Consider the following 55,304-nt stretch of genomic DNA (forward strand, 5'->3'; position numbering starts at 1 on the left):
GCTTTCACTCCAAGGGATCGAGCTTCCTCTGCCACTTTTGCCAGGGTGCTTTCTGTGCGTGCGATCAACCCGACATGCACGCCTTCACGGGCAAGCTCTAATGCGGTCGCCTTTCCGATTCCGCGGGCAGCCCCCGTAATATAAGCCGTTTTGCCTTTAATCGATTGTGCCATCTTCCATCATCCTTTCAATCAGGTTCTATCGTAAGTGTAAAGTGTAGGAGTGCGGATAGGCAACTAATCTACCTGACGGATAGGAATGAAAAAAGCTCCGGGAGTCCCGGAGCAGATTCATTCACTTTTTTGCCGTAAATACCGTTTATCATTCATGAATAAACTCCAGAAGTAGACAAAACCAGGGAACAGGATGATGAACCCGACGATGTAGGTGATGAATACAGCCTTAAAGGAGTTGGGATCGGTAAAACCCGATTGGATCGTGACCTCAGGATAGATGATATAAGGTAAATGTGCCTTACCGTACACATAACTCGCCAGGACATATTGAAAGGTAACCGCAATGACGGCCACCCTGGGCATCCCTTTCATCCCTTCTTTGTTCGTCGGCAGGAACAAAGCACCTCCCGCGACGAGGAACCCGAGAAGGGAAACCCATAGTAGCGGCAAATCTTCCATCATCCGGTCATAAATCCATGCTGCCTCATGTTTCATGGTAAACATGATGAGAAAGGCCATGATAACCGAAATGGGACCGATGATCAGAGCATCCCGGCGATAAACTTTGAAGGCTTCAAATTCCTTTGAAGCCTTGGAGTAGTCAGCGAGAAGCAGAGAGGACAGAAATAGCGTACTCGCGACGGCGAATCCGAAGAAAGCATATTCATGTGGACTAGTGAACAATTTTCCCAGGTGAAGGGTCTGGCCGTCGCTGAAGTCAATATAAGGTCCGTGGGAAATGGGCAATACGCTGATGAGCAGGCCCGGAATCAATAAGCCGGTGATCCCCGTTACGTAGGTCAGCGGCTTTCTGTAGTCATCTGCGACATGAGAGAATACAAGGAAGGCACTCCGCAGGGCCAGAAGCAAAAGAATCAAACTTCCGGGAACAAGTAGAACGGTTCCCAATGAATAGGCGGCTCCAGGGAACATACTGTACACGGCGACGACCAGGGCTACGATGAATGTATTGGTGACCTCCCAGGTCGGGGACAAATAGCGATTGGCAATGTTTGTCGCTTTCGTTTTATCATGATTGATGTAGATCATCGACCAGAACCCTGCGCCGAAATCCATCGTCGCCATGACGGCATAGATAAAGACGAATCCCCATAGGATCGTAATGGCAATCAATGATTGAGTCATATCTTCACCTCCAGCTGTTTAAGTTGATAAAGGAATATCCTTGTGACTCGCTTCTGCTTTATTAATATCCTTTTCAGGTGGATTCCGTTTGAAATAATAGAGAAGAACCAGAACGACGGACACGGCCAAAATCGCATAAACGGATACGAATAGTATGAAAAGGGTTCCTAAGTTCCCTGAAGTGGTCACCGAGTCTTCCGTACTGAGGATACGATAAATCGTCCAAGGCTGTCGGCCGGTACAGGCGAAGATCCAACCGAATTCGATGGCCATGATCGACAGCGGTCCACCTGCAACGAACGCCCACATCAGCCATTTCGGGAATCGGTCCTTTTTCAGTAACTTGTTCCATACATAGGCGACCAGTGACAGTAAGATAAGCAGTGAGCCGATCCCGACCATCGCGTTGAATAGGGTATGGACGAATAGAGGCGGCCAATATTCTTCAGGGAAGTCGTTCAATCCGATCACTTCCGTATCGAAACTGTTCCCGGCAAGGAAACTGAGTGCCCATGGAATTTCGATCCCCCACTTTACTTCTTGTGTGACAGGGTCGGTGAATCCTCCAACGGAAAGTGGAGCATGAGTCTGGGTTTCGAACAGACCTTCGGCGGCAGCTAATTTCTCAGGCTGATACTCATGGAGCTTCTGGGCAGATTCGTGACCATTGATTGCGGTCAAGAATGCGAAAACACCACCGACTAATAAGCAAATCATGAGCGACTTGCGGTGAAAGGCATAAATTCTCGATCCGAATGAAGATCGGAGCATTTTAAAAGCGGATACGGTTGCAATCGTAAACGACCCCACTACATAGGCCGATAACGCCACGTGTCCGGCTGTCACGAAGAAACTTGGATTAAAGAATGCCTTCCACGGATCTACATTGGTAATTTGTCCGTTTATGATTTCAAATCCGGCAGGCGTTCCTTCAAACGCATGTACATTGGTAATGAGTACAGCTGAAGCAAGACCGCCGATGGCGACAAGGACCAGGCTCACAATCCTCATCCATGGGGCGATGCGACTGGCTGCATACACATAAATGGACATAAACAATGCTTCAACAAAGAAAGCATAGATTTCAATTTGAAACGGCAGGGCCATGACGCGCCCGATGACCTCCATGAAGCCCGGCCAAAGGAGTGACAGTTGAACGCCAGCGATCGTCCCGGTTGGGATACCCACCCCTAACAGAACGGCAAACGCTTTGGTCCAGCGCTTCGCCATCACCGAATAATCAAGGTCATTGGTCCGTTGAAACATAATTTCGGCAACAAGGATCATTAACGGAATACCCACTCCAAGTGTGGCAAAAATGATATGAAACCCCATTGTGATCCCAAACATGGAACGAGCGATTACTAATTCATCCATTTTCAAATCTCCCTTACTAGTCTTTAACATTTCCTTATTGTCCACTTAATGGAAAATAATATTCACATTTTTTAGGAGGGAGGGCTTCGTATACCACATAAAAAAAGAGCAGCCACGGTGGCTGCTCTTATTGCAAGGCTTTTTTCAACGTTTCAATGTTTCTTTTCATCAATGAAAAATAATCCTCATCCTTTTTTCGATCATCTGCTGTAAGGACGGATAAATTATGAAGTGTCAGTGACTTGGCACCCAATTCATTTTGAACGACTTCTGTCAGGCGTGAAGAGACGTTCTGTTCAAAGAGAATGTATTGAACGTTGTCTTTTTTTCCTTTTTCAATGATGTTCTTCAGTTCCTGCTGGGACGGTTCATTGGCAGTATTTAAGCCGGCGATGGCTTCCTGGTGAAGTCCGTAGCGTTCTTCCCAATAGCTGTAGGCTGCGTGGGACACGTAAAATGTCTTCTTTGGTGCGTTGTCAGCCATCTTTTTGAACTCAGAGTCCAACTCGTCCAGGTCACTCGACAACGTTTTAAGATTCGCCTGGAACTCATCCTTATGCTCGGGCATTTCCTTCGAAAGGGTGTCGGCGATATTCTTGGCCATTTCCTTCGAATACACGGGATCCAGCCAGACGTGAGGGTTCACATCGTGGTTATGGCCGTCATGGTCGTGTTCATCAGCACCTTCTTCATGAGGCACTTCGATTCCTTTAGTTGCCGGTACCACAGTAACGTCTTCATTTTCTAATAATGATTTGGAGTTTTCAACGAATCCTTCAAGGCCCATCCCAACATAGAAGAAAACGTCCCCATCGGCCATCTTCATCATATCTTTCTGAGACGGTTCGAAGGTATGTTCATCGGCACCAGGAGGGTAGATGCTTTCAACGTCCACATAATCCCCGCCGATTTTTTTCGTGAAATCCTCCAGTGGATAGACCGTCGTGTAAATCTCTAACACATCTTTCTTTTTGCCGTCCTCACCGGAGTCGTCTCCGCAGGCAGACAATACGAAAATCAATAATAATAGCAAACCCATGCGAATATAGTTCAAGAGGAATCCTCCTTTTTAAGTCTTAACTGTAATGATTACGATTTAGCACAAAGGTTATTTTACTACCGATATGGGGAATTAGCAAGATAAATGGATTGTTTTTATAAAAAAAGACTGCCTCCCCATTTGGAGCCAGTCTGAATCATTTATCTTTTTGCCCTGGCCATTCTTCCGGCACGTGGTCGATCCCTCCAGGATGAAATGGATGGCATTTTACAATCCGCTTGATCGTCAGCCAGCCGCCCTTGAGTGCGCCAAACCGGCTCACGGCCTCGACACCGTAATGAGAGCAGGTAGGATAAAAACGGCAAGTAGGGGGTTTAAGAGGAGAGATGACGCGCTGGTATATCTTGAATATGACTAACAATATTCGTTTCATGATTCGTCTCCCCGTTGATTTTCTTTTACTATATCAGACTCTGGAGGGGGATTGAAAGGTTTTGGCCTGTCAGACCGGGTGGGAATGGTTTTTTTGCCTAATTCAGATTAAGTTGATGAAATAACTATGAATTTACGTTATACTATGAAGTAGAAACTAAATGGGAGTGATTTTAATGCCTTCAGTAGAAAGTTTTGAATTAGATCATAATGCAGTGAAAGCTCCATTCGTCAGACATTGTGGTGTCCATAAAGTAGGAAGCGACGGACTTGTGAATAAGTTTGATATCCGTTTCTGTCAGCCGAACAAACAAGCGATGAAACCTGATTCCATTCATACTCTTGAGCATTTATTAGCCTTCACGATCCGTAAATATGCTGAGCCATATGCTCATTTTGATATCATTGATATTTCTCCGATGGGTTGCCAAACGGGATATTATTTAGTCGTCAGCGGGGAGCCGAAAGTGGAAGAGATCATCGACCTGTTGAACGCGACGATGAAAGAAGCGGTAGAAATCGAGGAAATCCCTGCAGCCAATGAAAAGCAATGCGGGCAGGCGAAGCTTCATGATTTAGAAGGAGCCAAAAAACTGATGCGTTTCTGGTTGAGTCAGAGCACTGAAGAATTGAAGCAAGTATTCGCATAAAGAAAAACCACCGTTCATGATTGAACGGTGGTTTTTTACTATTTACTCTTTATGTTCCTTTTCCTCGTCCTGTTTCATCTGTTGGAGGTGAGGATTGTTTTCGAGTGGATCAACTGTATGTTTAACGGTTGTATAGGCTTTGGACGTTGTAAGGGCACTGACGAAAATCACCAGGATACAAATGACAACCGCAATGATCAGAACAAGAGTCATTGACATCATGCAACCCCCTTTTTTTCACTATTTTACCATAGAAAGATCAGCCATTCAGGAGAAAAAACAACATTTCTATGACGTTTCCTATGTTTTCCATTGGAACTTTGTTATTCTGAATATAGTATGCACCATTCTTGACAGACGAAGCGAGGGGGAAGATACCATGGAAATGTCTTCTATGATGGGGAAACAGGTGGCAGAGCTTCAGAGGACGCTCAGTATGAATCTGCTTAAGAGCCAAATGGCGACTCAAACGGCACAAGTCACGGTGATGATGAGGGATATGCAGGCCAGTCAACCTGCACAGCATCCAAGTAAAGGACATGCAGTTGACACAAAAGCATGAAAAAAGCGTTGCTCCGGGTAATCGGAGCAACGCTTTTTAATTGCACTTGTTTAATGTAAGCTCTTCTTCTCCAACCTCACCCGTTCTTCGCTGTTGGACCATTTTTCTTTCAATGTTTCAAATATGTATAAGCGGAAGAAGTATTGTAATTCTTCTGTTTCCATTTCCTGGATCATTTCCAATAGTTCATTCCTGGATGTATCTTCTAAGATTGTAAGGGCAATGAGGTCTAAGTCTTCGTCGGTACCTTTGATTCTTCCACGGTACATTTCGTAAATCTCTTCGATCAACTTCATGCACATCACCTCCCTTTTGTTCCATTTTATCATGAACGTTTATGAATTACTCTACATATTATGCTAGGACAACTCTTATTTGTCTTTACCCTTTTATCGGACTTTTTAACCATGGAAAGGCGTTCTGCCACAGCCGGAGCAACGTTGCTCCAAGAGATGAACAGGTTGTCTGCGATAAACCAGCCACTAGAAAAGGAGATGCTTTAATTGGAGAAAAGCATGCTGTTCGTTGGGTCGGGTCTTAGTGCCATTATACTTACTCTATTCGGAGAGTGGGACATGTTGATTACGTTTTTATTGATCGCCGTGACCCTCGATTACTTCACGGGGATGATTGCGAGCGGGATCGAAGGTATGCTGTCAAGCAAATTCGGGGTGAAAGGGATCGGCCGGAAAGTGCTGATCTTCGCGCTCGTTACCGTAGCTCACCTTATTGATACTATACTAACAAATCAACACTTTATTCGTAATGCCACGATTATTTTTTATTTATGTAATGAGATGATTTCGATCATTGAGAATGTCGGGAGAGCAGGAGTACCCGTTCCTGAATTTTTACGAAAAGCGGTAGAAGTGTTAAAGAAGAAATCGAAGTGAATAGAATTTCGTCAATTGAGGAAAATGAAGGGTAAGTACAGTGAAGGAGTGGGAAGATGAACGAAGAACGACATGATTATTATATTGAAGTGGCCACCGGTGAAATTTCAAGAAGCTCGACGGATTCCGAATGGAACTTTAAAATATCTGCGACCGATGAAGAAATCACCCAGCTCCGGGAAGTGTTCGATTCCAATCACTCGGTCGACTGGCAAGGTTTCTACCGCTCACACGTTCCTTATGTTCAATATCATTTTGACCGGGAAAATGATGCCTATGATGAAAACCTGCATCAAGTATATGAAATGCTCCACCGGCTGGGAGATGAAGATGTGAAGACCTTCATCGAAAGCATAGGCATCCTCGATTCCAAGCCTCATGAAAACCACGAGTAATGATAAAAGTGTTGGTTCAGAAGTAATATCTGTGGACCAATGCTTTTTATTTGTGGTTAGATGAAAGAAAGTGTGTACGGATGAGGTGACGTAAATGGAACAGTTTATAGATGAAAATGGAAAAAGAGTAGAATTATCTTTTCATAAGGGTGAGTTTCAACAGGAATCCTATCATGTCCTCGTGATCTGCTGCTATAAAGGCCAATGGTTATTGACCCGCCATAAAAAAAGGGGTCTCGAGTTTCCAGGGGGAAAGAGGGAACAGGGAGAGACCCTCGAGGAAGCTGCGACCCGTGAAACGTTTGAAGAGACGGGGGGAGTGATCAAAGAGCCTCTATTCATCGGGGAATATAAGGTGTTTGACCGCACTCCGTTTGTCAAAACGATCTTCTTTGCGGAAGCAGAAGAGATGATCCAAAAATATGATTACCTGGAAACAGAAGGTTCCGTCCTTTGGAACGGTGATTTTTCACAGATTCACGGAGACCCTTCCTTTAGTTTCATCATGAAGGATCAGGTGGTGGAATCGGCACTGAAAAAGGTGAGAGAAATGGATCTTATGACTTGATCCATTTCTTCTCGAGCTGCTCCACGAGCTTATACATAATGGTTGCGAATACGGCAATGACGAGAAGGGAAAGAAGGACAAGGGTAAAGTTAAAGACTTGGAATCCGTAAATGATCATGTAGCCAAGCCCTTTGGCGGACACAAGGAATTCCCCCACGATGACCCCTACCCAGGACAGCCCTACATTGACTTTTAAGGTCGAAATAATGGTAGGGAAGGAGGCGGGAAGGATGACTTCTTTAAACATCTGTCCCCGTCTTGCCCCGAATGTCTGCATCACCTTCAAGTAATTCGGATCTACTTCCCGAAAGGATGTATAGACGACGATGGTGGTGATGATGACAGAGATGACGGTCCCCATGGCGATGATGGAGGTGAAGCCCGGTCCAAGTCCCACAATCAAAATCGGCCCGAGGGCGACCTTAGGCATGGCGTTCAGGATGACAAGGTAGGGATCCAGTACTTTCGAGAGAAACGGTGACCACCAAAGTAAAGCGGCAAGCAGGGTGCCGAGCAGGGTGCCGAGGATGAAACCGATGACGGTTTCTCCAAGTGTCACAGACAGGTTGGCTAAAAGGCTCCCATCCACAAATTTCACGATGAACAGTTTCCATATTTTCGAAGGAGAACTGAAGATGAGGGGGTCCACCCAGCTGTTACGACTGGCAATCTCCCACAGTGAGAAGAAGACGGTGAAGATAAGGGCTTGATAAAACCACACCCATCGCTGCTGACGTTTCAATGATAGAATGTATTCCTGGTGTTTTTGTTTAATCGATTCTTGATTCAAGTTTTTCAAGCTCCTTCCAAATGGTCTGAAAAAATTCCGGATATGCTTCATGATTTCTGACCTCGAAGGGCATCAATCCTTTTAACGGTTGTGGTACCTCGAATATGATATGGACACGCCCCGGTTTCGAACTGAATAGAATGATGCGGTCACTCATGGAGATCGCTTCCCCGATATCATGTGTGACGAGGATGGCCGTTTTTCCGAAAGACTTCAAAGTGGAAAACACCAGATCTTCTAACTTCAATTTCGTTTGATAATCAAGTGCAGAGAAAGGTTCATCCAGGAGAAGCATTTGAGGCTCGGTGATGAGAGTCCGGATCAGCGCGACCCGTTGACGCATTCCCCCTGATAATTCCCGTGGGTAAGCCGTCTCTACACCCTCAAGCCCCATTTCCCTCAATAAAGCATATGCTTCCCTTCTTTTGTCCTCTGTCAGGTTCCCCATTATGGCCAAACCGAGAAAAATGTTCTCCTCAATTGTCTTCCACGGAAACAGATAGTCCTGCTGAAGCATATAACCCAATTTCTTCTTCATATTTCTGATGGGCTTATTGTGTAAAGATACGGTTCCTTCTGTGGGCTGAATGAGACCGGCAACGATGGAAAGGAGCGTCGTCTTTCCGCATCCCGATGGACCGATGAAGGAGACGAATTCCCCTTCTTCCACCTGTAATGAAATGTCTGTGAGGGCATGGGTGGCCGTTTTCGGTGAGAAGTAGGTGTGATGGACGGAATCGATCGATAGAAAGTTCACTGTTTTAAGCCTCCATTTTCAAATTTTTACAACGGAAGGGCTGACGTGTGTCAGCCCCCGGGTATTGCTACTTTGATGCTTTTTCAGCGATGGAAGTATTTACGAGCGTTTTGTGATCGATGGACTGAGGGAGTTCTCCTGCTTCATCCATGATGGCCTGAAGATTGTTCCACTCTTCTTCATCCAGGATCGGGTCTGTGGCGAAGGAACCTTGTGATTTATACCGGTCCACAACTGTTTCGATCAGGTCCACTTCCGTATCTTCAAAGTATGGCTCAATCACTTTGGCGATGTCGGCGGCTGAATGTTCTTCCACCCATTGCTGAGCTTTATAAAGGGCTTTCGTGAATTTCTCCACCGTTTCTTTGTGTTCTTTCATATAACTGTCTTTCGCCATGAAGGTTGTGTACGGCACATGCCCTGATTCGGTGCCAAAGGAAGCGACGATATGGCCTTTACCTTCTTGTTCAAAGATGGAGGCGGTCGGTTCGAATAATTGGACGTAGTCGCCGGTACCAGATGCAAAGGCATTGGCAACATTGGCGAAATCAATGTTCTGGATCAAGTTTAAATCGTTCTTCGGATCAATGCCGTGGTTCTTCAATACGAATTCCCCGACCATTTGAGGCATGCCGCCTTTACGCTGGCCAAGGAAGGTTGAACCCTTCAGCTGATCCCATTCGAAGTTCTCCACCTTTTCCCTGGAGACGAGAAACGTACCGTCGGTTTGGGTTAATTGAGCGAAGTTGATGACAGGGTCATCCGACCCTTGTGCATGGACATAGATGGACGTTTCAGAGCCGACCAGTGCGACATCCGCGCCGTTTGATAATAGGGTGGTCATCGTTTTATCCCCGCCCCATGTGGTGGTCAGCTCAATGTCGAGACCTTCCTCTTTGAAGAATCCTTTTTCGATCGCTACATATTCAGGTGCGTAAAAAATCGAGCGGGTCACTTCCGCAACACGCACCTTTTGGACAGCCTCCTCTTTTTCTCCACATGCAGTCAATCCGATGGTCAACATGAGAATGAGGAGTATACCTAATCCGCTTCGAATCCATTTTTTCAATTCAATCTTCCTCCTTTATTTTTTCCGGATAATTCAGTAGTTGGGATGAGTGCAATTGCGCCTTGTTTATTTAGTTGGCAGTAGGGTAGGATGGTCATAAAGCAACGTGAATTCAATTTGTTAAAATAGTCTATGTAGAGTATAAAAATTGTGTGAATACCCATAGCACGTTTTGAAAGGAAGAGAATATGAAGAACGGAATGATCGTGAAGAAAACGTTGTTTCCCTCTCCGAACCCACAGGTTGAATTATATGAAATCACCTATATATCCTCGGGACTGAAGGTGAAGGGCTTACTGGCTGAGCCTGTTTTAAAGGGTACATACGACGGTTTCCTCTACTTAAGAGGAGGGATCAAAGGTGTCGGCATGGTCAGGCCCGCCAGGATCGCTCAGTTCGCATCACACGGATTCATCGTGTTTGCGCCATATTACAGGGGGAACCTGGGGGGAGAAGGGAATGAGGATTTCGCCGGGGATGACCGTGAAGATGCTGTTGCAGGAGTGGAACTGTTGAAAGATCACTCCCGGGTGGCAAAGAATCGGATCCATGTATTCGGATTCTCGAGGGGCGGCGTCATGGCCCTGATGGCAGGGATCGAGTCGAGGGACGTGACGTCCATCGTCACATGGGGAGGAGTGTCTGATATGTTCTTGACGTATGATGAACGAAAGGACATGCGGAGAATGATGAAGAGGGTGATCGGGGGAAGTCCGAATAAAGTTCCCGAAAGATACGAGTGGAGGACTCCCCTATATTCACTTGAAAATCTTGAGGCACCGGTCTTGATCATTCATGGTGAAAAAGATCAGAACGTTTCAGTCGAGCATGCATATAGATTAGAAAAAAGATTGAAGGAGCTCGGGAAGCGGGTTTCGTCCCATTACTTCAAAGAGTTTACCCACTACTTTCCGCCCCGAAAGAATCAAGAAATCGTTTCCCTGCTAGTATCATGGATGAAAAATCAATAATCTAATAAGGAGTGAGGTCATATAAGATGGGCATGGGTCTGGAATTAAATACGATGATTGTGACAAAAGGAAAAGAAGTGAGAAAAGAGGAGAATCTGTTTCAGCTTCAAAAGGACGGATACCGCCTATATCCGATGCATCTTCCCATTGATGTGAAAAAAACGAAGCACAGTGATCCGAGTGGTTTCGGGAGGATTGAAAAGATGGAGTGGAAAGATGAGAAGACGACGATCGTCTACCGGCTCATTTCCCTCAATTCCACCAATTAAAAACGGAAGGCTGTAAACAAATGCTTACAGCCTTCCGTTTTATTTGATTTCCTCATATAATAGATAGCGATTATCCTTCATTTGGGCGATAAGATAGTTCTTGTGATCTTTTACGCTATATATTGGGGTACCTTCCGCCAGCGTGTTGGCGGTGAAATTATTGACGGGATGATACTTGGTTTCAATCTTTTCTTTAATGGATCCAACCTTTTCCTGAAGGGTGAGTTTTTTCTCGGCGGAAACCTTTACGTACTCTTTGTCGTTCACGACCATCATATCCCCATACCCGCATAATTCATACGATGCAGGTTTCTTCTCCCCGCAGGCACTTAATACAAATACACATAACACTAATACGGCCAGACGCTTCATATGTCTCCTCCTTTTTATTCCGCACATACTCAAAAGATATTCAAGCTTGTACGCCAACATGTTTATTTTTTTCTAATCAATTTAATCACGTTAGGAGACGTTTCCATGAGTGAACTGGAAGTTATTGTACTGAATGAAGAAGATGCTAGGATTGCAGAGGGCTGTGGAGCAGACCGCCTTGAATTAGTATCGGCCATTCATGTGGGAGGTTTGACACCTGATTATCACGTCATTGAAAAAGTAATACATGCGGTTTCCATCCCTGTTCAAGTAATGCTGCGTCCGCATAGCAAGTCGTTTACCTATAGTGACTCTGAACTTTGCCATATAATTGAACAGGTGAAAATTTTTCATCAAATCGGAGTCCGGGGAATCGTATTTGGAGCTTTAACAATGGATGGGGAACTCGATAAGTCTGCCTTGGAGCAGATTCTGGAGGCGTCACAAGGTCAATCCGTAACGTTCCATCGGGCGATAGACGTCTCGAACAGCCCATTATCCCTGTATAAAGAGTTATTTCAATCGAATGTTAGCATCGATCGCATACTGACCTCTGGTGGGAAATCCGGGGTGCGGGAAGGGATTGGGACGGTTAAAGAGATGCAAAGGTATGAGAAACAAGGGGGACCTCTCATTATGCCGGGATCTGGCCTTACAGCAGAAAACATGCTGAATATACACAAAGAATTGCATGCAAAAGCATATCACTTTGGGTCAGGGGTTCGAAAAGACAACTGCTTTGAGTCTGGGATCGATCCCCAAAAAGTGCACGCCATTAAAGAAATCATAGACTAAATTAAGCTTCCCTAAATCCTGTACTTTGTGTTAACTTAATATTATACATAGTTTACATACATGAGGGGGATATGAAAGTGAACGGAGAGAAATTAAGGGTGATCATTCACTGTGCCATCTTTGCTGCGATTACGGGGATTTTCGCTCAAATCGAAATTCCACTGCCGCTCGTTCCAATCAGTGGACAAACATTAGCCGTCGGTATTACAGCGACGATTCTCGGGAGCAGATATGGGGCATTTGCCATGGTATGCTATGCAGCCCTGGGAGCCGTCGGTGTTCCAGTGTTTGCAGGTTTCAGTGGAGGAGCACAAGTGCTCGTAGGACCTACTGGGGGCTACATATTCGGTTTTATCGTAGCAGCATTTTTTACAGGCTTCATTCTTGAAAAGACGAAGTTTACCATTCCCATGGCGATGATTGCCAATACAACCGGAATGATCATTACGTTGATCCTGGGTACCATTCAACTGAAATTCGTGGCCGATCTTAGCTGGAGTCAGGCGATGGCAGCAGGAGTCTATCCATTTATTGTAGTCGGGCTTGTTAAAGCGTTCCTTGCAAGCTGGATTGGGATCACAGTGAGACAACGCCTGGTTCAGGCGAGGTTGATCGGGAATCGGAAAGTAGCGGCATAGTTACCGGGTTATAGGCCCTTCTTCAATGAGCATGCGGACGTGCTTCATACGGAATTCTGTTTCACGGATCCGAGCTCATTTCTTTTGATGTAAAGGTGAAAAAAATATTCTCCCACTGCCATCATTAAAGCCGATATAAAGGCGGAAGACGCTGCTATCCCGGCATTCAGCCCTTCAAACCAGATCACAACTGAAAAGACCAGTACAAATGTCAGGGCTAAGTCAACCGCAGTGGTAAGTAGGTTATTTGTTTTATGTAAGAAAGCCATGTCTCCGATACCATAAGAAATCGCTCCATATAATACAGCGGTGAGGGCAATGCTCTCTGCAGAGAGACGAAAACCCAAGCCCATTACAATGGATAACAATGCCAGGGTCATGATGCCTTTTAAGGCAAATGCTTTTACATGGTTCATGAGAATCTCCTCCTTGGAGGGTAAGGTATACATGCATCTTTTTGTGTGTATTTCCCGTCAGACTGAAAAATAAACAATCATGAAGCGAAACTGATCCGCTTCCTTGCAATCTGGTGAAAGGGAAAATCATCGATCAAATGAAGGATTCTTAGGGAAATAGATTGAAGCGAGGCTGGGACATAACTAAGTCCATTCCCTTTAAAAACTCTTTAATGACGAACAATTAAAAATTAGTGGGTCACTCGCTATACCGCTTTTGATTTCCGTGCAAGACTTCGCTTTCCTCGGGCGGAAGGCGAGCACCTGGAGCGGAAATCAACCACTACTTACTACATCCAAAAGTAACAATTACGTATACAGTCAAATAATCAATCCGAACAATTTCGATTTTCAAAAAAGAATTTCGAATGATTGTTCGGATTTTCTTTTGACTAAACACTTATGTTAGTATGTTTTATTTGTGTCTGAAAAAGCACCAATTAAATTTCTTGCCATTTAATCCCTCAAGTTGTGATTTAGACCACTTCAAACATAATGGTCATTGAGTATGATGACAATAAGTTCAGTAATTGAAGGGGGAGAGGGAATTGGAGAAAAAGATGGATGGGAAATCGAAAGAGGTTCAATGGGGTACATGGTTCTCGGTTGGAATCGTCGGGCTTGTCATTTTTTTAACATATCTCTTACTTTTTGGTTTTTATTTTTCAAGAGTATAGGAGGTTTACACGATGAAGCTGAGTAGAGCAGAAGAAATTTGGCTGATTGCAAGTTTTGGAATGATTCTCATATTTATGCTCATTACCGGATATCAAACATTTGCTCTCGGAATGGGACCGCCGAGCCACCAGGAAACAATCGATCCACAGCAGGTGGATGAAACAGCTCCGTTTGATAAACCCGGCGTAAAGAAACTCGCTGACAATGAATACGAAGTAGTGATGACTCTTCAACTGTTTAATTTTACTCCAAGTGAAATTGAGGTTCCTGCAGGGGCTACTGTTCATTTTATCTTAACTTCGAAGGATGTCACACATGGATTTCAGGTAGCAGATACAAATATTAACGCGATGGTGATGCCGGGATATATTCAGAAAATCACTCAAACGTTTGATGAACCCCGAAGTTATCTTGTACTGTGCAATGAATATTGTGGAGCGGGTCATCAGGCAATGAGCACGACCATTAAGGTGACAAAATAAGGAGGGAAGGGCGATGGAACTGGTTAGAAAAGAGGAAATGAACGTAAATAAACATGTGAGCCTGGGGGTATCTCCACAAGATGCAAAACTCTCCAAAACGTACTTATTGGTTGCATTTATTTCTCTCCTCCTGGGAGGAGTGCTCGGGCTGTTACAAGGACTCAACCGTGCCGGCCTGCTTCAATTACCGCCATGGTTAAATTACTATCAAGTGCTGACTGCACACGGTATTTTGCTTGTCTTAGTACTGACTGCGTTCTTTACAATCGGGTATTTCTACGCAGCTTTGTCCCATACCTTAGGGGGATTGCTTCCTAAGGTCCGGAAAATGGCATGGACCGGGTTTTACATGAAGGTGGCGGGGATTGTAATGGCGGTCATTCCGATTTTGAAAAATGACGCATCGGTCATGTATACTTTTTATCCTCCGATGGCGGCATCTCCCCTGTTCTATATTGGGCTGGTCTTTATCGTATTGGGTGTATGGATGTGCGCGTTCGGTTCATTCCTTTCAGTCGCTCACTGGAGGAAGAAGCACAAGGGTGAACATATTCCGATTCTTGCTTTCTTTGCCACAGGAGTGTTTGTCCTGCTGTTCTTTGGGAGTATTCCTGTGGCCCTGGAAGTGTTCATCATTATTCCCTGGACCTTCGGCTGGATTGATACGATCAATGTCATGCTGAGCCGGACGCTGTTCTGGGCTTTCGGGCACACATTGGTGAATATTTGGTATCTGACGGCCGTTTCGGCATGGTACGTCATCGTTCCTAAAATCATTGGCGGAAAACGATTCAGTGACACATTGACAAGAGTTGTCATTATCTTATTGGTCATAATGAACATTCCTGGAGGGTTCCATCATCAGATCGTAGACCCTGGTATCTCAGAAGAAATTAAGTATATGCATGTGTTTATGAGTCTGGCCATTTCTTTCCCTTCATTAATGACGGCTTATGCCATGTTTGCTGTCTTTGAACGGACCGGGCGGAACAAAGGAGGAAGAGGACTGTTTGGCTGGTTGAAAAAATTACCGTGGAAAGATGTAAGATTCCTTGCTCCGATGATCGCGATGATTTCGTTTATCATCGGGGGAGCGGGTGGAATTGCGCAAACAACGAATCAGCTGAATCAAGTCGTTCATAACACGATGTGGGTCGTAGGGCATTTTCATATAACAGTGGGAACTTCCGTCATCCTTACTTTCTTCGGTATCAGTTACTGGCTGGTCCCTTATGTTTCAAAACGGACCCTGACACAAGAAATGAACAGACTCGGAATTATTCAAACCATCACTTGGACAGTCGGGATGATTTTCATGGCTATTTCGATGCATTGGATCGGCTTACTTGGTTCGCCGCGCAGAACATCCTATACAACATATGGCGATCATGCAACGGCATTAAGCTGGGATCCATACTTGTTTCTCATTGCAATTGGCGGCACCTTACTGTTCATCGGTGTTCTGCTGCAGGTGTATATCGTTTTGAACCTCATGTTCTGGGCACCAAAAGGAGACACGGAATTTCCTATAGCAGACAGCGATCCCAAGGACGGAAAAACCCCTTATTGGACTGAAAAATGGGGCCGCTGGATTGTCATCATGCTACTGTTGGTCGCCATGGGGTACGTCATTCCAATCGTGGACTTCATCATGAATGCACCACCTGGTTCCCCGCCATTCAAAACATGGTGATAATCAGAAAGATAGAGCTGTCTGGCGGCGATGCTGCAGGGGCGGCTCTATTTCACTTGAACTACAGGAATGAAATGAGGAGGTCGTACGATGAATAAAGTGGATCGAAATCTTCTCTCAACCATTATTGTGCTCCTATTCGGATTAGGTTTATTTTTCACTGGAACTGACGGCTTTAAAGCTTTCACTGCAGAAGAAGCCAGATTACTAAACCTGCAGGATGAAAAACCTGAAGTACCTGATCTCGTGCTGGAAGACAGCAAGGGATCCTCTTATACATGGGATGAGTTTCAAGGGAAATATGTCTTTATCACTTTCTTTTATACTGCCTGCACAACCGTTTGTCCGCAGCTGGAAACGAATATGGCAAAGGTTTATCAGCAAGTGCCGGGGGATTCTCTCGGGGAAGATATCGTGTTCCTGAGTATCAGCTTTGCTCCTGATCAGGATACACCGGCAGCTTTAACGAAATATAAAACCTATTTCGGGAGTGATGGAGAAACATGGAGAATGGCCAGAATCACTGATGAAGGAGAGTTGAATGCACTTCTTGATGCCTTCGGCGTAATTGTTATACCTGATAACAATGGAAATTTCACTCATAACTCTGCTTTCTATCTGGTAGACCGGGAGGGGAGGCTACAGGAAGTGCTGGATCATAGCGACATAAATGGAGCGGCTGATGTTGTGGATTCTTATCTCAAAATGGAAGCCGATTAAAGGGAGGGAACGTGATGAAATCTTTTTTCTACGGGAGCCTATTGTTCATCTTTCTTATTCTGCCTCCAGTAGCCGAGCTGCTTGAATCGGTTATGATTATCCACATGCATATGCAAATGCCGCTCTTGATCATTGCAGGCATGCTGATGGCACCATTATTTCAAAAAAAATCTTTCTTGAGGAGATGGAATGAAAATGGCCAGCCGGGAATTCTTCTTTTTATGTTGATCTTTTCATATTGGCTACTGCCGAGAACAATGGATGAGGCGCTTTCTTCAATGTGGATGGAAGGATTTAAGTTTATCAGTTTACCATTTTTGGCCGGTGTTCCTCTCAGGGACAGCTGGACGAAAGTAACCAATGGAACGAAGAGGGTTGTCCTAATCGTTATGACCCTTTTATCCGCCCTCATGGGATGGATCTATATATTTTCTCCCAATCAGCTATGTAACAACTATCTGATTGTGGAACAGGTTACACTCGGCTGGGGGTTCTGGACGATGGGGCTTTGTATCAGTATTTATATCGTGTATGACATGTTCAGTGAAAAATGGGAAGACTCTTATTAGAGCCTGTGATTATCGTCACAAATGGCAAGAAAGAGTGTGTGTATAATTAACGGTAATCGATCACAGCAACTAATAGAATAAGAGTTGGGCAATGGTGAAGCAATCTTGACATTACAATGTTATAGTGAAACACTTATGCTTCGAAAGTTGATTGGAGCGGAAGGTGCTCGACTCCTGCGGGAAACGCTGGACAGGTGAGACCCCGGAGGCGCAGCCGAGGAGGCTCACCGCCAGCCCCGCGGAAAGCGAGCACCTGGAGCGGAAATCAACCACTACTTACTACATCCCAATGAAAAATCCGAACGATTTCGATTTTCAAAAAAGAATTTCGAATGATCGTTCGGATTTTCTTTCAACTAAATACTTTTGTCCCAACCTCACTATTTATTCCAGATTACATCGTCTGTACAGCACGAGGGAAAAGAATATTATTTTCCAAGTGGATATGCTCGAATAAATCGGATTCCAGTTCTTCCAGACGCTGATATACAAGGCGGTAGGTCACGCATGCACCTGGAGGAGGAGTGAAATCATAAGTGACCTTTCGTATTTCTTTTATAATATCTCCTGCATGTTGATGCTCGTCTTCCAAAGCAGAAAGAATGGTCGATAATTTCTCCTTGTTTTCAGGCTTTGGATCCTCTTCGAATGCAATAAGGGCCGGGAAGTCTTCCGTTTCTTCTTTGATTGTATGCTGCTCAAGTTCAACCTTCAACTGGTTAAACAGTTTATGAATCTGTGCTAAATGGGGGTGCTGTGCTCCGTGAACGCGAAGTACCTTGGTCACATATGGAGTCAGTTTAGGCAGTTCTTCATTTAAGTAACGGTGATGTTTGCCGACGATATATTGAATCAACTCCGTGAGTGAAGCCTGTTCCCAGTTGATGGTGGATTCGTTCAATCTCTTGGCTTCCTCGTACAGTGCATTTAACTCGGTGAGGACTTCTTCTGACGAAAGGTTCCTTTCTTCGATCGCTTCAATTAAAGGGCGATTTCCTCCACAGCAAAAGTCGATTCGATTCGCCTTGAAAAAGTCGCTTGCTTTCGGAAATTCTGTGACGATATTCCCTATTATGGATGACTCTGTGAATATTTGTGTCATTTTAATCCCTCCATATTTGTCGTTTTACTTGTTTAACTGTCTTTATCATATCAACAACTGAACGAGACTTTCGTGATACATATCACAGATTAGAATGAAATTCATCACGGGTTAACTGAATTTTTGACAGTCATTCTCTTCAGAAAAGAGCACTCGTCCTGTCCGTGATCAATGAATGATTTCCTCTTTCAGTTTGTCGGGGTCGATCACATAGAACCCTTCTGCATCAAGCTCAATGAGATCTTTTTTCCTTAGCTGGTTAAGAGTTCTACTGACTGTTTCACGCGAGGTGCCGATCATGTTGGCGAGTTCTCTGTTCGTAAAATGGGTAGTGATTTTATACAGGTTTTCAAGCTTCACACCATTGGACTTTGATAGACGCAGGAGAAGCATAATGACCTGTTCATACGTATTGTGGAGAATTTTCTCTTCCAGGCGGCTTTGAAGATCGACAATTTTACCCCCTAGAACCCGGAATAACTTAATGCAAAGCTCAGGGTGTTGAATCAGGATTTTCTCGAAATCTTTAATGGGGGTGACGATGAGCTGCGCTTTTTTTATGACCTCGGCGTTTGCAGGAAATGTCCCTTGCCTGAAAAAACCGGCGTGAGGGAACATTTCACCGTCCTCAAGTACCGATACAATCTGTTCTTTTCCAGTGGCATCGGTTTTATAAATTTTCACGATGCCGGAGTGGATGAAGAAGACACGGTCGAGAGGTTCTTCCTGCATGAAAATAATCGAACGGGCATTGTATATTCTTGAAGATGAGATTGATATGATTGGCTGCAGTTCATCGTCGGATAACTCCTTGAATAGTGGAACGGTTTGCAGATGCTTTTTAATATCTTCTTTATTTAACATGAAGGGCTCCTTTCTGCGTTTGGACTATCAACATTATCACCATCTAAACACTCTTTTCCTCATGCTCTTCGGTATATACACGCATGCTGGTTCGCTTTCCATGTAATCGCCTGTCAGGGCATAGGCTCTTGAGCGGGAACCTCCGCACACGTAGCGGAATTCGCATTGTCCGCATTTCCCTTTATATTTATCAGGATTTCTCAGGTCTTTAAAAATAGGTGAGTGCCTGTAAATTTCGGATAGCGGCTGCTGCCTTACATTCCCGGCTTTGATGGGGAGAAGTCCGCTGGGATAGACGTCCCCGATATGGGAGATGAAGACAAATCCATTCCCGTCATTTATTCCTCTCGGTGCCCGTCCCAGACCATCAAATTGACCAGTTTTGCCTGAATGTAAAGCATCCTGATATTGAATCTTTTTTTGTTCATCTTTATTTTGTCTCATTTTTTCTGAGATGACCACACGTCGGTAATGCTGCGCGGCAGTGGTTTTTATATCGAAAGGCACCCGGAGGCTTAATTGATTCAGCCAGCGGAATACTTTTTCGTGCTCCACGGGTGAAATCATGTCTGCTTCTTTACCTCTCCCGATCGACACAAGGAAGAAGACACTCCACAACACGCAATTTAACTCCTCTACCAATTCGGCCATTTCTTCAAGCATGTCGACATTATAGCGGGAGATGACGGTGTTGATTTGAAGAGGAAGTTCAAGTTCGAGGATGTAGTTGATCGCGTTCATGGTCAAGTCGAATGAACCGGATGTTCCTCTGAAATGGTCATGTACTTCTGCTGTCGGACCGTCCAGACTGAACGCCCAGCGAGCAAGACCTACTTCTTTCGCTTTCTCAATGGACTCCTTGGTGACGTTGGGTGTTGCGCTTGGTGTCATGGAGACACGCACTCCTTTTTGAATCGCATAGGAAGCAATATCATATACGTCAGGCCGCATGAGCGGATCTCCGCCTGTGAACACAAGCATCGGGTTGTTCATTTCATAGATGTCATCTATCAGTTTTTTTCCTTCTTCAAAATCCAATTCAAGCGGATGCCGTTTGTACTGCGCTTCTGCCCGGCAGTGAAGGCAGTGAAGCTCACACGCTCTAGTTAATTCCCAAATGACGATAAATGGGTTTTCGTCGAAATTCATATCAAACATCATATTTCCTCCCGTCTTGCAATGATTGAAAGATTTATATGTTTAATGATATAGAAGGATGGGGGAGTAGTAAGTGAATTACATCACACACTCTCTTTTCTCTAAGGAGTATGATTAAGGCATCATCTATAGGAAAGCAGGTGTATGATTGTGAAAATGGTCCTTCCCAAACAACATGGTGCCTGGGCGATGCTATTGATTCCTTACGTACTGGGAATCTCGGCAAGCACCTTTCACCTTATTCACATCCCTTTGTTTATTGGCTGGTTCTTTTTGTATCTTGCCACTTATCCTTTGATCATGGTCGTGAAGGGGAAGAAGGTGTCCTTCTATATTAAATGGGCATTGGGTTATTTAGCCGCGTCATTCTTTTTTTTAGCAATCGTTTTGGTTTATGACTGGCAAATGGTCTTCTTCGGCTTAGCCATGATTCCTTTCTTTCTAATAAACATCTACTTTGTAAAGAAAAAAAATGAGCGGGCACTTGCGAATGATCTATTCGCCATTTGTGTATTTTGTATTGGAGGGCTTGCAAGTTTTTACGTGAGTACAGGCAGTCTGACTGTTGAAGGATGGAATATTGCCCTGTTGTCATTCTTGTATTTTGCAGGCAGTACATTTTTTATTAAATCAATGATAAGAGAAAAGAAAAACACAAGATTCAAATGGTGGTCATGGGGTTATCATGCATTTGTTATTTTTCTGCTATTTCTTTGGAAGGAATCCTGGCTGTGGGTGGTACCATGCGTTCCAAGCTTGATTCGGGCGGTTTTCCTTCACGGTAAAAAACTGACAATCATGCAGCTGGGAATCATAGAAATCGTAAACTCCGCCTTTTTCCTTCTACTTACAACCGTCTTGCTATAAATCCCGTCCCTCGCTTCAGATTTAAAGAAGCAGGGGACGGGATTTTTATTTGAATTTCTGGTCTATGGCCTCTGCCAGCTGGCTGTAGTGGTGAAATAAGCCGGTATCTTCGCCGTAGATGGATGGAGTTTCAGACGTTTCGATTGGTTCTTCGATTGGGAGTTTCGCCAAAACGTCTGTATCTAATCGCTCCGCTAACAGATCCCCTCCGCCTTTTCCGAACAAGAAGTATTTTTCACTGCTTTCTTTGGGCTGAAAGTACGACATGTTTTCAATGACGCCTAAAATATCGTGCTCCGCTTTCAGTGCCATTGTTCCAGCTCTTTCAGCTACAATCGATGCTGTTTGATGAGGGGTGGTAACAATGATTTCTTTACTTTGCGGGATGTTCAGGTGCATATCGAGGGCGATGTCCCCGGTTCCGGGAGGCATATCGAGAATGCAGTAATCCAGCTCTCCCCACATCACATCCTTACTGAAATGCTCGACCATTTTCCCTAACATCGGTCCGCGCCAGACGACAGGGTCGTTGTTTTTTATAAGAAAACCCATCGACATGATTTTTACTCCGTGAGATTCGACAGGAATGATTTTCCCGTTAAATGTTTTGGGACGGCTGTCCACATTCATCATTTTCGGGATGCTGAACCCGTAAATGTCCAAATCAATCAAAGCGACGCTTTTTCCTTGTCTTGCGAGAGATACGGCGAGATTCGTTGAAACCGTCGATTTTCCTACTCCGCCTTTTCCACTTGTTATAGCTATTACATTACCTGATAGCATGTTCACACCTCTTTCACAAATTTTAGGTAAATTTCCATCGTGTGACGTACTTCACAGTCTGAAAAGTAGTCTTTCTGTACAATGATTACAAGTTGAAAATGAATCAACGTAATCAATGTACCAAATATACAACTGCGTTGATGTTAAAAAAGTCACATGGAGGTTGGGCATGAGATGAGAAAGCCGCTCGAACGCTCGTTTTATTCAAAAACCAGTCAAAAATCATTTTTCATTATCCTGTTTTTGATTTTCACATCCTGGATCGGGACCGGACAGTTTTTACATTTTGATATGGCCTTAATGGGGTATTTTATTTCTTCGTTAATATTTGCCATCGGGTTGACGATACGGATGTCTTCATGGCTCATCCGGCCGGCAACCCATCAGGTCATCAAACGGAGTTTCTCGAATTTGAAAACCAGTTCAAGGAAAAAACGTAATTTAATATCAATCGGTAAAACAGCATTTGAAAATATCTTTTTACAGAAATTCATTTTTAAAAGAGGGATTTACCGGGGTGTACAGCATTTCCTTATTGCCTGGGGGTGTATTGGATCCTTTGCGATTACATTCGGTCTGACGTTCGGCTGGATGCACTTCGAACTTGTCGATCCCGAAACCTATACCATCGTGGTCATGGGAGTAGAGACGATTTCAATGGCCGCCCATGGATTATTCGCAGAAATGGTGTATAACGGATTGAACATCACCGCCACGATGGTACTGATCGGTGTAACCATGGCACTTGTCAGAAGAATCGCCAGTCAGGACGTGAAAGTGACACAGCGCGCGGAATTTGATTTATTTCCTTTATATTTACTCCTTGCGGTAACGGGGACAGGACTTTTACTTACCGTTTCATATGCACTGTTAGATGGCTGGATGCACCACTACATGACATTGATCCATCAGGTTACAGTGGTCGTCTTACTCGTTTACTTCCCATTCGGCAAACTGTTCCACCTGCCGATCCGACCGCTGACAACAGCAGTACCGTTGAATTATCAGGAACAGATAAAAGTGGATACGAGACCATGTCTCAGATGCGGCACCACCTATAGCAACGATGATCAAATCACTGATGTGAAAGATATTCTGGCTGTTCAAAACTTTGATCTCCAGCTTGAAGACGGGAGTTATCTTTCTGACTACTGCCTGCCATGCCGCCGGAGGATCAGGGTGATGAAACAATTGAATGCAAAGCCCCATCTAAAGAGCAGGGATCCGATTTCAACGCTGAATGGGATTCAAATGGGCGGATTCAGTAAGAAGAGAACAGACGATTATTATCAATTCCCTGAAGAGGTTCAAAAAGAAATCGATCAGTACAAGGAAAAAGGAGGCAGTGAAAAATGAGTCAGTATATCGTAAAAGAAGGAGTAAAGAACCTTCACAAACCAGGCGAAGAGCTTATTACGACGCACTGCTGCTATTGTGGCATGCAGTGCGGGATGCATATACGTGTAAATAAGAAGTCGGGCAAGGTAGTGGGTGTTGAACCCCGCTATGATTGGCCAGTTACAAAAGGAAAAATGTGCCCAAAAGGTGTAACGGCCTATCAGACAATCGAACATGAAGAGCGTATCCTGACGCCGCTGATCAAGAAAAACGGAGAATTCGTGAAGGCAAGCTGGGACGAAGCACTCGACTTGATTGAAAAGAACTTCAAACGTCTGCAAGCTGAAAGCGGGAAGGATGCCTTGTCTGTATTCGGTGGCGTCTCGATGACTAACGAAAAATGCTATTTGGTCGGTAAATACGCGCGAGTCGGACTGGGCACAAGATTCATTGATTATAACGGCCGATTCTGTATGAGTTCCGCTGCAGGAGGATTTCTGAAGACGCTTGGAACTGACAGAGGATCGACGCTCCCATGGCCTGAACTTGAACATACCGATTGTTTCTTTATCGCTGGTTCCAATACCGCGGAATGCCATCCTACAAGCATTCAATGGATATGGAAAGCGAAAGACAAGGGGGCGAAACTGATAGTGGCTGATCCGAGGGAAACGCCGACAGCCCGCGTGGCAGATGTACACTTGGATTTGAAACCCGGTACAGATTCAGCCCTTGCGAACGGAATGCTCCATCTCCTAATAAAAAACAATTACGTCGATCATGAATACGTTAAAAAGAGATGCAATAACTTTGAAGAACTAAAGAAAGCAGTTGAGAAATTCACACCGGAGCATACGGCCAGCATTACTGGCGTGTCGGTTCAAAAAATCTTGAAAGCTGCACATATTTTCGGATTATCTCCTCGTTCAGTCGTCATGTTTGCCAGAGGGGTGGAACAACAGTCAAAAGGGGTGGATAATGTTTCCCTCTATACATCAATGGCGCTTCTCCGAGGACAAATTGGAAAGTTTGCCTCAGGTGTAGCCACTTTCACCGGGCAGGGAAACGGTCAGGGAGGAAGGGAGCATGGTCAAAAAGCCGATCTGTTGCCGGGATACCGCAAATTGACGGATCCCGAAGCTGTGAAATATATATCCAAGGTATGGGGGATCAAACCCGAGGAAATGCCGAAACCTGGTGTATCTGCTTATGAAATGTTTGATGAAATCCAAAAAGGCACCATTCGCGCTATGCATGTCGTTTGCAGTAACCCTGCCGTTTCCGCCCCGAATCTGGAACACATCTGGAACGGCTTCAGAAAACTGGATTTCCTTGTGGTGAGTGACTTCTTCCTATCTGAAACCGCACAGTTTGCGGATGTGGTCCTGCCTGCTGCCACATGGGCGGAAGATGAAGGGACGACCACGAACCTTGAAGGCCGTGTCATCAGGATCCGTAAAGTGCGAGAGCCTTTAGGTGAATCAAAACCGGACTGGGAAATCCTCAGTGTCATTGCCAAACGAATGGGCAAAGGAAAGCATTTCAATTACAAAAATGCAGGAGAAATCTTCGACGAATTCCGCTTGGCATCAAAAGGCGGAAAAGCCGATTATTACGGTATCACCTGGGACCGTATCGATAAAGAAAGCGGAGTCTTCTGGCCTTGTCCTTCTGAAGACCATCCGGGTACCCCGACAATGTTTACTGAGAAGTTTGGAACGCCTGATGGGAAGGCGAATCTGCCAAGTGTTGCATGGAAAGAAGCCGGAGAAATTCCCACTAAGGAATACCCATTATTTTTAACAACCGGCCGTGTGGTGTTCCACTACTTGTCCGGGGCACAAACGAGAAGGGTCAAATTCCTGATGGAGCAATGTCCTGAACCATATGCAGAAATGCACCCGGCACTTGCAAGTAAATACGGTTTAGAAGATGGGGATTTGGTGAAATTGATCACACCCCGCTCACATATGATTGTAAAGACCAAATTAACCAAGGCGACGCGAAGGGATACAGTATTTGTCCCGTATCACTGGGGGAAGGAATTAGCGGTCAATCAGCTGACGAATCCATGTTTAGATCCCATTTCAAGAATGCCTGAATTTAAAGTGTGTGCCTTGAAGCTTGAGAAACAACATTAAGAAAGGAGTCGGGATGAATGAATAAAATCATGTATCTGGAATTTGAAAGGTGCATTGGCTGCCGTGCCTGCCAAGCGGCTTGCCGCGAGTGCGGTGATCATGATGCAAAAGAAAGAAACTATGTGGAATATGTAGATTTCATGGAAAGCCGCCAGACGTATCCAATGCTCTGTATGCAATGTAAGGATCCCGCTTGTGCGCGTGTCTGCCCGGCCAATGCCATCCAAATAACAGAAGAAGGGGTCGTTCTTTCAGCAATGGAAGAAAAATGTATCGGCTGCCGCAATTGTACTTTTGGATGTCCATTCGGAATACCGAAGTTTGATTTTGAAGAAAACAAAATGTACAAATGCGATATGTGCTACGATCGCTCAAAACATGATATTGCCCCAATGTGTGCGTCTGTGTGTCCGAGTGACGCGATTCGCTTTATCGATTTTGATGAAATGCAGCAGCTTCGCAGAAAACGATCTCAAATGAACCTCGTAGAAGGTAAGAAACCACAGGAAGGAAACAAGTGGGATTACGTTCCGGAATTCTTCGGAGTATATACAGATTAAGTCAAGATAAGGCGAAAGGAGACGTCACCTATGCCTCAAGATCATAAAAACAAACGCAACAGTAAAGATACCAAGGATGAAATGATTCATCTAATCGATAACCTGAACCGTGATGATGACCTGAAATACAATCGCCGGGCTTTCCTGAAGTCTGCAGTGGGGGCATCGATTACGCTGGGGTTAGCGACTCTTCCGTTTTCAGTGATTGCCCTGAATAGAGAAGAAGATGACACGAACCGGAAGATGATTACACGATTAAAAGATCTGCCAAAAGACAGTTCAATGAATTTTAACTATCCGACTGATGATGAGCCTGCAATCCTGGTTCATACCAAAGAAGGAAAACTGAAAGCATACAATAATAAATGCACACATCTTCAGTGCCCGGTATTTTATGAAAAAGAAGAATCTGTCCTGCTCTGTCCTTGTCACCGGGGGTTTTTCAGTGTAGATAACGGCCAGCCTTTAGCGGGGCCGCCTCAGCGTGAACTGCCTCTGATCGAACTGGAAGTAAAAGATGGAGTGGTGTTTGCAGTCGGAAGGAAAGTCCGCCATGGTGAATAAGAAATATTGGATCATCATATTTCTGACATTAGCTGTAAACGTCGTGATGCTTCAGTGGACAATCGAGTCGTTTTATGGCGAAGAGTATGAGCATGTATGGTTGTATACAGCAATCGGGACTACTTCCTCACTCGTCTGTTTCCTCACGTATTGGCAATGGAGGAAACAAGAGTACCGGAAGTAAACTCTGCAAGAATAAACGGTGATACATTCAGAGGGAAAAAAGTGGATGGTAAAACAAAAAAGAGCATTCCGAAAGTGAATCTTTCGGAATGCTCTTTTGTTTAGTGGATCACCATTCATTTGTAGCCTCTACCTTCAAATTCTCGCCTTTATACGTTCTTTCACCAAACAGAGTAATGACGGTGCATTCCAATATGTTTGAAGAGACATCCGCACTATAGTTTACAAACATTCCGGCGGCAAGCTCTTTGCCTGCTTCATCCAGCACTCTTACTTTTTTACCTTCCAGGGTACGGAACTTCGCTTCCTGAAGAAAGGAGACCCATTGATCCCAGTTGGTCAAGATATAAGCCCCGGTCCCTTCAGATAGGTAACCCAATAGACTTCCGGAGTCATCACACTGAGCCTCGAGTTCTTTAATGAGTTCAACAAGCAGACGATGAACAGTCTTGTATTCTTCCAGATTCAATTGTGGAGAGAAGCTGATTTCTACCGTTCGATCGATGAAATCGGCCTCTGCCTCTACTTGTATTTTACTGTTTTTATAAATATAGTTTCCCCCGCGTTTTTTAAAACCTTGCTTCATTAATGCCTCTTCTATCGAGCGATCTGCAAAAATCGAATGCAGTTTAACTGATAACATGATGAATTTCCCCTCCTGTGAACTTTGTCACTTACTATCGTATCGTTACCATTTATTATAGTAGATAAAGAAAAGGAGCACTGTGATATTTATTACGCTAGAAGGCTTTTTTTAAAAAGGGGGGTATGCAATGAATGCTCGTTATTCAAGACAGGAGTTGTTTCGGGCAATTGGTGAAAAAGGCCAGAAGCAATTAACCAAGAAACATGTGCTTGTCATAGGTGCAGGCGCGTTGGGGTCAACGGGCTCTGAGGCGTTGGTAAGGAGCGGGATAGGAAAACTGACGATTGTGGATCATGACTATGTGGAGTGGAGCAATTTGCAGAGGCAGCAGTTGTATACAGAAAAAGATGTAACAGCACAGATGCCTAAGTCCATTGCTGCCAAGAACAGACTAACTGAGATAAATAGCTCAGTCACAATTAACGGCCGCGTAATGGAGGCAACGGCGGAATCCCTTCTCCCGTACCTTCACGATGTGGATTTAATGATAGATGCAACAGATAACTTTGATACACGAATGATGATCAACGATCTTTCACAGAAATATAACATTCCCTGGATTTTCGGATCATGTGGGGGAAGTACGGGGATGAGTTATACGGTCATCCCTGGAAAAACCGCATGTATGAGTTGTTTACTGGACCGACTGCCGATGGGGGGCACCACATGCGATGCAGCTGGCATCATCTCCCCGGCTGTCGGAATGGTTGCCGCTTATCAAGTCACAGAAGCGTTAAAGCTCCTGGTGAATGATGTAGAAGCCCTGAGGGGGGGATTGATTACATTTGACTTGTGGAATAATCAGCAATACAGCATGAAAACGGAAAAAGCGAAGAAGTCTGACTGTCCATCCTGCGGTGAACATCCTACCTATCCATACTTACAATATGAAAACCAAATAAAGTCGATGGTATTGTGCGGTAGAGATACAGTGCTGATTCGGTCGCCTCAAGAGCGGAATCTGGTTGAACTTCAGAAAACGATATACTCTTTGGGAGAAACGAAACTCAACCCTTACTTGCTATCTCTTCAATATGAAGGATACCGGTTTGTATTTTTCAAAGAGGGAAGAACCTTGGTTCATGGCACAAACTCAATAGAAGAAGCGAAGAAAGTGTATTATAAGATTATCGGTTAAGAACGGAGGATTTACAGGCATGGTAGAGAAACGAACGCCCATTAAAGTAACGGATGCTGTACAGCGGGTAATGAAGCGGTCACCGGCGGGAACGGTGGAAAGGGTGAAGATCGAGCAGGTTTATGGACGGTTTTTAGGGGAGGGTTTAACGGCAAGTCACGATGTCCCACACTTTGACAAGTCTCCTTACGATGGTTTTGCGTTAAAGGCAATCGATACGAAGACAGCTTCAAGAGAAACACCGGTCACACTGGAAGTCATCGCAGAAATAGGAGCTGGAAGTGTACATAAAGGAGTCGTACAGCGGGGGGAAGCGGTTCGAATCATGACCGGGGCCCAAATACCTGCCGGGTGTGATAGCGTGGTCATTCTCGAGCTTGCGGAATCTTTCAGCCTGGAGGGAAGAAACTTCGTCAGGATCAACCGCGTTTATAATGAAGGAGATAATATTTCACGCAGAGGCGAAGATACTCAAAAGGGAACGGTGCTTGCTGAAAAAGGAACGTATATCAACCCGGGGGTCGCAGCTCTCCTTGCCACGTTCGGATACAAGGAGGTACCTGTCAGCGTGAAACCGAAAGTCGGGGTGCTGGCAACCGGGAGTGAGTTATTGGAAGTCGGGGATGAGTTGGAACCTGGCAAAATCCGAAACAGTAACACCTATATGATTCTTTCCCAAATTGAAAGGGCAGGAGGAGAAGCGGTTTATTTCGGTCAATTCGCTGATGACTTCGAGGTCTGCTATCAGCAGGTCCTGTCCGCTCTCCAACAGGTGGATATGCTGATTACGACAGGGGGCGTGTCGGTCGGTGATTATGATTATTTGCCTGAGATTTATGAGAAGATAGAAGCGGTCGTGCTCTTTAATAAAATCGGCATGCGGCCTGGGAGCGTCACGACTGTTGCGGAGAAAGACGGGAAGCTTTTGTTCGGGTTATCGGGAAACCCTTCAGCTTGTTATGTCGGATTTGAGCTTCTCACAAGACCTGTCATCAGAACGTTCCTTCATATTCCGGCACCATTTCTTCAATCAGTGACAGGCATCCTGGGCAGGGATTTCAAAAAGCCTAATCCATTTACCCGTTTCGTCCGGGGAAGGATCAGATTTGAAAATGGCAGAATCATGGCATTCCCGTCCGGCCTTGACAAATCAAGCGCTGTCGCTTCCCTGGCTGACACGAATGCACTGATCGTCTTACCTGGGGGAACGAGGGGATATGAAGAAGGCATGACTGTACAGATCCTCCTCCTGGAAAATCAAGAAGGCCAATCAGGGATGTCAATCGAAAGTAAAATAGATTCCGTTGAAGGAGTGAAGTGATGGAGTTATTTGAAGTGAAATCAGAACCGCTTTCTATAGAAGAAGTCACAAGAAAAGTCGAACGCAGAGATGCAGGCGCCATCACTACATTTATCGGTACAGTACGAGAGTGGACCAAAGGCAAACGAACTCTGTATCTGGAATATCAGGCTTATGAACCGATGGCAGCCAAGATGCTTGCGCAAATAGGAAAAGAAGCAGAAGAAAAGTGGCCGGGAACGAAAATGGCGATTTCTCACCGGATCGGCAGATTGGAAATTTCCGATATTGCGGTGATCATCGCTGTCTCCTCGCCTCATCGTACAGCTGCCTATGAAGCGAATGAGTATGCCATCGAACGAATTAAAGATATTGTTCCAATTTGGAAAAAAGAACATTGGGAATCCGGGGAAGAATGGATCGGAAACCAAAAGGAAACCGTACCGTATCCATCAGGACGGCCTCATCTTTAAGAAGGGAGTGAATGCAATGATCAAGATTCTAGTATTTGCTGGATTGCGTGAAGAAACAGGGAAGAGTGAAATAGAGATAGAAGCTGACAATCTATCTATTTCAGGTCTTAAACAACAGCTGCTGGAAACATATAACTCACTTAATCTCAACGGTGCAATGATCGCCGTTAACGAGGAGTATGCAACAGACGATACAATGGTGAAAAGCGGCGATGTCGTGGCGTTTATTCCTCCGGTAAGCGGAGGGTGAAAAGAAGGTGTATCCGATGAAGAAGGATACACCTTCTAAAGAAAAATCGTAAAAGGAGAATCGACATGAAGTCCGCAGCAGAGAAAAAGATAAATGTCATGATCATTACGGTAAGTGATACCCGTACCGAGGAAACAGATAAGAGCGGCGACTGTATGATACAACTGCTGGAACAGTCAAGTCATCATATTGTGCAGCGGGAAATCGTAAAAGATGAGGAGCTGTTGATCGGGGAAGCGTTAAAGCGCGGATTGTCAAACGATGAAGTGGAGGTCATTTTATTGAACGGGGGAACCGGAATTTCAAAGAGAGATGTGACGATCGAAGTGGTTCGCTCATTTCTTCAGAAGGAATTACCGGGGTTTGGAGAAATCTTCAGGGCTCTTAGCTATTTTGAAGATATCGGATCTCCGGCCATTCTTTCCCGTGCCATCGCAGGAGTGGTGGATGAGAAAGCTCTCTTTTCCGTTCCAGGTTCCACCGGTGCCGTAAAGCTTGCAATGGAAAAGCTGATCCTGCCTGAAGTAAGCCACATTCTTACCGAGTTACATAAACATAAATCATGACGAAGAGAATCCTGCAATCTCTCTTTGTGCTGATCCTGTTTGCCGGTGCGGCAGGATGCCAGTCGGGAGAAAAAGAAGAGACGGTTATAACAATAGGTGCGGCAGCGAGTCTGAAAAGCAGTATGCTGGAATTGCAGCACCAGTTTGAAAGAGAGCATGAAGAAGTCAAACTATCCTTTCATTTCGGGTCCACCGGTGCGATTCGAAAACAAGTAGAACAGGGTGCCCCGATCGATATCTTCCTGGCTGCTTCTAAGGACGATTATGAATCCCTTTATAGGGAGGGACTGGTTGAAAAAGGCGATAGATTAGTAGGGAATAGAGTAGTCGCTGTGACGAACAAGCCTGAAGAGATTCAGTCACTCAAGGATGTCTGGAAGTCGGGTGAAAAAGTAGTCATCGGAAATCCTGCCTCAGCACCAGTCGGAAGATATGCGAAAGAACTATTGGAACAGAGCGGTCAATGGGAGGAAGCTGAATCGCGTCTTATATATGGAAAGGACGCAAGACACGTGCTCATGCTTATGAATCAAGGGGCGGCATCTGTTGGATTAATCTATCACAGTGACGTTGAGTTTGAAGAGAAGCTACGCATTATTGATTTTTTTGAGGAGTATCGGCAAAAAGATACAGGCTACTACGGGGCAAGGGTGAAACGAAGTAAGCATCAAGATGTATCGAATGAATTTCTCGACTTTTTAGATAGCAAGGAAGCGAAGGAGATATTCAAGAAAGAAGGATTTATCAATATCGGAGAATAAGAGGAGCAGGTGTTTTAAGTGAACGGTGATTTTTTCTTTCCCATACAATTGTCTATACAGGTTGCTTGCATGGCATCAGCCGTTTCATTAATACTTGCTGTTTTGGCTGCCTATCGAACTGTCATTACAGATGGCAGGGGCAGCAGTGTTTTGGAGACCGTTTATCTTTTGCCGCTTGTCCTTCCTCCTTCTGTACTTGGTTTTTTGTTACTATTTGTATTCGGTATGAATAGCCCAGTGGGGCGGACGGTCGAACTGCTTTTAGGACAAACCATCCTTTTTTCTAAGTCGGCAGCAGTCATAGCGGCTGTGATTGTGTCGTTTCCGCTTATGTATCAGTCTGTGAAAACAGGTTTTGCAGAAGTGAATCGTGACATTGTCGGGGCTTCAAAAGTAGATGGCGCGTCCAATTGGAAAGCCTTTTATCACGTCGTTCTCCCGCTGGCCAAGAGATCGATCGTCATGGGGGTCATTCTCGGCTTTACAAGAGCTTTGGGGGAGTTCGGGGCGACTCTGATGTTTGCAGGGAATATCCCTGGAAAAACGCAGACGATCTCGACGGCCATTTATGTTGCCCTCGAATCAGGGGAAAGTCATTTAGCCTGGAAGTATGCGGGAGTAAGCATCGGTTTATCTTTTCTATTATTGTTTCTGATGAAAGGGCTTGAAGGACGTAAGGATGGGTAGGTCAAAAAAGCCCAAAGTGAACAACTAGGGGTTTTTAAATATCAGGACTCTCTTAAGAAGTCACCGCTTTTTCCGCCGAAAATGATTTTGAAAGGAGCTGACGCGAATGAAAGTGATTCAAGTTGTCGGATTTAAAAACAGCGGAAAGACTACTGTATCTTCGAATGTGATCACCTATGCGGCCAGCAAAGGAATAAAGACCGGTTCGGTAAAGCATCATAGCCACGGTGTCCCGGATGTTGTGCCGGGGACGGATAGTGACCGTCATCTAAAAGCCGGAGCCACTCTTGCCGGAGTGGAAGGGGGCGGTATTTTCAACGTATCTCTCCAACTGGAAGACTATGATTTCGATGATATTCTTCGAATCTATGAATTAATTAAGATTGACGTGCTGGTGGTTGAAGGATACAAAGAAAAACATTATCCCAAAATTGTATGTATAGGAAATCAAAAAGACTTTTCCCTTCTTGACTCTCTGGAAAATGTTCAAGCGGTCTTTTTACATTCTCATCTTTCCTTGCCGCCGGACTATCATCTTCCCACTTTCACTGCAAAAAGGCAGGATGCCTTCGAACTATGGATCGATTCGTTCATTAACCCTTGATCATGTAAAGAGAAGCTGTTTCCTGTTGAGAGGAAACAGCTTCAATGAAGCTAGTTGATTTTTCTTTTGCTTTCAGAAATATCGCTGAACTGTCCGACATAATATTTTACATTGCCGGCATCATTACAAACCTCTGAAATAGTCAGCCATTGTAAATAGACTTCTCCATTTTTTCGTTTATTCCAGATTTCACCTTGCCAATATCCCTGATCTTTTAATTCATTCCACAGGGCTGAGTAAAAATGCTGATCATGCCGGCCGGATTGAAGAATGCTTGGTTTTTGTCCAACGGCTTCTTCTTTTTCATAGCCGGTTACTTTAGTGAACGCCTGATTTACCCGTTCAATGACACCCTTTTCGTTTGTGATCAACATTCCCTGGGCGGTGTTCTCGAGTACTTTATTTTCCAGCTTTAATTTTTCACGGAACGTCATCATTAATACGATGACAAAACTGAGAAGGGCGAATTGGGATAATGCCATGAAGCCGATGGCATAGTGCCCCGTTAAACTGAAGACGGTTGTTAATACTAAGGGAGGGAAGAATCCTCCCAGGCCTCCCATGGCAGCCACAAGACCATTTACGATACCCGCCTGTTTCGTGAAATAGAGCGGGACAAGTTTGAAGATCGTTCCGTTCCCGATCCCGGCACAGGCCGCGACGGTCAAAACACCAGTCGTATATACCTCAATCGTAGGGGAGAAAGATAATAATACACCTGAAAATGTTAATCCTCCGAAGACAAACAGCAGGATGATGTATGGATTGAATTTATCAGACATCCATCCGCCGATCGGGCGCATAAATGTTGATAAAGCGATGAAACCTGCCGTCCGTAACCCAGCGTCAACCGGTGTTAAATTAAATTCATTCACCAAGAAGTTTGGCAAATAAATGGTGAATGCGACAAAAGATCCAAATGTGATGAAGTAAAATAGACATAATGCCCATAACGTTGAATTTCGGTATACTTCTTTTACCTGTTTAACGATGGAAAGATTCACTTTCTTTTCTTTGCGGTCACCAAATACAAAGTTTAAAACGGCGAATGCTAACAGTAAGACAAGATAGAAGCGGACCGTTGTCACCCATCCAAATGAGCTGGCGAGGACAGGGGCGGAAAATGCGGTTACCGCAGTACCGATATTGCCCGATCCATATATTCCGTTGATGAATCCATGCTTGCTAGAAGGATAATATTTAGGGAGAGAGGTTACACCTATTGAAAAAGTGGCTCCTCCTATACCAATCAAAAGACCTCCAATGACTAAATCCGTGAGTGAGTCAGCTTGACTGATGTAGAATACAGGGAATAATAATGCGATAAAGCTTATCGTGAAGATTAATCTGGCACCGAATCGATTTGTGTAATATCCGATCGGGATACGAAGCACACTTCCCAAAATGACGGGGATTGCTGTCACTAAGGCAACTTCTCCGTCCGTTAAATTAATATCCTGACGAATATTGGGCATAAGTGAAGAAATGAGTACCCATACCATAAACCCGGCGATGAGACTTGATGTTTGAAGAGGCAGCTGGATTTTTGTACTCTTCATTGGATGATTCCCCTTTCAATCCTAAAAAAATGAAAATCTATATCCATATCCTAACAACGGTATACATATAAGGTTGTGAAGTTTATCACACGAGCAAAAAAAACTTCACAGGAGAAACTCTTCAACTCATTAAATTCACAATTTCTTCATAAGAGCTTTTCAAGTTTTTATGAAAAGATCGCAATATATTTCTTTGCAGCAATGGATGCTGGTCCGATATATTGATGATTAATTGAAGAGGGGCTTCCATATATATTGTGGTTTCTCTCACCTCAAGACTAATTGAATCCCCATCTTTATGATAATGAAGAAAGACACTCGGCATAAACATATCATTTGTTATGAATGACCCAATTTTATATTGAGAATCCCGGGATTCTTTAATGTGAACGTGGAGAGAACCGGATAATATGATGATCATCGAGTTTCTCTTCTGTAAGCAAATAATGTCACCCTCTTCTTTTTTTATGATGCTTGAAGCTTCCACTATCCTTTTCAGTTGACTATTCCCAATGTCTTGAAACAAGCTGAGACTTTTCAGGTAAAGCAGATAATCCTGCTTATGCATTCCTTCTCCTCCTCTTATAAATGCATTTTCATCATTATAAAAGAATCCCTGAAAAATAACTGTGACACTTTTCACAGTTATTGGAATATAAAAAGGCGGCCTCAACTTTACATTGAGACCGCCTCACATTCTCTTAATCTATGTTGCAAATATCAATCGAACAGTTTTCACAACCGATTTCTCCTCTAAGGTATTCTAAATCCATAATGATGATCTTGCCGTCAGATGTATAATCAATGATATTCTTTTTCTTTAATTCACTCAGCATACGGTTAACACTTTCTCTCGTCGCAGCACAAAATTTGGCTAATTCCTGATTGGTGAGATGAATATCGAGAAGAATTCCTTTTTCATTTTTAATCCCATAAGAGTTTGATATACGGATAATGGTGGAATAAAGGGCGCCTTTTTTTCCATTCATGATTAAATCCCTGATTTTTGATTGGTTTTTTCTAAGGTGAGTTGAAATCCATTTCATGAATTCGAAGGTTAAGGGGGCATCGTTTATTAGATTTTTTTCTAACGCATCTCTTTGTATGACGTGAACTTCTCCTTCTTCTAACGCATATGCACTTAACATGTAAGTGGCATCATCAGAGAAAAGCGTCAATTCTCCAATAAAGTCGTCCTTTTTACATATTCGCATGTTCAATTCCTTGCCTTCAAGACTCAACTTGCTAATTTGAAAAATACCGGATTTAATCAGATATAATTCAGCTGCTTCTTCCCCTTCCTGAAATAAGAAGGTGCCTTTCTTTATTTTTCGTGGAGTTCCAATTGACTGTAATAAAGAAGCCAAATCCTCAGAAACAGTGGAAAGGTCGCTTTTTCTTTTGTTATTCAATTCCATTAAGGTATCACCACTCCTAAATTTGAGTACCAATAACATCTACTAGATAACATATATTCTACATGTAACTTTTATCACTATTGCATTTAAAGTAACATGTTATGCTTACGTTTACAACTAAATTCTGGAAAGGAAGATATATACTTTATGAGCCTGAAGTGGAGTCAATAGACGTTCTTTATATAGAGGAAAAAGAGATGGGGAAAAATGCGAGCGGATCCTTTAGAAATGTGAATACAGTCTATGATTTGGAAATTTTTAAAAAGGTGGACTGTGATAAACATCATAATGAACCCTGACCCTTCGTGATAAGATGAACACATATCGCTACAAAAAGTAAGGAGTGCGAGAAAATGAAGAATGTTCTCGATACCCGAAAACGACCGATGCGTGATTTAAGAATTTCAGTAACGGATCGTTGTAATTTCAGATGCAGCTACTGCATGCCTAAAGAGATTTTCGGGGCGGATTATCCCTTTATGAAACAAGATGAAATCCTTTCCTTCGAGGAAATTGTCCGCTTAGCAGAAATATTTGCGGATTATGGAGTGGAGAAGATTCGTTTAACCGGCGGAGAGCCTTTACTGAGAAAAAATCTTCCGGTGTTGGTAAAACGTCTTTCGGCGATTGATGGGATTAAATACGTCACGTTAACAACAAATGGAGTATTCCTGGCAATGCATGCCAAAGAGCTGAAGGAAGCAGGTATATGCCGGGTAAATGTCAGTCTTGATTCTCTTGATGATGATGTGTTCAAGAATATAAATAATATGAATACGAGTGTCTCAGCCGTTCTGAAGGGGATCTTCTCAGCAAGAGATGCGGGGATTGAAGTCAAGGTGAACATGGTTGTCAAGAAAGGGTTAAATGATCAGGAAGTATTGGCAATGGTGCGTTTCTTTAAGGAAGAAAACATTACACTGCGTTTTATTGAATATATGGATGTTGGCTGTACGAATGGTTGGAATTTCAAAGACGTCGTCTCAAAAAAACAGCTATTTGATATGATTCAGGAGCATTATCAACTCGAACCTGTTAAGCAGGACTTCTTTGGAGAAGTAGCTAAGAGATATCGCCACAAAGGAACGGATACCGAGGTAGGGTTTATCTCCTCAGTGACGGAAACTTTCTGCGGTTCTTGTACGAGGGCGCGGTTATCAACAGATGGAAAGCTTTATACCTGTCTGTTCGCCTCAGAAGGATACGACTTAAGAGACATGCTCCGGTCAGGTGCATCTGATGAGGAAATTACTGCGAAGATCCAATCTATCTGGGAAAAGCGGGAAGACCGTTACTCTGAAGTCCGCACCGAAGAAAGCAAAATGAATCGTAAAATCGAAATGTCGTATATTGGTGGATAAGGTGAATCCGCTGGGCTTTTTTTATGGAAATTGAATCACCGTAAGAAAACGATTGGTACAGGCGAAATTGATCCAGAACCGGAACGTGGCAGCATAATAAAAAAGTGGATGCCTATTTATAGGAATCCACTTTTTTTCATTTGAATTTATACATTGACCAATAACCGATATCTTTGAATCCGATGCGCTTATAAATTTTTCCTGCTTCAGGATTATCATAAAATAGGCATAGTTCTTTTCCTTCGCTCAAAACGTCCCGGCAAAGCTTTGTCATGCACTCGGTGGCGTAGCCCTTCTTCTTATATTCCGGATGGGTGCATACGGCGACGATCATGGCGGACATGCTGTTCTCCGCTGTGGTGGAAGCGGAAGAAACGAACTTTCCGTCCTCTTCTACATAGTAACTGCGGGCAACCCCCTTTTCTATCCCATGCTTTCTCTTCTCTACGGTAAAGTCTCCACCGCTGAATTCCGGGATAGCGTTCAACAGCTCCACAAGTTGCGGTAAATCGGTGAAAGAAGCCTCTTTCACATGCGGCAGGTCCCGGTCTTCCATGGAGGAGGTACTGTCACATTTGGCATAATACATATGTCTTTTCGAATTGATTTCCCTGGATAAGAAGGGTTCAACTTCAGTGACAATCCGTTTTAATCCTGAAACGATGCTGTAGTTTTCTGTCTCATTGATAATGGCGGCGAAGCCTTCAGCGTCAAATTCCCTCATGGAAAAAGGGATGAAGTTTTCCCTGTATTTGAGAAGGATTCCCCTAAGGTTTCCTTCATTATCAAAATCTCCCCAAATTTTCTGGAAATCCTGTTTATATCCAAAGGCTTCGATGTCCCCAATGATAAACAAGTTCTCAGCAGGCTGCTGCTGAATGAGTTGCTGACATATCTCATGGTCTTTCTCTGTAAGCTGTCTGATCATCTCAATTCCCCCCTGTGAAATTTAATCATAATCATACCAAAATTAGTAATATTTAGTAAAGTGCTATTTTTCAGAGAAATCGTAAAAAAGAATAGGGAAATGGTAATGGTTTTAAAATTCATCTTTTAGGGAAACTTAAGAGCACAACAGTTTTTCTATAACAGTTTTAAGGAGGAGCACATATGCTTTGGACCATCATCGGAATCTTATTAGTTCTTTGGTTACTAGGGTTGATCTTTAAAATCGGTGGAGCCGTCATCCATGTTCTACTGATCATTGCCGTTGTGGTATTCTTATTTAACAGAATCACCGGCCGCAAAAAAGGGCTATAACGATAACAAAGGTCCGTCCCTCAGATTTGAGGGACGGACCTTTGTATGTTAAGTGATTTATTTTACGGCCGGGCCGCCTTTTTCCTCGATGTCAGAAGGGACGTTCGAGAATTTCTTGAAATTCTCGTTGAATTTGTGAGCCAGTTCTTTTGCCTTCACTTCATAGGCCGCTTCATTGGACCATGTCTTCTTCGGTTGAAGCACTTCGTCTGGAACACCAGGAACGTGAACCGGGATGTTCAGGCCGAAGATCTCGTCTGTTGCGGTTTCGACATTCGTAAGCTCATCCTCAAGGGCTGCCTGGATCATGGCGCGGGTGTAGGAAAGCTTCATGCGATTCCCAACTCCGTATTCTCCTCCGGTCCAACCGGTGTTCACAAGGAATACCTGCGCATTGTGCTCATCGATCTTCTTACCAAGCATCTCTGCATAACGAGTGGCAGGAAGCGGAAGGAACGGTGAACCGAAGCATGTCGAGAATGTTGCCTGTGGTGACGTGATTCCACGCTCCGTACCTGCAAGCTTTGAAGTATAACCGCTTAGGAAATGATACATTGCCTGTTCTTTCGTCAGCTTGCTGATTGGAGGTAATACGCCGAATGCATCAGCTGTTAAGAATACAATTGTATTTGGGTGCCCTGCGATACTTGGTTCCACGATGTTTTCCATCGCTTGAATGGGGTAGGCAGCACGCGTGTTTTCTGTTAAAGTGTTATCATCATAATCCGCGATGCGGGACATTTCATCAAGAACGACATTTTCAAGGACGGAACCGAAACGGATCGCATCAAAGATCTGAGGTTCTTTTTCACGTGTCAGACCGATGCACTTAGCGTAGCAGCCGCCTTCGATATTGAATACGCCGTTCGGGGACCAGCCGTGCTCATCATCACCGATCAAGCGGCGGTTGGGATCTGCGGATAAAGTCGTTTTCCCTGTACCGGACAATCCGAAGAATAACGCTACATCGCCTTCACGACCGACGTTCGAAGAGCAGTGCATGGAAAGGATATCGGATTCAGGAAGTACATAGTTCATGACAGAGAAGATTGATTTCTTCATTTCACCGGCATATTCCGTACCGCCGATCAATACGATTCTCTTTTCAAATGAAACGATGATGAACGTTTCAGAGTGAGTTCCGTCGACTTCAGGGTCAGCTTTGAAGTTCGGAGCTGAAATCACGGTGAATTCGGATTGATGCTCTTTCAACTCTTCTGTTTGAGGGCGGATAAATAATTGGTGGGCGAACAGATTGTGCCAGGCGAATTCATTGATCACTTGAATCGGCAGTCTATGTTTTGGGTCTGCGCCTGCGAACCCTTTAAATGAGAAAACTTCCTCTTTTTCTTTTAAGTATGTGATGACTTTTGTATATAATTTATCGAATGATTCCGAAGAGATCGGCTGATTGACAGAACCCCACTCGATTTTATCCTTCGTAGTTGGTTCTTCCACAATAAATTTATCTTTAGGAGAGCGTCCTGTGTATTTACCAGTTTCTGCTCTGACTGCACCTGATGATGTTAAAACGCCTTCATTTCGTTGAAGGACCTTTTCGACTAGTTGAGAAACAGATAATTGTTCCTGAATGTTTTGACCGTTAAGTAATTCTGTTAATTCATTAGACATGCTCACTGAATTCATTAGAACCCTTCCTTTATATAAATTTATTTAATGGTATCGTTTTCTTCACAAAAATAGTATAACACAATCGAGCTATTAGTCTATACTATTTATTTAATTTTATAAGGTGTCTTCATTTTGTCACATTTCTTGACCGAATAAAGCTTGTTTCTTCTTATTTATATGTAATACCTCCTGCAATGTTTAGCCTCATTACCCCATTAGGTTATTTTAATGAAGAAAAACAGGCTGAAATCATGAAATGAATGGTTAAACCTGTCATCCAAAAAAAGTTGACACCACTTGTCCTAACCGTTATCATTGTTCCTTGAACGGATACTCTTATCCTGAGCTGGTGGAGGGAGCAGACCCTATGAAACCCAGCAACCTGCTAAATAGTGAATGGATTCATTTCCTTAATGAATCCGATTAAGCGAAGGTGCTAAACTGAGGCAAGGTCTCTAAACCTTGAACGATAAGAGAGAAAAGGCGCGGCTATGATCTGAAACCTTTCCTCTGAAGCTTTTTTCCCCGAGGAAGGGTTTTTTCTGTTTATAGTGGACCATATGCACATAAATCATGATTTATTTATAAATGAATCATGTTTACTTCATACTACTTAGGGAAATGAGTACCGTATCTGTTTACTGTTTTGTCAGAAGAATCGTTCTGACAAATATGCTTAAGGAGGAACCTTGATGTCAACTAAACGTCGTCTGTTTACATCTGAGTCCGTAACCGAAGGACATCCAGATAAAATTTGTGACCAAATCTCTGATTCAATTCTTGATGCAATTCTTACTAATGATCCGAATGCCCGTGTAGCGTGTGAAACGTCTGTCACAACGGGTCTTGTTCTGGTTGCCGGTGAAATCACTACGAATACGTATGTCGATATTCCGAAAATCGTTCGTGAAACGATCCGTGAAATCGGCTATACCCGTGCGAAATACGGCTTCGATGCTGAAACATGTGCCGTTCTTACATCCATTGATGAGCAGTCGGCTGATATCGCTCAAGGTGTCGATCAGGCCCTTGAAGCCCGTGAAGGTCAAATGACGGATGAAGAAATTGATGCCATCGGTGCAGGTGATCAAGGGCTGATGTTTGGATTCGCATGTAACGAAACGAAAGAGCTTATGCCTCTTCCGATTTCCCTTGCACACAAAATCTCCCGTCGATTAACGGAAGTTCGTAAAGAAGAGATCCTTCCTTACCTTCGTCCTGACGGAAAAACGCAAGTAACCGTTGAATACGATGAAAACGATAAGCCGGTCCGCATCGACACGATCGTTATCTCGACTCAGCATCACCCGGAAGTGGCGTTAGAGCAGATCCAACGTAACTTGAAAGAATACGTCATCGACCCGGTTGTACCGAAAGAACTGATCGATGAACAGACTAAATACTTCATCAACCCGACTGGCCGTTTCGTAATCGGCGGACCTCAAGGTGATGCGGGACTTACTGGACGTAAGATCATCGTTGACACTTACGGCGGATACGCTCGTCACGGTGGCGGTGCATTCTCTGGTAAGGATGCAACAAAAGTGGACCGTTCAGCAGCTTATGCAGCGCGCTATGTTGCGAAGAACATCGTGGCAGCAGGCCTTGCTGACAAATGTGAAGTTCAATTAGCGTATGCTATCGGTGTTGCGAAGCCCGTATCCATCTCCGTTGATACATTTGGAACAGGGAAGGTTTCAGAAGATGTATTGATTGACGTTGTCAGCAATAACTTTGACCTGCGTCCTGCAGGAATCATTAAAATGCTGGACCTTCGTCGTCCGATTTACAAGCAGACAGCTGCTTACGGACACTTCGGCCGTAACGACATCGATCTTCCTTGGGAACGCACGAACAAAGCAGAAGCGTTAAAAACGGAAGCACTGGGCAAATAAGGGAAGATAGAAGAGACCAACACTTTTTCAGAGTGTTGGTCTCTTTTTTGATGATATTCACAAGAAAATCTTCCATGAGTATTCTCAAGGAGGATGGGGTATCCCAAGTATAGGAAGTTAAAACGGTTTGATGCTCTTATAATACTGTCCTTTTTCAGCGTATTCCCTTGAGATGCGCTTCATTTCACTGATATCGTGCTCATTGAGCTCCCTCACGACCTTTGCGGGTCGTCCGAATGCCAGGGTATTAGGAGGTATGACCTTCCCCTGTGGAACAAGGCTTCCGGCTCCGATGAACGCCCCTTCGCCGATTTCGGCATTATCGAGGATGATGGAGCCCATGCCGATCAATGCCTTTTTCCTGATCTTGCAGCTATGTAAGATCACCCCGTGTCCGACAGTTACTTCATCTTCAAGGATAAGAGGGTTATTTGGACTCTGATGAAGGATGGAGTTATCCTGTATATTTACTTTATCACCGATCTTAGTGGGAGCGACATCCCCTCTGATGACGGTATTGAACCAAATACTTGATTCTTCACCGATCTCGACATCTCCTGAGATGGTCACATAATCAGCGATGAAAGCCGAATGTGCGATGATGGGTTTTTTATCGTAATATGGATAGAGCATTTTTTACTACCCCTTTCAATAATATTTATTATAATAATGGTAGCAGAATTCATTCATGGAGAGAACTACAAAGGAGGATTTGCCATGTGGAAATGGGAATCAGATCAAGAGGCAAAGGCAGTCATCGTCATCATTCATGGGGCGATGGAACATCACGGAAGATATGGTTGGCTCATTGAAATGTGGCGTGCTGCAGGCTTTCACGTCGTCATGGGTGACTTACCCGGTCAGGGAATGACGTCAAGAAGCCATAGGGGACATATCGATTCCTTTGATGAATACATCGTGGAAGTGAAGGACTGGGTCCAGGCAGCCTATCAATTCGAATTGCCTGTCTTTGTGATCGGTCATAGTATGGGCGGGCTTATCGCCATACGACTCCTGCAGGAATCCCATGTGAACGTAGCGGGTGTCATTTTATCCTCGCCGTGTTTAGGATTGGTTACGACCCCGGCTAAACCGGTCGAGCTATTATCCCTCGGTTTAAATAAAATCGCTCCGATGGTGAAGTTCCCGTCAGGTTTGACCATCGATATGGCGACTCGGAACGCAGATGTCCGGGAAATCGACAGCAATGATACGCTCTATATAACGAAAGTGTCTGTCCGCTGGTACAGGGAGCTCGTACAGGCGATGAAAGCAGCATTCACCAACCTGGAAAAAATGCCTGATGTCCCCTTGCTTGTAATGCAGGCGGGGGATGATAAAATCGTCGAAAAAAAAGCCGTGAAAAAATGGTTCAATGAGCTGTCATTATCTGAAATGCATTACAAAGAATGGCCAAAGTGCTATCATGAAATTTATAATGAACCTGAAAGAGAAGAAATTTATGAGTATTCAAAGATCTTCATTGAAAGTCGCTTGAAAGCGCTGGGATACATTTTGTAAAAGAGGTGATGAAATGTCGATACCAAGTGATCCCTTTTCATTAATGACACGAGTATATCGCACCGTTTTTCCTATCGTGCATGAGGAATTGGACGGCTGGAAAAAAAGGGCGGAAAAGATACCCAATCAGGAACTGAGGAACCAGGCACTTGCGAGCATCCACCATAAAACGTTCCATTGCGAGGGAGGATCGATTCTTTCCCTTCTGGCATTGGATCATAAAGCAGATACGATCCGATTCATCGTCGCCTATCAGACGATCAGCGATTATCTGGATAATCTGTGCGATCGCAGTGTGTCCCTTGATCCCGATGACTTCGCCCTCCTTCATCAGTCCATGAAGGATTCCCTGACGGTGGGGGCGGAACCCGTCAATTATTATGCATTAAGACGGGATCAGGATGATGGAGGATATCTCAGAGATTTGGTCCTGACCTGCCAATCCGTTCTACGTCAATTAAGTCACTACGACAGTATCAAGGAAGATCTCCTGGAACTGTGTGAGTACTATTGTGATCTGCAAATACATAAACACGTGAAGAAAGAAGAGAGAGAGGGAAGGCTTCAGGATTGGTTTGAAACCCATCGCCCGAACCTGCCTGAAATGGACTGGTATGAGTTTTCCGCATGTTCGGGTTCGACTCTTGGAATCTTCTGCTTAGTCTCTTATGCCAATCGAAGTGACTTTAAGCCTTCGTATACAGAGAAAATCAAGCGGGGGTATTTCCCGTACATTCAAGGATTGCATATCCTTCTCGATTATTTCATCGATCAGGATGAGGACCGGGAAGGGGGAGATTTGAACTTCTGTTTCTACTATGAAAATGATGAGCATTTAAAAGAGCGACTCATCCATTTTCTGCAGAAGGCCGATGAACATACCCATGAGCTCCCCCATGCCCATTTTCACCGGTTGATCAATAAAGGACTCATCGGGGTCTATTTGTCCGACGACAAAGCCAGTAAACAGGCGAGCGTCCAATCATTCTCCAAGCAATTCATCGGAGAAGCCGGCTGGATCACCAGATTCTTCTACCTGAACGGGAAAATTTACCGCAAATGGAGAAACCGCAAAAAAACATCTTAATAGACGCTCGAGGGACGGACCTCCGAAATACTTCGGAGGTCCGTCCCTTTTTTTGTCTATTTTCCCCAACCAAAGTTGGACACAGTTATCCAATGTAAGACTAAATATACCATATTTATACAAAATATTTTTGTTGATTTTCCTGGTTTAGTGACTATAGTCCTATTATTCTGTCGAGCTTATATAGATCTTTTTAACTATATTGTATTTATTTCGTAATACTAAATAACCAAATTTATTCTGAATATATTTACTTTTCAGAATAGTGGAGTATATTGTAGTTAGTGTAAATATTTAGTACATAACTAAGGGGGAATCGTGTTTGAAATCACGTAAAGTATTATCCATGGCCATGGCCGCAGCACTGAGTGTAGGGGCATTTGCTGTACCTGCATCAGCTGCAACCGTGGGGCCTGAGAATGTGTTAGCGAAGCCAACGGTGAAATATGATCATAAGCATGGAGGGGCTTTCGATTTAGGAATTGCAAATGATGAACGCCTGATCGAGATGCTGAAGAAAGAAGGAAAGATCAAGAAGAATGCGACAGCTGCAGAAGCACAGAAGGGACTTCAAAAATTCCTGAAAGCGAAAGCAGATTCCGCTGAAAATCATCCAGGGGAACTTCAGGATGAGGTAGCGGAAACGAAGACCAAGCTGAAAAAAGAAATGAAGAAAAACGGTTTGACTCATGGTAAAGGAAATAAGCTTGGACATGCGAAGAAAAATAAACCTGACTCGGTTGAAGAAGAAGCATATGATGGTGAGAAACGAACAGATGAAGTGTTAGTCCTTCTCGTTGATTATCCGGACAAGCCACATAACACCATGACCGAAGATGAAACGGATATGTATTATGAAGGTGAAGATGCTTATTCAAGAGAACACTATCAGGATATGCTTTTTGGTACAGGTGGCTGGACAGGGCCTGACGGTAAGGCCTATGTATCCATGAAACAATACTATGAACAGCAGTCTGGCGGAAGTTATTCAGTAGATGGTGAGGTTGCTGGCTGGTACACAGCGGACAAGCCTGCCGCTGAGTATGGTGGAAATGATCCCCAGCCGGATGGCAGCGACGTAAACGCACGCGGCTTGATTAAAGAAGCACTTGCTAAAGCTGCTGCAGACCCTGAAGTGAACCTTGCTGATTATGATAAGTGGGATCGTTACGATCTTGATGGTGACGGAAATTATCTTGAACCGGACGGGCTTGTCGATCACTTAATGGTCATTCACTCAGGTGTTGGTGAAGAAGCGGGTGGTGGATCTTTAGGATCTGACGCTATCTGGTCCCACCGTTGGAATCTTGGCGGGATCTTCCCGATTGCCGGATCTCCTACTCCTGAAGTTGATTACTGGGGAGAAGGGACAATGTACGCGTATGATTACACAATCGAACCGGAAGACGGTGCAGTCGGAGTCATGGCCCACGAATATGGACATGATTTAGGATTGCCTGACGAGTATGATACACAATACTCTGGTGCCGGTGAAGCAATCAGCTACTGGTCCATCATGGCAAGCGGAAGCTGGGCGGGGGACATCCCTGGAGCACAGCCGACTGGATTCAGTCCTTACGCGAAGGAAATGCTGCAAGCTTCAGCTGTAGTGGATAGTGAAGGTACAGAAGGAAATTGGCAGACTGGTACAGAAGTAGCCCTTGAAGATCTAGATAGTAAAGGGATGGAAGTCCTTCTGGACGAAGCTGCTACAAAAGGTACGAACAATGATGTCGTGAAGGTGACTCTTCCTAAAAAAGAAGTGCAGGGAATCAAACCTGCCTTTGGTGAAAAGTACTACTACAGTACAAAAGGGGATGACCTCAATACGACGTTAGTATCTCCTGAATTCGACTTAACCAATGCTACAACCGCTACATTCGATTTCAAAACATTGTATGAAGTGGAGTTTGAGTACGACTATCTATACGTAACCGCTAAAACAGCCAGCGGCAAGGAAGTTGAATTGGATGTCATCGGTGACGATGATACGAATGGGGATGCAAGTGCTGAAACGACAAATGGTGAATGGGTGGATAAGTCGTATGACCTCAGCCAATTTGCAGGTGATAAAGTGACGCTTGAATTCAACTATGTGACGGACGGCGGCTTGGCCCTTGACGGGTTTGCTATGGATAATGCAACACTGACAGTGGATGGAAATGTCGTGTTTGAAGACGGTGCTGAAGGTGAGGCTCAATTCACAACAGATGGTTTTGAAGTATCAAATGGAATTTCGCTTAAAGATCATTACTACCTGCTTGAATGGCGCAGCCACAACGGTGTCGATGAAGGTCTTGCCAACATCCGCCGTGGTGCAAGCCTGATGGAATATAACGAAGGATTAGTTGTATGGTATGTGGATAATTCATTCTCTGATAACTGGACTGGTAAACATCCAGGGGATGGTTACCTTGGAGTTGTCGATGCAGATCAAAAGGCCAACTACTGGAGCGACGGTTCAGTTGGATCTACTCGCTACCAGATCCACGATGCTGCATTCAGTCTGAATAAATCAGAGAAGATGTTCCTTGATTACACTGATTTACTCGGCCTTACAATGAAAGACAACCACACTGCCCGTAATCCATTATTTGATGATAGCAAGGATTACAGCAATAAAGCTCTTGTAGACGCTGGACGTAATGTACCGAACTACGGATTGAATTTCCGTGTAACAGGAGAAAGTGCTGACGGTACAGTCGGTAAAGTGTTACTTTACAAAAAATAAGGAAGCAAAAAGGGTGATGGCCATTCCGGCCGTCACCCTTTAAGCATGTTAGTGGACATTTTTTTCCTCAGAATTGATAATAATACACACATCAATCAAAGGAGATGTCCATTTTGAAGCTAAGTGTACTAGATCAGTCACCGATTGCAGAAGGAATGAGCCCACAAGAGGCTTTAAATCATACAGTGAAATTAGCACAGCATACAGAGAAACTGGGGTTTGAACGGTTCTGGGTATCAGAACACCATGATTCCGCGAGCCTTGCCGGTTCATCACCGGAAGTGCTCATTGCCCATCTTGCACAGAATACGTCACGGATCCGCGTCGGATCCGGGGGAGTCATGCTTCCCCATTACTCTTCATACAAAGTAGCGGAGAATTTCCGTTTGCTTGAAGGCTTGAATCCGGATCGGATCGATTTAGGCCTGGGGAGGGCTCCCGGTGGAATGCCGATGGCCACGATGGCCCTTCATGACGGGAAGCCTAGAGATGTAAATCGTTACCCGGAACAAATCGATGATCTTCTCGGTTATCTTACGGATTCCCTACCTGATACCCATCCATACCAGGGACTCACGGCAGCACCGATGATCAAGACCATGCCGGAAGTCTGGATGCTTGGGTCAAGTCCATCCAGTGCCATGCTTGCCGCGCAAAAAGGACTTCCTTATACATTTGCCCAGTTCATCAATGGGGAAGGCGGTCCTCAATATACGCAAGCCTACCGGAATAACTTTGTCCCATCAGAGTACCTAAACGAACCGAAGAACATCGTAGCCGTTTTTGCCATCTGTGCCGAAACGGATGAAGAAGCTGAAAGGGTCGCGTCAAGCATCGATCTATCCATCCTGATGATAGAACAGGGCATGCGATCGAACGGAACCCCGAGCCCTGAGAAAGCGGCAGCGTATCAGTACACCCCATTCGAAGCCATGAGAGTGCGGGAAAACCGTAAGCGCATGGTGGTCGGAGGTCCGAAGAAAGTAAAAGAAAAGCTACTCGCACTCAGCGAGCAGTATCAAACCGATGAAATCATGCTTGTCAGCATCACCTACGATTTCAAAGATAAACTTAAATCATTCGAGCTGATCGCCAACGAATTATTATAAAAAGATAGGGACGGACCTCCGCGGAGGTCCGTCCCTACTTTCATCTTTTCTCAAGCGCCACGATAAATGGCGGGTTATTAAGCTGGTTTATGAACTGGTATCTCAGGACATGCACGTAGTTTTGGTCCAATCGCTCTACGTAGCGGAGGATATAGTCCCGTTCAACGGCGCCTTCAGGATGTCCATGATAAATGACAAGGACGAGGATCCCTTCAGGAGCCATCATTTCGAGAATTTGATTTAACGCGAGTATCGTCGTCTTAGGACGGGTGACGATATCCTTGTCACCGCCGGGCAAATACCCAAGATTGAAGACGGCCCCCGTCACTTTCCCGTAATGCAATGGCGGGATGACGTTCATGACGGTCTCATGTCCCTGATGGAACAGGGTCACCCGGTCAGCGAGATCGTGGGTGATCAGTTGTTCCCTCGTATTATGGATGGCTTCTTCCTGGATATCAAAACCGTATACCCGGCCATTTTCCCCAACCAGGCGAGCGAGGAACAGGGTGTCATGCCCATTCCCAAGCGTCGCGTCTATCGTGATATCTCCGGGTTCCACCGCCCGTTCCAGAAGCTCTCTCGCGAAAGGTAGTATTCGATCTAATTTCATGCTTTCACATCCATTTTATAATATTTTCCCTGCCAGCTGTCCCGGCGTTTCAATTCATCATCAATGGCGTTCAGTACGCTCCATTTATTCACGCTCCACATCGGTCCGATCATCAAGTCGATAGGTCCGTCCCCTGTGATTCGATGAACGATCATTTCAGGAGGGATGACTTCTAATTGGTCACAAACGAGTTTCACGTATTGATCAAAGTCCATGAACTCCACGAGACCTTTTTCATATTGCTTGACCATGGGGGTTCCCTTCAGTAAGTGCAGAAGATGGATCTTGATTCCCTGAACGTCAAGCTTTGCCACTTCACGTGCCGTTTCCATCATCATTTCCTCATTTTCCTGTGGAAGTCCGTTAATAATATGGGAACATACACGGATCCCGTGCTTGCGCAATTTATGGACACCTTCGACATAACACTGAAAATCATGGGCCCGGTTGATTAAGCCCGCCGTTTTCTCATGGACGGTTTGCAGCCCGAGCTCAACCCATAGATACGTTCTCTCATTCAATTCAGCCAAATATTCGACGACGTCGTCAGGAAGGCAATCAGGTCGCGTGGCGATGGAAATGCCTACGACTCCATCCTGCTTCAGAACGGATTCATATTTTTCCTTCAGGACGTCAACGGGTGCATGGGTATTCGTGAACGCCTGGAAATAAGCCATGTACTTTCCGTCTTTCCACTTTTTATGCATTCTTCCTTTGATGTCATTGAATTGTTTCTCTAAGGAGTCGACCCTGCTTCCGGCAAAATCCCCGGATCCGGATGCACTGCAAAAGGTACAGCCGCCGTGTGCAACCGTGCCATCCCTGTTTGGGCAATCAAACCCGCCGTCGAGGGCAACTTTAAACACCTTATGTCCGAAATGGTTTCGGAGGTGATAATTCCATGTGTGATATCGTTTTGAATCTGTTGCATATGGAAATGGGTTTGTCCCGATGACAAACACCTCCTAAATTTCAAGTGATATAGCGGTATGTATGACGCTAAAAAGATTTTATCATGAACACGGGGACAAATGTATCCTGCGCATGGAAATAGGCGGAGATTACCACTTTTGAAACGGGCAAACAAGTTCAAACTAAGATGGAGGAGAGTAAGGATAGGACCTTCCTCTCCTTGATTCCAACCATCAAGGAGGTAGTCGAAATGGCAACAAGGAATTCGATGGATGAATGCATTCAGAAGTGCGAAGATGCCATTCGTTACGCTCAACAACAATATAAAGCAGGGACACAGCAGGAGCATTATCATGATGTGGAGTATACACAGGCCATGCAGCAGCTTGAAGAGGCGGTCAACGACGTGGCTCACATGGCGAACAGTGCAAACTCCCAACAGCGTGAACAACTGCATCGCATGAGACTTCAACTTCAAGCGATGCAAAATGAAATGATTTTGTTGGATCATGATCCGAATGTAGTGGGAGGTAAATTACATTGAGTACACGCTCCGATCAAAACAACCCTGAACAAAAGACCCGTAGTGATTTCCGGAAATTGGATACGGAATTCGGTGCTGAAAACAATCCTGTCAAAGAAGCTAAAAAACGCTACGAAAAACAGGGTCAGCCCGTTAAATCCAATCATCATAACGGGAAATAAACGTCCCCGGCCAGGTGCTCAAAAGGAGTGCCTGGTTTTTTTGTGATTTCAAAAAAATAATTCTTGCCCCCTTTCCTGAAAAGGAGTAAAATCCTTTTGGGACTCGAAATAAAAGGGTGGAAAGGGGGCAGAATGATGCCCAAATCATTATGGTTACTTGTCATTGGAATGATGGTGAATGTGACAGGTGCCTCTTTTTTATGGCCGCTTAATACGATTTACCTTCATGAAAATTTAGGGAAGTCACTGTCTGTAGCGGGAATTGTGCTGATGATGAATGCAGGCGCGAGTGTGATCGGGAATCTGATCGGAGGGACTTTATTCGATCGTTTTGGCGGTTATCGTTCCATCCTGTTAGGAATTTCAATCACATTATCCGCCCTGATCGGCATGAATATTTGGCACGGCTTTTCATACTATATCGTCTTCCTGACCGTTGTCGGATTCGGGTCAGGTATCGTATTTCCTTCCATGTACGCCATGGCAGGTTCGGTGTGGCCGGAAGGGGGACGGAAAGCATTCAATTCCGTCTATGTCGCCCAAAACATTGGAGTGGCCGTAGGGGCCGCATTGGGCGGGTTCGTCGCCTCATTCTCCTTTAACTATATATTTATGGCCAATCTGATTATGTATATCGTCTTTTTCTTCATCGCCTTCTTCGGATATCGGAGCATTTCGGTTGAGGGTCATCATACGTCGGTGTTGAATGAATCGAAGGTGATAAGGGATAAATCGAAGCTGAAGGCACTGCTCTTCATATGTGCAGCCTATCTTTTATGCTGGATGGGGTACGTGCAATGGCAGTCCACCATCGCCACGTATACGCAGGAAATCAATATATCCCTGAAACAATACAGCTTACTATGGACGATCAATGGAGCATTGATTGTTCTTGCTCAGCCGCTTTTATCCAAAGCAATCAAGCGCTTTGAAAACAATTTAAAGCTGCAAATCATGATCGGGACCATCATTTTCATGATTTCATTCGGTGTAGCTTCGATTGCCGATCAATTTCAGTGGTTTGCCATTGCCATGATTATCTTGACGATCGGTGAAATGCTCATCTGGCCGGCGGTCCCGACAATAGCGAACTCACTTGCTCCAAAGGGCAGGGAAGGATTTTATCAGGGGATCGTTAACAGTACGGCAACCGGTGGAAGAATGATCGGTCCGTTTATCGGAGGGGTGCTGGTTGATGTATTCAGCATGCAGGTGCTCTTCATGACACTGATCGCGTTTTTCATCGTATCATTATTGATTACCAGTCAATATGACCGTCCATTGAAAAAGAAAAGCGCCGTGACAGTATCCGTTCAACAATGAAGAAACCCCCAATGAGTAAATCATTGGGGGTTTTCTCCATATAAAAAGGGCTCCCATTTCCTATGGAAGCCCACTTGCAAAAAAATTGAGGCGGATAATCAGCAAACGCCACATCGTTTGTTGTCACAAGGACGTGATCACCGACTTACACAATTCAGCTCATCGCTATAATAGAATAGCATAGGACTTGAAAGAAAACAAGACTATTTTATAAATATAATCTTTATCCGAAGATTATATTGTGCATTTATAAGTAATGATAGCCGTTTCTAAGAAGCATTACTATAGAGAAATAGGAATGAATACAGTGCAGAATGGTTTCTAACTCATTTTTTGAGCCAATATTTTATCAGAGGACCCTTATCGCCAAATACTGGGTCTGATGTTGGAAGGGGAACATTTTTGATTTCAATTAACACACTGGGGCGTTCACGTAATGAGCCCTTTTTTAAATTATAACTGTCTCCGTCCGGATAGGCACCGGCGACTTTAAAGTCGGGACTTGCTGACAATTTCTTATGACCGGTCCCGGCTGGCAGGACCATCACATCACCTTGATGGACCGTCACTTCCTTGCCCATTTCCCCGCCTAATTGAACGCTTGCCTCACCCTGCATGACACCCAATACTTCGTGGGCATTGCTGTGATAATGGTGATAATCGTAAATGCCGTTTGTCCAGCTGTTCAGCCAGTGATTCTGGTTGAAAATCTCTTCGGCTTCATTTGCCTGATTGAGTGCGTTCCGGTAAATGAGTACGGGCAGGTCCGGGTTATTTGGGATGATTCCATCGTCTTCGAAATAAAATATATTCAGTTCTGCGATTCTCATCCTTTCATTCCTCCATTCATTGTTAAGAAGATTCCCTAATACGACAGGCATTAAACCGAATCTCGACTGGTAATTGAAGTTATTGACAAATCTGAATTGTTTTCAAAAAGCCCATGATAGGATGTGCTACTATAGAGGTATATGTTCTCTTGCAAAACAGAGGAGGCGATGGGAAATGAGCAGTTTATTAAAAAAGGTGTCCGTCGACATGATCGAAATCATTCTTGAGAACGCTTTCGAGTGGCTGGTCGTCGTCGATGACGAAGGAATCATCATCTATATAAACGATAATTACTGTCGCTTTCTTGAGGTTGAACGGGAGAAAGCGATAGGAGCACATGTGACCAATGTGATTGAAAACACGAGAATGCACATTGTAGCTGAAAGCGGGAAAGAAGAGGTGGCCGACCTTCAATATATCAAAGGAAATTACATGATTGCCAACCGAATCCCTATTCAAGTGGACGGGAAGGTGATCGGGGCATTCGGAACCGTCATTTTCCGTGATACGAGTGAATGGATGCAAATGAGTTCACATGTGAAAAACATGATGTCAAAAATCCAAAGTTACATACAGGATATCAATACTGGGGTGAAATACTCGCTGAATGATATCATCGGGGAATCACCCGGTATGAATGAATTGAAGGACAAAGCACAAATGATCGCCCCGAGTGATATTTCCATCCTGATCAGAGGGGAAAGCGGAACGGGTAAAGAGCTGTTCGCCCACAGCATTCACCAGCTGAGTGAAAGAAGTGGACAGCCTTTCATTAAAGTGAACTGTGCAGCGATCCCTGAACAGCTCTTGGAGTCGGAGCTCTTTGGTTACGAAGAAGGAGCATTTACCGGGGCCAAAAAGGGCGGAAAGAAAGGTAAATTCCAGCTTGCCCATAAGGGGACATTGTTCCTTGATGAAATCGGTGACATGCCTCTTAATATGCAGGCGAAGCTTCTCAGGGTATTACAGGAAGGGGAAGTCGAGGCAGTCGGTTCAACCCGGATTCAGAATGTGGACGTGAGGATCATTGCCGCCACGAACCGTCCGCTGGAAAAAATGATGGAAGAAAAGAGATTCCGGAGTGATCTGTATTACCGGATCAATGTCATCCCGTTTCAGATCCCTCCACTGCGAGAGAGGAGAGAGGATATTGAAACCCTCTCATCCTTTTTCTTGGAAAAATCCACAAAATCCTCTGGAAAACGCATCAAGGATTTTGACCAAGAGGTGATGCAGATTTTTCTCTCATACAGCTGGCCGGGTAATCTGCGTGAATTGGAAAATGTCATTCATGCTTCAACCTATCTGTCGAATGGAAGCAAAATTTCCCTTCAGTCATTACCGACATATATGAAGTCGGGTAATGTATATGGAGTGGGATCGAAAACGCTGAAAGAAATCCTGGAAGAAACGGAAAAGTCCGTCTTGACTCAAAGTCTCCAAGCCCAACCCGATAAGCGAAAGGTTGCAGAGTCGCTCGGAATCAGTAAATCCACCCTGTATGAAAAATTAAATAAATATGGGCTTTTATAAACTCATTAGATAGTCCGGAAATGCGGAAAATAGTCCGCTTTTCCGGACTATCTTTTTTTAAAGAGAATGGTGAACATTTCGTGACTGAAGGATGAATTTGTCCAGAATTTCGGACTCACAAAAATTCCGCTGTGTTTTAATAGTAATCTGAAAGTTGGCACAATTATTGCATGTTTCTCAGTGAATATATTTTTGGGAAAGGGGAGCGTACACAGCAAGATAAAAATGTAAGCGTCATCATATTTAGAGAACAAAGGGGGAAATACCATGTTAAGCATGATCGGTTTGATTGGAGGACTCATTTTATTAATCTTTTTAACGATGAGGGGCATGAATATCCTGATCGTTGGGCCCATCTCGGCATTATTTGTC

Annotated in this window: 66 protein-coding genes and 1 riboswitch (2 of these 67 running past the window's edge); of the genes, 40 read left to right on the forward strand and 26 right to left on the reverse strand. The window is 44.3% G+C overall.

Features of this window, described 5'->3' with window-relative positions; all coding sequences use genetic code 11:
• The 5 genes from ACSQ2E_RS04940 to yidD all read right to left on the reverse strand — a co-directional run.
• Positions 1-173, reverse strand: partial view of a 3-ketoacyl-ACP reductase gene (locus tag ACSQ2E_RS04940; protein ID WP_435989527.1) — the beginning only. Its footprint begins 550 nt before the window's first position; 173 of the gene's 723 nt are visible here — the first part of the coding sequence; it begins with the start codon at positions 171-173; the stop codon falls past the left edge of the window.
• A gap of 117 nt (positions 174-290) precedes the next feature.
• Positions 291-1,322 (reverse strand): cytochrome d ubiquinol oxidase subunit II, encoded by a 1,032-nt coding sequence (locus ACSQ2E_RS04945; protein WP_435989528.1) that lies wholly within the window; start codon positions 1,320-1,322, stop codon positions 291-293.
• Positions 1,323-1,340: 18 nt separating this feature from the next.
• Positions 1,341-2,699, reverse strand: coding sequence for a cytochrome ubiquinol oxidase subunit I (locus tag ACSQ2E_RS04950; protein WP_079534053.1), 1,359 nt, complete (start codon positions 2,697-2,699; stop codon positions 1,341-1,343).
• A gap of 127 nt (positions 2,700-2,826) precedes the next feature.
• On the reverse strand, positions 2,827-3,753 hold the full coding sequence (locus tag ACSQ2E_RS04955; RefSeq protein WP_435989529.1) for a metal ABC transporter substrate-binding protein: 927 nt from the start codon (positions 3,751-3,753) through the stop codon (positions 2,827-2,829).
• 142 nt (positions 3,754-3,895) lie between these two features.
• Positions 3,896-4,132 (reverse strand): membrane protein insertion efficiency factor YidD, encoded by a 237-nt coding sequence (gene yidD / locus ACSQ2E_RS04960; RefSeq protein WP_435989530.1) that lies wholly within the window; start codon positions 4,130-4,132, stop codon positions 3,896-3,898.
• Positions 4,133-4,307: 175 nt separating this feature from the next.
• Between yidD and ACSQ2E_RS04965 the strand changes: the two genes are divergently transcribed.
• Entirely contained in the window at positions 4,308-4,781 is a 474-nt protein-coding gene (locus tag ACSQ2E_RS04965) for an S-ribosylhomocysteine lyase (RefSeq protein ID WP_435989531.1), read from the forward strand.
• A 42-nt stretch (positions 4,782-4,823) separates the two neighbouring features.
• Here the strand turns inward: ACSQ2E_RS04965 and ytzI are convergent, their stop codons facing one another.
• A complete protein-coding gene (gene ytzI / locus ACSQ2E_RS04970; RefSeq protein WP_435989532.1) occupies positions 4,824-5,003 on the reverse strand; it encodes a YtzI protein in 180 nt (59 codons plus the stop codon).
• Positions 5,004-5,160: 157 nt separating this feature from the next.
• On the opposite strand from ytzI, the gene ACSQ2E_RS04975 reads away from it, so the two are divergent.
• A complete protein-coding gene (locus ACSQ2E_RS04975) occupies positions 5,161-5,343 on the forward strand; it encodes a hypothetical protein (protein ID WP_435989533.1) in 183 nt (60 codons plus the stop codon).
• Positions 5,344-5,393: 50 nt separating this feature from the next.
• On the opposite strand, the gene ACSQ2E_RS04980 is transcribed toward ACSQ2E_RS04975, so the two are convergent.
• Positions 5,394-5,639, reverse strand: coding sequence for a DUF6154 family protein (locus tag ACSQ2E_RS04980; protein ID WP_060672906.1), 246 nt, complete (start codon positions 5,637-5,639; stop codon positions 5,394-5,396).
• A 207-nt stretch (positions 5,640-5,846) separates the two neighbouring features.
• Between ACSQ2E_RS04980 and ACSQ2E_RS04985 the strand changes: the two genes are divergently transcribed.
• The 3 genes from ACSQ2E_RS04985 (at position 5,847) to ytkD (ending at position 7,199) form a co-directional block, all read left to right on the forward strand.
• The gene (locus tag ACSQ2E_RS04985) at positions 5,847-6,236 is read left to right on the forward strand and encodes a phage holin family protein (RefSeq protein ID WP_435989534.1); all 390 of its coding nucleotides are present in this window, start codon (positions 5,847-5,849) and stop codon (positions 6,234-6,236) included.
• Positions 6,237-6,292: 56 nt separating this feature from the next.
• Positions 6,293-6,631 (forward strand): hydrolase, encoded by a 339-nt coding sequence (locus ACSQ2E_RS04990; protein ID WP_435989535.1) that lies wholly within the window; start codon positions 6,293-6,295, stop codon positions 6,629-6,631.
• A 94-nt stretch (positions 6,632-6,725) separates the two neighbouring features.
• On the forward strand, positions 6,726-7,199 hold the full coding sequence (ytkD, locus tag ACSQ2E_RS04995) for an RNA deprotection pyrophosphohydrolase (RefSeq protein ID WP_435989536.1): 474 nt from the start codon (positions 6,726-6,728) through the stop codon (positions 7,197-7,199).
• Here ytkD and ACSQ2E_RS05000 read toward each other — a convergent pair.
• The 3 genes from ACSQ2E_RS05000 to ACSQ2E_RS05010 form a co-directional block, all read right to left on the reverse strand.
• On the reverse strand, positions 7,189-7,998 hold the full coding sequence (locus ACSQ2E_RS05000; RefSeq protein WP_435989537.1) for an ABC transporter permease: 810 nt from the start codon (positions 7,996-7,998) through the stop codon (positions 7,189-7,191). The two genes, ytkD and ACSQ2E_RS05000, sit on opposite strands and share 11 nt — an antisense overlap.
• Positions 7,970-8,746 carry an ABC transporter ATP-binding protein gene (locus tag ACSQ2E_RS05005; protein ID WP_435989538.1) on the reverse strand — a complete coding sequence of 259 codons (777 nt, stop codon included), beginning with the start codon at positions 8,744-8,746 and terminating at the stop codon, positions 7,970-7,972. Before ACSQ2E_RS05005 ends, ACSQ2E_RS05000 begins: the two co-directional genes overlap by 29 nt.
• Before the next feature lie 67 nt (positions 8,747-8,813).
• Positions 8,814-9,770 (reverse strand): ABC transporter substrate-binding protein, encoded by a 957-nt coding sequence (locus ACSQ2E_RS05010; protein ID WP_435994393.1) that lies wholly within the window; start codon positions 9,768-9,770, stop codon positions 8,814-8,816.
• Between the two features lie 245 nt (positions 9,771-10,015).
• Here ACSQ2E_RS05010 and ACSQ2E_RS05015 point away from each other — a divergent pair, with 245 nt between their 5' ends.
• Both ACSQ2E_RS05015 and ACSQ2E_RS05020 read left to right on the forward strand, forming a co-directional pair.
• Entirely contained in the window at positions 10,016-10,786 is a 771-nt protein-coding gene (locus ACSQ2E_RS05015; protein ID WP_435994395.1) for an alpha/beta hydrolase family protein, read from the forward strand.
• 26 nt (positions 10,787-10,812) lie between these two features.
• Positions 10,813-11,055, forward strand: coding sequence for a DUF2584 domain-containing protein (locus tag ACSQ2E_RS05020; protein WP_079534072.1), 243 nt, complete (start codon positions 10,813-10,815; stop codon positions 11,053-11,055).
• A gap of 39 nt (positions 11,056-11,094) precedes the next feature.
• Here ACSQ2E_RS05020 and ACSQ2E_RS05025 read toward each other — a convergent pair whose 3' ends face one another.
• Positions 11,095-11,427, reverse strand: coding sequence for a hypothetical protein (locus ACSQ2E_RS05025; RefSeq protein ID WP_435989539.1), 333 nt, complete (start codon positions 11,425-11,427; stop codon positions 11,095-11,097).
• Positions 11,428-11,532: 105 nt separating this feature from the next.
• Between ACSQ2E_RS05025 and ACSQ2E_RS05030 the strand changes: the two genes are divergently transcribed.
• Positions 11,533-12,222: a copper homeostasis protein CutC gene (locus tag ACSQ2E_RS05030; protein ID WP_435989540.1), complete on the forward strand. Its 690-nt coding sequence runs from the start codon at positions 11,533-11,535 to the stop codon at positions 12,220-12,222.
• Positions 12,223-12,293: 71 nt separating this feature from the next.
• A complete protein-coding gene (locus ACSQ2E_RS05035; protein ID WP_435989541.1) occupies positions 12,294-12,860 on the forward strand; it encodes a biotin transporter BioY in 567 nt (188 codons plus the stop codon).
• 44 nt (positions 12,861-12,904) lie between these two features.
• Here ACSQ2E_RS05035 and ACSQ2E_RS05040 read toward each other — a convergent pair whose 3' ends face one another.
• Complete coding sequence (locus ACSQ2E_RS05040) at positions 12,905-13,276, reverse strand: DUF2512 family protein (RefSeq protein ID WP_435989542.1); 372 nt, start codon at positions 13,274-13,276, stop codon at positions 12,905-12,907.
• A gap of 587 nt (positions 13,277-13,863) precedes the next feature.
• Here ACSQ2E_RS05040 and ACSQ2E_RS05045 point away from each other — a divergent pair.
• The 5 genes from ACSQ2E_RS05045 to ACSQ2E_RS05065 all read left to right on the forward strand — a co-directional run bounded on the left by ACSQ2E_RS05045 (position 13,864) and on the right by ACSQ2E_RS05065 (position 17,457).
• A complete protein-coding gene (locus tag ACSQ2E_RS05045; protein ID WP_268876385.1) occupies positions 13,864-13,992 on the forward strand; it encodes a hypothetical protein in 129 nt (42 codons plus the stop codon).
• A 12-nt stretch (positions 13,993-14,004) separates the two neighbouring features.
• A complete protein-coding gene (locus ACSQ2E_RS05050; RefSeq protein ID WP_435989543.1) occupies positions 14,005-14,475 on the forward strand; it encodes a cytochrome c oxidase subunit II in 471 nt (156 codons plus the stop codon).
• A gap of 13 nt (positions 14,476-14,488) precedes the next feature.
• Positions 14,489-16,168, forward strand: a complete 1,680-nt coding sequence (locus tag ACSQ2E_RS05055) for a cbb3-type cytochrome c oxidase subunit I (protein ID WP_435989544.1) — start codon at positions 14,489-14,491, stop codon at positions 16,166-16,168.
• A 90-nt stretch (positions 16,169-16,258) separates the two neighbouring features.
• Positions 16,259-16,888, forward strand: a complete 630-nt coding sequence (locus ACSQ2E_RS05060; RefSeq protein WP_435989545.1) for an SCO family protein — start codon at positions 16,259-16,261, stop codon at positions 16,886-16,888.
• Positions 16,889-16,902: 14 nt separating this feature from the next.
• Complete coding sequence (locus ACSQ2E_RS05065; RefSeq protein ID WP_435989546.1) at positions 16,903-17,457, forward strand: hypothetical protein; 555 nt, start codon at positions 16,903-16,905, stop codon at positions 17,455-17,457.
• Between the two features lie 394 nt (positions 17,458-17,851).
• On the opposite strand, the gene ric is transcribed toward ACSQ2E_RS05065, so the two are convergent.
• From ric to ACSQ2E_RS05080, 3 genes are all read right to left on the reverse strand, one after another.
• Positions 17,852-18,559 (reverse strand): iron-sulfur cluster repair di-iron protein, encoded by a 708-nt coding sequence (gene ric / locus ACSQ2E_RS05070; protein ID WP_435989547.1) that lies wholly within the window; start codon positions 18,557-18,559, stop codon positions 17,852-17,854.
• Positions 18,560-18,727: 168 nt separating this feature from the next.
• Positions 18,728-19,423, reverse strand: coding sequence for a Crp/Fnr family transcriptional regulator (locus ACSQ2E_RS05075; protein ID WP_435989548.1), 696 nt, complete (start codon positions 19,421-19,423; stop codon positions 18,728-18,730).
• Positions 19,424-19,459: 36 nt separating this feature from the next.
• On the reverse strand, positions 19,460-20,581 hold the full coding sequence (locus ACSQ2E_RS05080; RefSeq protein WP_435994397.1) for a TIGR04053 family radical SAM/SPASM domain-containing protein: 1,122 nt from the start codon (positions 20,579-20,581) through the stop codon (positions 19,460-19,462).
• A 144-nt stretch (positions 20,582-20,725) separates the two neighbouring features.
• On the opposite strand from ACSQ2E_RS05080, the gene ACSQ2E_RS05085 reads away from it, so the two are divergent.
• Entirely contained in the window at positions 20,726-21,448 is a 723-nt protein-coding gene (locus ACSQ2E_RS05085) for a YwiC-like family protein (protein ID WP_435989549.1), read from the forward strand.
• 45 nt (positions 21,449-21,493) lie between these two features.
• Here the strand turns inward: ACSQ2E_RS05085 and ACSQ2E_RS05090 are convergent, their stop codons facing one another.
• Positions 21,494-22,231, reverse strand: a complete 738-nt coding sequence (locus ACSQ2E_RS05090; protein WP_435989550.1) for an Mrp/NBP35 family ATP-binding protein — start codon at positions 22,229-22,231, stop codon at positions 21,494-21,496.
• Positions 22,232-22,405: 174 nt separating this feature from the next.
• On the opposite strand from ACSQ2E_RS05090, the gene ACSQ2E_RS05095 reads away from it, so the two are divergent.
• Genes ACSQ2E_RS05095 through ACSQ2E_RS05115 form a run of 5 tightly spaced genes read left to right on the forward strand, consistent with a single transcriptional unit; the run spans position 22,406 to position 27,018 of the window.
• Positions 22,406-23,587, forward strand: a complete 1,182-nt coding sequence (locus ACSQ2E_RS05095; protein WP_435989551.1) for an MFS transporter — start codon at positions 22,406-22,408, stop codon at positions 23,585-23,587.
• Positions 23,584-25,710, forward strand: a complete 2,127-nt coding sequence (gene fdhF / locus ACSQ2E_RS05100; RefSeq protein ID WP_435989552.1) for a formate dehydrogenase subunit alpha — start codon at positions 23,584-23,586, stop codon at positions 25,708-25,710. Before ACSQ2E_RS05095 ends, fdhF begins: the two co-directional genes overlap by 4 nt.
• 17 nt (positions 25,711-25,727) lie before the next feature.
• A complete protein-coding gene (locus ACSQ2E_RS05105; RefSeq protein WP_071620144.1) occupies positions 25,728-26,270 on the forward strand; it encodes a 4Fe-4S dicluster domain-containing protein in 543 nt (180 codons plus the stop codon).
• Positions 26,271-26,300: 30 nt separating this feature from the next.
• Positions 26,301-26,834 (forward strand): ubiquinol-cytochrome c reductase iron-sulfur subunit, encoded by a 534-nt coding sequence (locus ACSQ2E_RS05110; protein ID WP_435989553.1) that lies wholly within the window; start codon positions 26,301-26,303, stop codon positions 26,832-26,834.
• Complete coding sequence (locus ACSQ2E_RS05115; RefSeq protein WP_435989554.1) at positions 26,824-27,018, forward strand: hypothetical protein; 195 nt, start codon at positions 26,824-26,826, stop codon at positions 27,016-27,018. Before ACSQ2E_RS05110 ends, ACSQ2E_RS05115 begins: the two co-directional genes overlap by 11 nt.
• 108 nt (positions 27,019-27,126) lie before the next feature.
• Here the strand turns inward: ACSQ2E_RS05115 and ACSQ2E_RS05120 are convergent, their stop codons facing one another.
• Complete coding sequence (locus ACSQ2E_RS05120) at positions 27,127-27,660, reverse strand: hypothetical protein (protein WP_435989555.1); 534 nt, start codon at positions 27,658-27,660, stop codon at positions 27,127-27,129.
• A 130-nt stretch (positions 27,661-27,790) separates the two neighbouring features.
• Between ACSQ2E_RS05120 and ACSQ2E_RS05125 the strand changes: the two genes are divergently transcribed.
• From ACSQ2E_RS05125 to mobB, 8 genes are all read left to right on the forward strand, one after another.
• Positions 27,791-28,801, forward strand: coding sequence for a MoeB/ThiF family adenylyltransferase (locus tag ACSQ2E_RS05125; RefSeq protein ID WP_435989556.1), 1,011 nt, complete (start codon positions 27,791-27,793; stop codon positions 28,799-28,801).
• A gap of 19 nt (positions 28,802-28,820) precedes the next feature.
• Complete coding sequence (locus ACSQ2E_RS05130; RefSeq protein WP_435989557.1) at positions 28,821-30,122, forward strand: molybdopterin molybdotransferase MoeA; 1,302 nt, start codon at positions 28,821-28,823, stop codon at positions 30,120-30,122.
• Positions 30,122-30,574, forward strand: coding sequence for a molybdenum cofactor biosynthesis protein MoaE (locus ACSQ2E_RS05135; protein ID WP_435989558.1), 453 nt, complete (start codon positions 30,122-30,124; stop codon positions 30,572-30,574). The genes ACSQ2E_RS05130 and ACSQ2E_RS05135 overlap by 1 nt, the downstream gene beginning before the upstream one ends.
• Positions 30,575-30,590: 16 nt before the next feature.
• On the forward strand, positions 30,591-30,824 hold the full coding sequence (gene moaD, locus ACSQ2E_RS05140; protein WP_435989559.1) for a molybdopterin converting factor subunit 1: 234 nt from the start codon (positions 30,591-30,593) through the stop codon (positions 30,822-30,824).
• Between the two features lie 65 nt (positions 30,825-30,889).
• The gene (locus ACSQ2E_RS05145; RefSeq protein WP_435989560.1) at positions 30,890-31,390 is read left to right on the forward strand and encodes a MogA/MoaB family molybdenum cofactor biosynthesis protein; all 501 of its coding nucleotides are present in this window, start codon (positions 30,890-30,892) and stop codon (positions 31,388-31,390) included.
• Positions 31,387-32,151 carry a molybdate ABC transporter substrate-binding protein gene (modA, locus tag ACSQ2E_RS05150; protein ID WP_435989561.1) on the forward strand — a complete coding sequence of 255 codons (765 nt, stop codon included), beginning with the start codon at positions 31,387-31,389 and terminating at the stop codon, positions 32,149-32,151. Before ACSQ2E_RS05145 ends, modA begins: the two co-directional genes overlap by 4 nt.
• 18 nt (positions 32,152-32,169) lie before the next feature.
• Entirely contained in the window at positions 32,170-32,838 is a 669-nt protein-coding gene (gene modB / locus ACSQ2E_RS05155) for a molybdate ABC transporter permease subunit (RefSeq protein WP_435989562.1), read from the forward strand.
• Between the two features lie 106 nt (positions 32,839-32,944).
• Positions 32,945-33,442: a molybdopterin-guanine dinucleotide biosynthesis protein B gene (gene mobB / locus ACSQ2E_RS05160; RefSeq protein ID WP_435989563.1), complete on the forward strand. Its 498-nt coding sequence runs from the start codon at positions 32,945-32,947 to the stop codon at positions 33,440-33,442.
• A 50-nt stretch (positions 33,443-33,492) separates the two neighbouring features.
• On the opposite strand, the gene ACSQ2E_RS05165 is transcribed toward mobB, so the two are convergent.
• The 3 genes from ACSQ2E_RS05165 to ACSQ2E_RS05175 all read right to left on the reverse strand — a co-directional run bounded on the left by ACSQ2E_RS05165 (position 33,493) and on the right by ACSQ2E_RS05175 (position 36,419).
• Positions 33,493-35,001: a nitrate/nitrite transporter gene (locus ACSQ2E_RS05165; RefSeq protein ID WP_435989564.1), complete on the reverse strand. Its 1,509-nt coding sequence runs from the start codon at positions 34,999-35,001 to the stop codon at positions 33,493-33,495.
• 121 nt (positions 35,002-35,122) lie between these two features.
• Positions 35,123-35,569, reverse strand: a complete 447-nt coding sequence (locus tag ACSQ2E_RS05170; protein ID WP_435989565.1) for a hypothetical protein — start codon at positions 35,567-35,569, stop codon at positions 35,123-35,125.
• 133 nt (positions 35,570-35,702) lie between these two features.
• Positions 35,703-36,419, reverse strand: coding sequence for a Crp/Fnr family transcriptional regulator (locus tag ACSQ2E_RS05175; protein WP_435989566.1), 717 nt, complete (start codon positions 36,417-36,419; stop codon positions 35,703-35,705).
• 353 nt (positions 36,420-36,772) lie between these two features.
• On the opposite strand from ACSQ2E_RS05175, the gene moaA reads away from it, so the two are divergent.
• The gene (moaA, locus tag ACSQ2E_RS05180; protein WP_435989567.1) at positions 36,773-37,780 is read left to right on the forward strand and encodes a GTP 3',8-cyclase MoaA; all 1,008 of its coding nucleotides are present in this window, start codon (positions 36,773-36,775) and stop codon (positions 37,778-37,780) included.
• Between the two features lie 136 nt (positions 37,781-37,916).
• Here the strand turns inward: moaA and ACSQ2E_RS05185 are convergent, their stop codons facing one another.
• A complete protein-coding gene (locus tag ACSQ2E_RS05185) occupies positions 37,917-38,708 on the reverse strand; it encodes a GNAT family N-acetyltransferase (protein WP_435989568.1) in 792 nt (263 codons plus the stop codon).
• Between the two features lie 182 nt (positions 38,709-38,890).
• Here ACSQ2E_RS05185 and ACSQ2E_RS05190 point away from each other — a divergent pair, with 182 nt between their 5' ends.
• Complete coding sequence (locus tag ACSQ2E_RS05190) at positions 38,891-39,040, forward strand: lmo0937 family membrane protein (RefSeq protein ID WP_106298475.1); 150 nt, start codon at positions 38,891-38,893, stop codon at positions 39,038-39,040.
• 57 nt (positions 39,041-39,097) lie between these two features.
• On the opposite strand, the gene pckA is transcribed toward ACSQ2E_RS05190, so the two are convergent.
• Complete coding sequence (gene pckA / locus ACSQ2E_RS05195) at positions 39,098-40,687, reverse strand: phosphoenolpyruvate carboxykinase (ATP) (protein WP_435989569.1); 1,590 nt, start codon at positions 40,685-40,687, stop codon at positions 39,098-39,100.
• Between the two features lie 318 nt (positions 40,688-41,005).
• Positions 41,006-41,148, forward strand: a riboswitch (SAM riboswitch).
• 216 nt (positions 41,149-41,364) lie between these two features.
• Between pckA and metK the strand changes: the two genes are divergently transcribed.
• Positions 41,365-42,567, forward strand: a complete 1,203-nt coding sequence (gene metK, locus ACSQ2E_RS05200; protein WP_435989570.1) for a methionine adenosyltransferase — start codon at positions 41,365-41,367, stop codon at positions 42,565-42,567.
• Between the two features lie 117 nt (positions 42,568-42,684).
• Here metK and ACSQ2E_RS05205 read toward each other — a convergent pair whose 3' ends face one another.
• Positions 42,685-43,200, reverse strand: a complete 516-nt coding sequence (locus ACSQ2E_RS05205) for a gamma carbonic anhydrase (RefSeq protein ID WP_435989571.1) — start codon at positions 43,198-43,200, stop codon at positions 42,685-42,687.
• An 84-nt stretch (positions 43,201-43,284) separates the two neighbouring features.
• Between ACSQ2E_RS05205 and ACSQ2E_RS05210 the strand changes: the two genes are divergently transcribed.
• From ACSQ2E_RS05210 to ACSQ2E_RS05225, 4 genes are all read left to right on the forward strand, one after another.
• Positions 43,285-44,088, forward strand: a complete 804-nt coding sequence (locus ACSQ2E_RS05210; protein WP_435989572.1) for a lysophospholipase — start codon at positions 43,285-43,287, stop codon at positions 44,086-44,088.
• Between the two features lie 13 nt (positions 44,089-44,101).
• Positions 44,102-45,175 carry a tetraprenyl-beta-curcumene synthase family protein gene (locus tag ACSQ2E_RS05215; protein WP_435989573.1) on the forward strand — a complete coding sequence of 358 codons (1,074 nt, stop codon included), beginning with the start codon at positions 44,102-44,104 and terminating at the stop codon, positions 45,173-45,175.
• A gap of 322 nt (positions 45,176-45,497) precedes the next feature.
• A complete protein-coding gene (locus ACSQ2E_RS05220; protein ID WP_435989574.1) occupies positions 45,498-47,906 on the forward strand; it encodes an immune inhibitor A domain-containing protein in 2,409 nt (802 codons plus the stop codon).
• 104 nt (positions 47,907-48,010) lie between these two features.
• A complete protein-coding gene (locus tag ACSQ2E_RS05225; RefSeq protein WP_435989575.1) occupies positions 48,011-49,015 on the forward strand; it encodes an LLM class flavin-dependent oxidoreductase in 1,005 nt (334 codons plus the stop codon).
• 40 nt (positions 49,016-49,055) lie between these two features.
• Here the strand turns inward: ACSQ2E_RS05225 and ACSQ2E_RS05230 are convergent, their stop codons facing one another.
• Together ACSQ2E_RS05230 and ACSQ2E_RS05235 are read right to left on the reverse strand one after the other, a co-directional pair.
• Positions 49,056-49,628, reverse strand: a complete 573-nt coding sequence (locus tag ACSQ2E_RS05230; protein ID WP_435989576.1) for a class I SAM-dependent methyltransferase — start codon at positions 49,626-49,628, stop codon at positions 49,056-49,058.
• Complete coding sequence (locus tag ACSQ2E_RS05235; RefSeq protein ID WP_435989577.1) at positions 49,625-50,590, reverse strand: TIGR01212 family radical SAM protein; 966 nt, start codon at positions 50,588-50,590, stop codon at positions 49,625-49,627. Before ACSQ2E_RS05235 ends, ACSQ2E_RS05230 begins: the two co-directional genes overlap by 4 nt.
• A 200-nt stretch (positions 50,591-50,790) precedes the next feature.
• Here ACSQ2E_RS05235 and ACSQ2E_RS05240 point away from each other — a divergent pair, with 200 nt between their 5' ends.
• From ACSQ2E_RS05240 to ACSQ2E_RS05250, 3 genes are all read left to right on the forward strand, one after another.
• Positions 50,791-51,084 carry a YtzC family protein gene (locus ACSQ2E_RS05240; RefSeq protein WP_435989578.1) on the forward strand — a complete coding sequence of 98 codons (294 nt, stop codon included), beginning with the start codon at positions 50,791-50,793 and terminating at the stop codon, positions 51,082-51,084.
• Entirely contained in the window at positions 51,081-51,245 is a 165-nt protein-coding gene (locus tag ACSQ2E_RS05245; protein ID WP_060672924.1) for a hypothetical protein, read from the forward strand. Before ACSQ2E_RS05240 ends, ACSQ2E_RS05245 begins: the two co-directional genes overlap by 4 nt.
• 135 nt (positions 51,246-51,380) lie before the next feature.
• Positions 51,381-52,568: an MDR family MFS transporter gene (locus tag ACSQ2E_RS05250; protein ID WP_435989579.1), complete on the forward strand. Its 1,188-nt coding sequence runs from the start codon at positions 51,381-51,383 to the stop codon at positions 52,566-52,568.
• 326 nt (positions 52,569-52,894) lie between these two features.
• On the opposite strand, the gene ACSQ2E_RS05255 is transcribed toward ACSQ2E_RS05250, so the two are convergent.
• The gene (locus tag ACSQ2E_RS05255) at positions 52,895-53,398 is read right to left on the reverse strand and encodes a cupin domain-containing protein (protein WP_435989580.1); all 504 of its coding nucleotides are present in this window, start codon (positions 53,396-53,398) and stop codon (positions 52,895-52,897) included.
• A gap of 175 nt (positions 53,399-53,573) precedes the next feature.
• On the opposite strand from ACSQ2E_RS05255, the gene ACSQ2E_RS05260 reads away from it, so the two are divergent.
• Both ACSQ2E_RS05260 and ACSQ2E_RS05265 read left to right on the forward strand, forming a co-directional pair.
• Entirely contained in the window at positions 53,574-54,932 is a 1,359-nt protein-coding gene (locus tag ACSQ2E_RS05260) for a sigma-54 interaction domain-containing protein (RefSeq protein WP_435989581.1), read from the forward strand.
• Positions 54,933-55,199: 267 nt separating this feature from the next.
• Positions 55,200-55,304 carry the beginning of a GntP family permease gene (locus ACSQ2E_RS05265; RefSeq protein ID WP_435989582.1) on the forward strand. 1,218 nt of this gene lie beyond the right edge of the window, so the window shows 105 of its 1,323 coding nt (coding positions 1-105); its start codon is at positions 55,200-55,202; its stop codon lies off the right edge, out of view.

The organism is Rossellomorea sp. LjRoot5, assembly GCF_964253455.1.
In the GTDB taxonomy this organism is placed as follows: Bacteria; Bacillota; Bacilli; order Bacillales; family Bacillaceae_B; genus Rossellomorea.

Bases quoted from the DNA above. Each gene is read 5' to 3' on its own strand.
- ACSQ2E_RS05030 (WP_435989540.1), top strand. From the start codon at position 11,533: ATGAGTGAACTGGAAGTTATTGTACTGAATGAAGAAGATGCTAGGATT.
- ACSQ2E_RS05040 (WP_435989542.1), bottom strand. From the start codon at position 13,276: ATGAACCATGTAAAAGCATTTGCCTTAAAAGGCATCATGACCCTGGCA.
- ric (WP_435989547.1), bottom strand. From the start codon at position 18,559: ATGACACAAATATTCACAGAGTCATCCATAATAGGGAATATCGTCACA.
- ACSQ2E_RS05060 (WP_435989545.1), top strand. From the start codon at position 16,259: ATGAATAAAGTGGATCGAAATCTTCTCTCAACCATTATTGTGCTCCTA.
- pckA (WP_435989569.1), bottom strand. From the start codon at position 40,687: ATGAATTCAGTGAGCATGTCTAATGAATTAACAGAATTACTTAACGGT.
- ACSQ2E_RS05250 (WP_435989579.1), top strand. From the start codon at position 51,381: ATGCCCAAATCATTATGGTTACTTGTCATTGGAATGATGGTGAATGTG.
- ACSQ2E_RS05050 (WP_435989543.1), top strand. From the start codon at position 14,005: ATGAAGCTGAGTAGAGCAGAAGAAATTTGGCTGATTGCAAGTTTTGGA.
- moaD (WP_435989559.1), top strand. From the start codon at position 30,591: ATGATCAAGATTCTAGTATTTGCTGGATTGCGTGAAGAAACAGGGAAG.
- ACSQ2E_RS05095 (WP_435989551.1), top strand. From the start codon at position 22,406: ATGAGAAAGCCGCTCGAACGCTCGTTTTATTCAAAAACCAGTCAAAAA.
- ACSQ2E_RS05115 (WP_435989554.1), top strand. From the start codon at position 26,824: ATGGTGAATAAGAAATATTGGATCATCATATTTCTGACATTAGCTGTA.
- ACSQ2E_RS05130 (WP_435989557.1), top strand. From the start codon at position 28,821: ATGGTAGAGAAACGAACGCCCATTAAAGTAACGGATGCTGTACAGCGG.
- ACSQ2E_RS05020 (WP_079534072.1), top strand. From the start codon at position 10,813: ATGGGCATGGGTCTGGAATTAAATACGATGATTGTGACAAAAGGAAAA.
- ACSQ2E_RS05105 (WP_071620144.1), top strand. From the start codon at position 25,728: ATGAATAAAATCATGTATCTGGAATTTGAAAGGTGCATTGGCTGCCGT.
- ACSQ2E_RS05260 (WP_435989581.1), top strand. From the start codon at position 53,574: ATGAGCAGTTTATTAAAAAAGGTGTCCGTCGACATGATCGAAATCATT.
- ACSQ2E_RS05210 (WP_435989572.1), top strand. From the start codon at position 43,285: ATGTGGAAATGGGAATCAGATCAAGAGGCAAAGGCAGTCATCGTCATC.
- ACSQ2E_RS05080 (WP_435994397.1), bottom strand. From the start codon at position 20,581: ATGTTTGATATGAATTTCGACGAAAACCCATTTATCGTCATTTGGGAA.
- ACSQ2E_RS05185 (WP_435989568.1), bottom strand. From the start codon at position 38,708: ATGATCAGACAGCTTACAGAGAAAGACCATGAGATATGTCAGCAACTC.
- ACSQ2E_RS05175 (WP_435989566.1), bottom strand. From the start codon at position 36,419: ATGGAATTGAATAACAAAAGAAAAAGCGACCTTTCCACTGTTTCTGAG.
- ACSQ2E_RS05010 (WP_435994393.1), bottom strand. From the start codon at position 9,770: ATGTTGACCATCGGATTGACTGCATGTGGAGAAAAAGAGGAGGCTGTC.
- metK (WP_435989570.1), top strand. From the start codon at position 41,365: ATGTCAACTAAACGTCGTCTGTTTACATCTGAGTCCGTAACCGAAGGA.
- ytkD (WP_435989536.1), top strand. From the start codon at position 6,726: ATGGAACAGTTTATAGATGAAAATGGAAAAAGAGTAGAATTATCTTTT.
- ACSQ2E_RS05215 (WP_435989573.1), top strand. From the start codon at position 44,102: ATGTCGATACCAAGTGATCCCTTTTCATTAATGACACGAGTATATCGC.
- yidD (WP_435989530.1), bottom strand. From the start codon at position 4,132: ATGAAACGAATATTGTTAGTCATATTCAAGATATACCAGCGCGTCATC.
- ACSQ2E_RS05090 (WP_435989550.1), bottom strand. From the start codon at position 22,231: ATGCTATCAGGTAATGTAATAGCTATAACAAGTGGAAAAGGCGGAGTA.
- ACSQ2E_RS05190 (WP_106298475.1), top strand. From the start codon at position 38,891: ATGCTTTGGACCATCATCGGAATCTTATTAGTTCTTTGGTTACTAGGG.
- mobB (WP_435989563.1), top strand. From the start codon at position 32,945: ATGAAAGTGATTCAAGTTGTCGGATTTAAAAACAGCGGAAAGACTACT.
- ACSQ2E_RS04965 (WP_435989531.1), top strand. From the start codon at position 4,308: ATGCCTTCAGTAGAAAGTTTTGAATTAGATCATAATGCAGTGAAAGCT.
- ACSQ2E_RS04945 (WP_435989528.1), bottom strand. From the start codon at position 1,322: ATGACTCAATCATTGATTGCCATTACGATCCTATGGGGATTCGTCTTT.
- ACSQ2E_RS04990 (WP_435989535.1), top strand. From the start codon at position 6,293: ATGAACGAAGAACGACATGATTATTATATTGAAGTGGCCACCGGTGAA.
- ACSQ2E_RS05145 (WP_435989560.1), top strand. From the start codon at position 30,890: ATGAAGTCCGCAGCAGAGAAAAAGATAAATGTCATGATCATTACGGTA.
- ACSQ2E_RS05025 (WP_435989539.1), bottom strand. From the start codon at position 11,427: ATGAAGCGTCTGGCCGTATTAGTGTTATGTGTATTTGTATTAAGTGCC.
- ACSQ2E_RS05015 (WP_435994395.1), top strand. From the start codon at position 10,016: ATGATCGTGAAGAAAACGTTGTTTCCCTCTCCGAACCCACAGGTTGAA.
- ytzI (WP_435989532.1), bottom strand. From the start codon at position 5,003: ATGATGTCAATGACTCTTGTTCTGATCATTGCGGTTGTCATTTGTATC.
- ACSQ2E_RS05170 (WP_435989565.1), bottom strand. From the start codon at position 35,569: ATGCATAAGCAGGATTATCTGCTTTACCTGAAAAGTCTCAGCTTGTTT.
- fdhF (WP_435989552.1), top strand. From the start codon at position 23,584: ATGAGTCAGTATATCGTAAAAGAAGGAGTAAAGAACCTTCACAAACCA.
- ACSQ2E_RS05065 (WP_435989546.1), top strand. From the start codon at position 16,903: ATGAAATCTTTTTTCTACGGGAGCCTATTGTTCATCTTTCTTATTCTG.
- moaA (WP_435989567.1), top strand. From the start codon at position 36,773: ATGAAGAATGTTCTCGATACCCGAAAACGACCGATGCGTGATTTAAGA.
- ACSQ2E_RS05035 (WP_435989541.1), top strand. From the start codon at position 12,294: ATGAAAGTGAACGGAGAGAAATTAAGGGTGATCATTCACTGTGCCATC.
- ACSQ2E_RS05255 (WP_435989580.1), bottom strand. From the start codon at position 53,398: ATGAGAATCGCAGAACTGAATATATTTTATTTCGAAGACGATGGAATC.
- ACSQ2E_RS05225 (WP_435989575.1), top strand. From the start codon at position 48,011: ATGTCCATTTTGAAGCTAAGTGTACTAGATCAGTCACCGATTGCAGAA.
- ACSQ2E_RS05085 (WP_435989549.1), top strand. From the start codon at position 20,726: ATGATTGTGAAAATGGTCCTTCCCAAACAACATGGTGCCTGGGCGATG.
- ACSQ2E_RS05125 (WP_435989556.1), top strand. From the start codon at position 27,791: ATGAATGCTCGTTATTCAAGACAGGAGTTGTTTCGGGCAATTGGTGAA.
- ACSQ2E_RS05055 (WP_435989544.1), top strand. From the start codon at position 14,489: ATGGAACTGGTTAGAAAAGAGGAAATGAACGTAAATAAACATGTGAGC.
- ACSQ2E_RS04980 (WP_060672906.1), bottom strand. From the start codon at position 5,639: ATGAAGTTGATCGAAGAGATTTACGAAATGTACCGTGGAAGAATCAAA.
- modA (WP_435989561.1), top strand. From the start codon at position 31,387: ATGACGAAGAGAATCCTGCAATCTCTCTTTGTGCTGATCCTGTTTGCC.
- ACSQ2E_RS04950 (WP_079534053.1), bottom strand. From the start codon at position 2,699: ATGGATGAATTAGTAATCGCTCGTTCCATGTTTGGGATCACAATGGGG.
- ACSQ2E_RS05120 (WP_435989555.1), bottom strand. From the start codon at position 27,660: ATGTTATCAGTTAAACTGCATTCGATTTTTGCAGATCGCTCGATAGAA.
- ACSQ2E_RS05205 (WP_435989571.1), bottom strand. From the start codon at position 43,200: ATGCTCTATCCATATTACGATAAAAAACCCATCATCGCACATTCGGCT.
- ACSQ2E_RS05240 (WP_435989578.1), top strand. From the start codon at position 50,791: ATGGCAACAAGGAATTCGATGGATGAATGCATTCAGAAGTGCGAAGAT.
- ACSQ2E_RS05135 (WP_435989558.1), top strand. From the start codon at position 30,122: ATGGAGTTATTTGAAGTGAAATCAGAACCGCTTTCTATAGAAGAAGTC.
- ACSQ2E_RS05230 (WP_435989576.1), bottom strand. From the start codon at position 49,628: ATGAAATTAGATCGAATACTACCTTTCGCGAGAGAGCTTCTGGAACGG.
- ACSQ2E_RS04975 (WP_435989533.1), top strand. From the start codon at position 5,161: ATGGAAATGTCTTCTATGATGGGGAAACAGGTGGCAGAGCTTCAGAGG.
- ACSQ2E_RS05110 (WP_435989553.1), top strand. From the start codon at position 26,301: ATGCCTCAAGATCATAAAAACAAACGCAACAGTAAAGATACCAAGGAT.
- ACSQ2E_RS05165 (WP_435989564.1), bottom strand. From the start codon at position 35,001: ATGAAGAGTACAAAAATCCAGCTGCCTCTTCAAACATCAAGTCTCATC.
- ACSQ2E_RS05075 (WP_435989548.1), bottom strand. From the start codon at position 19,423: ATGTTAAATAAAGAAGATATTAAAAAGCATCTGCAAACCGTTCCACTA.